45 protein-coding genes and 1 tRNA gene (1 of these 46 running past the window's edge) are annotated in these 57,671 nt (G+C 72.6%); 14 read left to right on the plus strand and 32 right to left on the minus strand.

The window, feature by feature from the left end; genetic code table 11:
• Nucleotides 1-177 precede the first annotated feature (177 nt).
• Genes Q1V71_RS06770 through Q1V71_RS06785 form a run of 4 tightly spaced genes read right to left on the minus strand, consistent with a single transcriptional unit; the run spans nucleotide 178 to nucleotide 3,321 of the window.
• Nucleotides 178-1,518, minus strand: a complete 1,341-nt coding sequence (locus tag Q1V71_RS06770) for a glycoside hydrolase family 3 N-terminal domain-containing protein (protein WP_300642073.1) — start codon at nucleotides 1,516-1,518, stop codon at nucleotides 178-180.
• Nucleotides 1,515-2,111, minus strand: a complete 597-nt coding sequence (gene coaE, locus Q1V71_RS06775; RefSeq protein ID WP_300642075.1) for a dephospho-CoA kinase — start codon at nucleotides 2,109-2,111, stop codon at nucleotides 1,515-1,517. The genes Q1V71_RS06770 and coaE overlap by 4 nt, the downstream gene beginning before the upstream one ends.
• A gap of 24 nt (nucleotides 2,112-2,135) precedes the next feature.
• Nucleotides 2,136-2,510: a hypothetical protein gene (locus Q1V71_RS06780; protein ID WP_300642078.1), complete on the minus strand. Its 375-nt coding sequence runs from the start codon at nucleotides 2,508-2,510 to the stop codon at nucleotides 2,136-2,138.
• Nucleotides 2,511-2,535: 25 nt separating this feature from the next.
• Nucleotides 2,536-3,321 (minus strand): isocitrate lyase/phosphoenolpyruvate mutase family protein, encoded by a 786-nt coding sequence (locus tag Q1V71_RS06785; RefSeq protein ID WP_300642081.1) that lies wholly within the window; start codon nucleotides 3,319-3,321, stop codon nucleotides 2,536-2,538.
• A 63-nt stretch (nucleotides 3,322-3,384) separates the two neighbouring features.
• Between Q1V71_RS06785 and Q1V71_RS06790 the strand changes: the two genes are divergently transcribed.
• Together Q1V71_RS06790 and Q1V71_RS06795 are read left to right on the plus strand one after the other, a co-directional pair.
• Entirely contained in the window at nucleotides 3,385-4,485 is a 1,101-nt protein-coding gene (locus Q1V71_RS06790) for a crosslink repair DNA glycosylase YcaQ family protein (protein WP_300642084.1), read from the plus strand.
• On the plus strand, nucleotides 4,482-5,762 hold the full coding sequence (locus Q1V71_RS06795; RefSeq protein WP_300642087.1) for a class I adenylate-forming enzyme family protein: 1,281 nt from the start codon (nucleotides 4,482-4,484) through the stop codon (nucleotides 5,760-5,762). Before Q1V71_RS06790 ends, Q1V71_RS06795 begins: the two co-directional genes overlap by 4 nt.
• A 103-nt stretch (nucleotides 5,763-5,865) precedes the next feature.
• On the opposite strand, the gene rpsA is transcribed toward Q1V71_RS06795, so the two are convergent.
• On the minus strand, nucleotides 5,866-7,332 hold the full coding sequence (rpsA, locus tag Q1V71_RS06800) for a 30S ribosomal protein S1 (protein ID WP_300642090.1): 1,467 nt from the start codon (nucleotides 7,330-7,332) through the stop codon (nucleotides 5,866-5,868).
• A 443-nt stretch (nucleotides 7,333-7,775) separates the two neighbouring features.
• Between rpsA and Q1V71_RS06805 the strand changes: the two genes are divergently transcribed.
• Nucleotides 7,776-10,415 (plus strand): hypothetical protein, encoded by a 2,640-nt coding sequence (locus Q1V71_RS06805; RefSeq protein ID WP_300642093.1) that lies wholly within the window; start codon nucleotides 7,776-7,778, stop codon nucleotides 10,413-10,415.
• Between the two features lie 142 nt (nucleotides 10,416-10,557).
• On the opposite strand, the gene Q1V71_RS06810 is transcribed toward Q1V71_RS06805, so the two are convergent.
• Nucleotides 10,558-11,532 carry a phosphotransferase gene (locus Q1V71_RS06810; RefSeq protein ID WP_300642096.1) on the minus strand — a complete coding sequence of 325 codons (975 nt, stop codon included), beginning with the start codon at nucleotides 11,530-11,532 and terminating at the stop codon, nucleotides 10,558-10,560.
• Between the two features lie 47 nt (nucleotides 11,533-11,579).
• Here Q1V71_RS06810 and Q1V71_RS06815 point away from each other — a divergent pair, with 47 nt between their 5' ends.
• The gene (locus Q1V71_RS06815) at nucleotides 11,580-12,377 is read left to right on the plus strand and encodes a hypothetical protein (protein ID WP_300642099.1); all 798 of its coding nucleotides are present in this window, start codon (nucleotides 11,580-11,582) and stop codon (nucleotides 12,375-12,377) included.
• The gene (locus tag Q1V71_RS06820; protein WP_300642102.1) at nucleotides 12,374-13,222 is read left to right on the plus strand and encodes a class I SAM-dependent methyltransferase; all 849 of its coding nucleotides are present in this window, start codon (nucleotides 12,374-12,376) and stop codon (nucleotides 13,220-13,222) included. Before Q1V71_RS06815 ends, Q1V71_RS06820 begins: the two co-directional genes overlap by 4 nt.
• Nucleotides 13,223-13,319: 97 nt before the next feature.
• Here Q1V71_RS06820 and Q1V71_RS06825 read toward each other — a convergent pair whose 3' ends face one another.
• Nucleotides 13,320-14,237, minus strand: a complete 918-nt coding sequence (locus tag Q1V71_RS06825; protein WP_300642105.1) for a DUF3068 domain-containing protein — start codon at nucleotides 14,235-14,237, stop codon at nucleotides 13,320-13,322.
• A gap of 139 nt (nucleotides 14,238-14,376) precedes the next feature.
• Here Q1V71_RS06825 and Q1V71_RS06830 point away from each other — a divergent pair, with 139 nt between their 5' ends.
• Together Q1V71_RS06830 and Q1V71_RS06835 are read left to right on the plus strand one after the other, a co-directional pair.
• A complete protein-coding gene (locus tag Q1V71_RS06830) occupies nucleotides 14,377-16,242 on the plus strand; it encodes a hypothetical protein (protein WP_300642108.1) in 1,866 nt (621 codons plus the stop codon).
• The gene (locus Q1V71_RS06835) at nucleotides 16,239-17,462 is read left to right on the plus strand and encodes an acyltransferase (RefSeq protein WP_300642111.1); all 1,224 of its coding nucleotides are present in this window, start codon (nucleotides 16,239-16,241) and stop codon (nucleotides 17,460-17,462) included. Before Q1V71_RS06830 ends, Q1V71_RS06835 begins: the two co-directional genes overlap by 4 nt.
• On the opposite strand, the gene Q1V71_RS06840 is transcribed toward Q1V71_RS06835, so the two are convergent.
• Together Q1V71_RS06840 and Q1V71_RS06845 are read right to left on the minus strand one after the other, a co-directional pair.
• Nucleotides 17,345-21,559: an alpha-(1->3)-arabinofuranosyltransferase family protein gene (locus Q1V71_RS06840; RefSeq protein WP_300642114.1), complete on the minus strand. Its 4,215-nt coding sequence runs from the start codon at nucleotides 21,557-21,559 to the stop codon at nucleotides 17,345-17,347. The genes Q1V71_RS06835 and Q1V71_RS06840 overlap by 118 nt on opposite strands.
• Nucleotides 21,556-22,308 carry a class I SAM-dependent methyltransferase gene (locus Q1V71_RS06845; RefSeq protein ID WP_300642116.1) on the minus strand — a complete coding sequence of 251 codons (753 nt, stop codon included), beginning with the start codon at nucleotides 22,306-22,308 and terminating at the stop codon, nucleotides 21,556-21,558. Before Q1V71_RS06845 ends, Q1V71_RS06840 begins: the two co-directional genes overlap by 4 nt.
• Before the next feature lie 26 nt (nucleotides 22,309-22,334).
• Between Q1V71_RS06845 and Q1V71_RS06850 the strand changes: the two genes are divergently transcribed.
• Nucleotides 22,335-23,528 carry a glycosyltransferase family 4 protein gene (locus tag Q1V71_RS06850; protein ID WP_300642118.1) on the plus strand — a complete coding sequence of 398 codons (1,194 nt, stop codon included), beginning with the start codon at nucleotides 22,335-22,337 and terminating at the stop codon, nucleotides 23,526-23,528.
• 88 nt (nucleotides 23,529-23,616) lie between these two features.
• Here Q1V71_RS06850 and Q1V71_RS06855 read toward each other — a convergent pair whose 3' ends face one another.
• Both Q1V71_RS06855 and Q1V71_RS06860 read right to left on the minus strand, forming a co-directional pair.
• Nucleotides 23,617-23,772: a hypothetical protein gene (locus Q1V71_RS06855; RefSeq protein WP_300642121.1), complete on the minus strand. Its 156-nt coding sequence runs from the start codon at nucleotides 23,770-23,772 to the stop codon at nucleotides 23,617-23,619.
• Nucleotides 23,773-23,819: 47 nt separating this feature from the next.
• Nucleotides 23,820-25,592 carry a hypothetical protein gene (locus tag Q1V71_RS06860; protein ID WP_300642124.1) on the minus strand — a complete coding sequence of 591 codons (1,773 nt, stop codon included), beginning with the start codon at nucleotides 25,590-25,592 and terminating at the stop codon, nucleotides 23,820-23,822.
• A 59-nt stretch (nucleotides 25,593-25,651) separates the two neighbouring features.
• On the opposite strand from Q1V71_RS06860, the gene Q1V71_RS06865 reads away from it, so the two are divergent.
• Nucleotides 25,652-26,944 (plus strand): polysaccharide biosynthesis protein, encoded by a 1,293-nt coding sequence (locus Q1V71_RS06865; RefSeq protein ID WP_300642127.1) that lies wholly within the window; start codon nucleotides 25,652-25,654, stop codon nucleotides 26,942-26,944.
• A 9-nt stretch (nucleotides 26,945-26,953) separates the two neighbouring features.
• On the opposite strand, the gene polA is transcribed toward Q1V71_RS06865, so the two are convergent.
• A complete protein-coding gene (gene polA / locus Q1V71_RS06870; RefSeq protein ID WP_300642130.1) occupies nucleotides 26,954-29,644 on the minus strand; it encodes a DNA polymerase I in 2,691 nt (896 codons plus the stop codon).
• 92 nt (nucleotides 29,645-29,736) lie between these two features.
• On the opposite strand from polA, the gene Q1V71_RS06875 reads away from it, so the two are divergent.
• Nucleotides 29,737-30,162: a PaaI family thioesterase gene (locus tag Q1V71_RS06875; RefSeq protein ID WP_300642133.1), complete on the plus strand. Its 426-nt coding sequence runs from the start codon at nucleotides 29,737-29,739 to the stop codon at nucleotides 30,160-30,162.
• A gap of 33 nt (nucleotides 30,163-30,195) precedes the next feature.
• Here the strand turns inward: Q1V71_RS06875 and Q1V71_RS06880 are convergent, their stop codons facing one another.
• A complete protein-coding gene (locus tag Q1V71_RS06880) occupies nucleotides 30,196-30,771 on the minus strand; it encodes a GNAT family N-acetyltransferase (protein WP_300642136.1) in 576 nt (191 codons plus the stop codon).
• A 114-nt stretch (nucleotides 30,772-30,885) separates the two neighbouring features.
• Here Q1V71_RS06880 and Q1V71_RS06885 point away from each other — a divergent pair, with 114 nt between their 5' ends.
• Complete coding sequence (locus Q1V71_RS06885) at nucleotides 30,886-31,632, plus strand: DUF554 domain-containing protein (protein ID WP_300642138.1); 747 nt, start codon at nucleotides 30,886-30,888, stop codon at nucleotides 31,630-31,632.
• A 191-nt stretch (nucleotides 31,633-31,823) separates the two neighbouring features.
• Nucleotides 31,824-33,089 carry an ABC transporter substrate-binding protein gene (locus Q1V71_RS06890; RefSeq protein WP_300642141.1) on the plus strand — a complete coding sequence of 422 codons (1,266 nt, stop codon included), beginning with the start codon at nucleotides 31,824-31,826 and terminating at the stop codon, nucleotides 33,087-33,089.
• A 192-nt stretch (nucleotides 33,090-33,281) separates the two neighbouring features.
• On the opposite strand, the gene Q1V71_RS06895 is transcribed toward Q1V71_RS06890, so the two are convergent.
• The 5 genes from Q1V71_RS06895 to Q1V71_RS06915 form a co-directional block, all read right to left on the minus strand.
• Nucleotides 33,282-34,025, minus strand: coding sequence for an ABC transporter ATP-binding protein (locus Q1V71_RS06895; protein ID WP_300642144.1), 744 nt, complete (start codon nucleotides 34,023-34,025; stop codon nucleotides 33,282-33,284).
• On the minus strand, nucleotides 34,022-34,987 hold the full coding sequence (locus tag Q1V71_RS06900; RefSeq protein ID WP_300642147.1) for an ABC transporter ATP-binding protein: 966 nt from the start codon (nucleotides 34,985-34,987) through the stop codon (nucleotides 34,022-34,024). Before Q1V71_RS06900 ends, Q1V71_RS06895 begins: the two co-directional genes overlap by 4 nt.
• Nucleotides 34,977-35,957 (minus strand): branched-chain amino acid ABC transporter permease, encoded by a 981-nt coding sequence (locus Q1V71_RS06905; protein WP_300642150.1) that lies wholly within the window; start codon nucleotides 35,955-35,957, stop codon nucleotides 34,977-34,979. Before Q1V71_RS06905 ends, Q1V71_RS06900 begins: the two co-directional genes overlap by 11 nt.
• A 9-nt stretch (nucleotides 35,958-35,966) precedes the next feature.
• Nucleotides 35,967-37,280: a branched-chain amino acid ABC transporter permease gene (locus Q1V71_RS06910; RefSeq protein WP_300642153.1), complete on the minus strand. Its 1,314-nt coding sequence runs from the start codon at nucleotides 37,278-37,280 to the stop codon at nucleotides 35,967-35,969.
• A gap of 209 nt (nucleotides 37,281-37,489) precedes the next feature.
• A complete protein-coding gene (locus Q1V71_RS06915) occupies nucleotides 37,490-38,110 on the minus strand; it encodes a response regulator (protein ID WP_300642156.1) in 621 nt (206 codons plus the stop codon).
• A gap of 64 nt (nucleotides 38,111-38,174) precedes the next feature.
• Between Q1V71_RS06915 and Q1V71_RS06920 the strand changes: the two genes are divergently transcribed.
• Nucleotides 38,175-38,247 (plus strand) — tRNA-Leu (locus tag Q1V71_RS06920).
• Between the two features lie 74 nt (nucleotides 38,248-38,321).
• Here Q1V71_RS06920 and pyk read toward each other — a convergent pair.
• The 8 genes from pyk to trpC form a co-directional block, all read right to left on the minus strand.
• Complete coding sequence (pyk, locus tag Q1V71_RS06925) at nucleotides 38,322-39,785, minus strand: pyruvate kinase (RefSeq protein WP_300642159.1); 1,464 nt, start codon at nucleotides 39,783-39,785, stop codon at nucleotides 38,322-38,324.
• 123 nt (nucleotides 39,786-39,908) lie between these two features.
• Nucleotides 39,909-41,375, minus strand: a complete 1,467-nt coding sequence (locus Q1V71_RS06930) for a glutamate synthase subunit beta (protein WP_300642162.1) — start codon at nucleotides 41,373-41,375, stop codon at nucleotides 39,909-39,911.
• 66 nt (nucleotides 41,376-41,441) lie between these two features.
• Complete coding sequence (gltB, locus tag Q1V71_RS06935) at nucleotides 41,442-46,001, minus strand: glutamate synthase large subunit (RefSeq protein WP_300642244.1); 4,560 nt, start codon at nucleotides 45,999-46,001, stop codon at nucleotides 41,442-41,444.
• A gap of 157 nt (nucleotides 46,002-46,158) precedes the next feature.
• The gene (lgt, locus tag Q1V71_RS06940; protein ID WP_300642247.1) at nucleotides 46,159-47,076 is read right to left on the minus strand and encodes a prolipoprotein diacylglyceryl transferase; all 918 of its coding nucleotides are present in this window, start codon (nucleotides 47,074-47,076) and stop codon (nucleotides 46,159-46,161) included.
• The gene (locus Q1V71_RS06945) at nucleotides 47,076-47,711 is read right to left on the minus strand and encodes an SCO family protein (RefSeq protein ID WP_300642166.1); all 636 of its coding nucleotides are present in this window, start codon (nucleotides 47,709-47,711) and stop codon (nucleotides 47,076-47,078) included. The genes lgt and Q1V71_RS06945 overlap by 1 nt, the downstream gene beginning before the upstream one ends.
• On the minus strand, nucleotides 47,704-48,513 hold the full coding sequence (gene trpA, locus Q1V71_RS06950; protein WP_300642169.1) for a tryptophan synthase subunit alpha: 810 nt from the start codon (nucleotides 48,511-48,513) through the stop codon (nucleotides 47,704-47,706). The genes Q1V71_RS06945 and trpA overlap by 8 nt, the downstream gene beginning before the upstream one ends.
• Nucleotides 48,510-49,805 (minus strand): tryptophan synthase subunit beta, encoded by a 1,296-nt coding sequence (gene trpB, locus Q1V71_RS06955; RefSeq protein WP_300642172.1) that lies wholly within the window; start codon nucleotides 49,803-49,805, stop codon nucleotides 48,510-48,512. The genes trpA and trpB overlap by 4 nt, the downstream gene beginning before the upstream one ends.
• Nucleotides 49,802-50,596 carry an indole-3-glycerol phosphate synthase TrpC gene (gene trpC, locus Q1V71_RS06960; protein WP_300642175.1) on the minus strand — a complete coding sequence of 265 codons (795 nt, stop codon included), beginning with the start codon at nucleotides 50,594-50,596 and terminating at the stop codon, nucleotides 49,802-49,804. The genes trpB and trpC overlap by 4 nt, the downstream gene beginning before the upstream one ends.
• A gap of 126 nt (nucleotides 50,597-50,722) precedes the next feature.
• Here trpC and Q1V71_RS06965 point away from each other — a divergent pair, with 126 nt between their 5' ends.
• On the plus strand, nucleotides 50,723-51,049 hold the full coding sequence (locus tag Q1V71_RS06965; protein ID WP_300642177.1) for a DUF4190 domain-containing protein: 327 nt from the start codon (nucleotides 50,723-50,725) through the stop codon (nucleotides 51,047-51,049).
• 10 nt (nucleotides 51,050-51,059) lie between these two features.
• Here Q1V71_RS06965 and Q1V71_RS06970 read toward each other — a convergent pair whose 3' ends face one another.
• From Q1V71_RS06970 to hisF, 6 genes are all read right to left on the minus strand, one after another.
• A complete protein-coding gene (locus tag Q1V71_RS06970) occupies nucleotides 51,060-51,524 on the minus strand; it encodes a DUF2752 domain-containing protein (RefSeq protein WP_300642179.1) in 465 nt (154 codons plus the stop codon).
• Complete coding sequence (locus Q1V71_RS06975; RefSeq protein ID WP_300642182.1) at nucleotides 51,511-51,708, minus strand: HGxxPAAW family protein; 198 nt, start codon at nucleotides 51,706-51,708, stop codon at nucleotides 51,511-51,513. The genes Q1V71_RS06970 and Q1V71_RS06975 overlap by 14 nt, the downstream gene beginning before the upstream one ends.
• Nucleotides 51,709-51,747: 39 nt before the next feature.
• Nucleotides 51,748-52,380, minus strand: a complete 633-nt coding sequence (locus Q1V71_RS06980) for a Trp biosynthesis-associated membrane protein (protein WP_300642184.1) — start codon at nucleotides 52,378-52,380, stop codon at nucleotides 51,748-51,750.
• The gene (hisI, locus tag Q1V71_RS06985) at nucleotides 52,373-52,732 is read right to left on the minus strand and encodes a phosphoribosyl-AMP cyclohydrolase (RefSeq protein ID WP_300642185.1); all 360 of its coding nucleotides are present in this window, start codon (nucleotides 52,730-52,732) and stop codon (nucleotides 52,373-52,375) included. The genes Q1V71_RS06980 and hisI overlap by 8 nt, the downstream gene beginning before the upstream one ends.
• A 128-nt stretch (nucleotides 52,733-52,860) precedes the next feature.
• Nucleotides 52,861-56,742: a hypothetical protein gene (locus tag Q1V71_RS06990; RefSeq protein ID WP_300642187.1), complete on the minus strand. Its 3,882-nt coding sequence runs from the start codon at nucleotides 56,740-56,742 to the stop codon at nucleotides 52,861-52,863.
• A 185-nt stretch (nucleotides 56,743-56,927) separates the two neighbouring features.
• A protein-coding gene (gene hisF, locus Q1V71_RS06995; RefSeq protein WP_300642190.1) for an imidazole glycerol phosphate synthase subunit HisF crosses the window boundary here: on the minus strand, nucleotides 56,928-57,671 show its 3' portion. Its footprint extends 33 nt past the window's final position; the window shows 744 of its 777 coding nt (coding positions 34-777); its start codon lies beyond the right edge, outside the window — the gene reads right to left on this strand; its stop codon occupies nucleotides 56,928-56,930.

Raw genomic sequence — 57,671 nt, forward strand, 5'->3', positions numbered from 1 at the left:
GCACGCGCGGCGATCACCTCACGGTTCTCACCACGCCGCAACAAGCAGTGGATCAGGTCGAGCTGGTCAACAGGCATCGGCGGAGCTGGCACAACATCCCCCTCAGGGCAGGGGGTGTTGCGACATTCCTCTGACACCGCCGACGGTTCGGGGGTTCGGAACTGACGGTTCGGCGGGTCAGGAGCCGTACGCCGCCGCGCTGAGCGCCGCGGAGGCGGCCGCCGCCTGCTCCTCGACGTCGTCGCCCACCGGCCGCTCGGCGGCGATCCGGGCCTGCCAGCGCTGCAGGGCCACCACGCGGGCCGCTGCCTCCTCGACGCGGGCGCGGTCGAGCGTGCCGTCCTCGAGGGCGGCCGTGACGGTCGCGTGGGTGCGACGGGTGTCGACGGGCATCAGCAGCAGGTCGGCCCCGGCCTCGAGCGCCTTGACCGCGAGCGCAGGGATGCCGGCGACGGCACCCATGCCGAGGGAGTCGGTGATGGCCACGCCGCCGAACCCGAGCTCCTCGCGGAGGTAGGCGTAGGTCTCCGGCGCGATCGAGGACGGGGTCCCGGGTGCGAGCGCCTGCACGTCGAGGTGGCCGATCATGACCGAGGGCGCCCCAGCCTGGATCGCCTTCTCGAAGGGCGGCAGGTCGCGGGCCTCCAGCTCGGCCAGTGTGTCGGTCAGCACCGGGAGGGTCAGGTGGGAGTCGGCGGTCGCGCCGCCGTGGCCGGGGAAGTGCTTGGTGGTCGACACCGTGCCCGAGCGGTCGTAGCCGGTCACCGTCTGCTTCACGGCCGCGCCCGCCAGCTCGGGGTCGGTCGAGGGCGAGCGGGAGCCGATCGTCACGTCGGCGGCACCGATCGTCACGTCGGCCACCGGGGCGTAGACCCAGGTGAAGCCGAGGGCGCGCAGCTCCATGCCGGTCGCGTACGCCGCGTCCTTGACCGCCACGCGGCCACGGCGTCCCGCGTTGTCGATGGCCGAGCCCGCCGCGGCGAAGGCCGGGAAGGTCGTCGCCACGCCGCGCAGGTGGGCGACCGTGCCGCCCTCCTCGTCCACGCCGATCACCGCGGGGAAGTCCCGGCCGCTCTCGGCGACGGCTTCGCTGACGGCCGCGGTCGTGGCGCGCACCTGGGCCTCGTCCAGGACGTTGTCGGCGGTCACGCAGACCCCGGCCAGGTGCAGGTCGCGCACCAGCCGGGCCGGCACCTCGGGGTCGGTGCCGGCGTAGCGGCCGACGATGACCTGGCCCGCCAGCTGCTCGGAGGAGTAGGTGGCGACCAGCTCCCGTGCTTCGTCGAGCTCACCGACCGTCGGGCCCCAGCCCAGCGGCTCGTCGGGGTCGGTGGCGACCGCAGCGTCCTCGGACCCGTCCGGCTGCGCCGTGGCGGCGGGACCCGACGGGTCGGAACCGCCCGGTGCGGTCGCAGGGTCCGACGGCGCGGCGCAGCCGGCCGCGAGGAGCACCGTGACGGCCAACGAAGCGACCAGCCGGGTCGTCGTCGTACGAGGGCAGCGGGGGCGGGAGGTCACGCGGTGGCCCCGTCGGTCAGCGCCGCGTGCACCTCGGCGACCCGGGCACGCAGCTCGTCCAGGGTGCCGGTGTTCTCGATGACGTGGGTCGCCACGGCCAGCCGCTGCTCGCGGGTGGCCTGGGCGGCGATCCGCGCCTCGGCGTCCACGAGGCTCCAGCCCCGGTCGCGCAGCATCCGCTCGACCTGCAGCTCGCGGGGCACGTCCACCACGACGACCGCGTCGAACTCCGAGGCCCGGCCGGACTCGACGAGGAGCGGGATGTCGTGCACGACCAGAGCGCCCTGCGGGGCGGCCGCCTCCTGCTCGGCGTACCGCTCGAAGACCAGCGGGTGGACGATCGCCTCGAGCCGACGCCGGGCGGACTCGTCGTGGAAGACCAGGCTCCCCATGGCCGGGCGGTCCAGCTCGCCGTCCGGGGTCAGCAGCTCCTCGCCGAACTCCGCGACGACCGCGGCCAGGCCGGGGGTGCCGGCGGCCACCACCTCGCGCGCGATCGCGTCGGCATCGATGACCACCGCCCCGAGGTCGGTCAGCATCCCTGCGACGGTGCTCTTGCCCGACGCCACCCCACCCGTCAGTCCGACCCGCATGCGGGCCAGGTTATGCGGTGCGCCTCAGAGGAACAGCACCAGTCCGACCACCATCGGCAGCAGGCCCAGCGCCAGCCAGGGGCTGAGCAGCGGCTTGCGGTGGATCGCCAGCCCTGCGCCGACGGCCATCACGCCGAAGGCACCGGCGATCACCGAGAGCCCGACCCGCGGAACCGTCTCGGCCTCGTCGATGAACCAGGCCGCCACGAGCAGGCCACCGGCCATGTGCAGGATGGTGGTCACCACCAAGGTCGACATCACCCATGTCTGCACCCGGGTCATGCCGGGCGAGCCGTACTGGTCGCGCACCGGTGCGTTCGGGTCCATCAGGTGCCGGCGCCGTGGGGCCGCCTGCTCGGTCCGACCCTGGCCCTGCCCTGTGGTGCCCTGCTCGCTCACAGGTCCAGGGTAGGGCCCGGGCCCGTCAGTTCAGCATGCGCATGGTCGAGGGCACGCCGCCGCCGCGGTGGACCTCCTCGACGAGCTCCTGCAGCGCGGTCAGCGCGACGTTCTGCGACATCGGGCCCCACGAGACCCGCGCGACGCCGAGCTCCTCGAGCCGGGCCAGCGAGGGGTTCCCGGGGATGCCGATGAGCGTGAGGTGCTGGGGCCCGACGGCCTCGACGAGGGTCTCGACCATCCGCTCGTCGAGCTTGGCCGGGACGAAGACCGTCGGTGCACCGGCGGCCGTGAAGGCCTTGACCCGCTCGACGGCGTCGGCGAGAGCCTCCTGCGGGTCGCGCGAGCGGTCCTTGACGAAGGCGTCGGTGCGGGCGTTGAGCACGAAGTCCGGGACGCCCTCGGCCTCGGCAGCCTTCAGCACCGCCTCGACGTTGCGCACGGCCTCGTCGAGCGGGCGCAGCTGGTCCTCGAGGTTGCAGCCCACGACCCCGACGCCGATGGCCCTGCGCACGGTCTCGGCCGGGTCGCCGTAGCCGCCCTCGAGGTCGGCGGTCACCGGCAGGTCGGTGGCGGCGACGATCCGGCCGACGGCCTCGATCATCAGCTCGCCCGGGATGTTCTCGCCGTCCTCGTAGCCGTAGGACGCCGCGATCGAGTGGCTGGCGGTCGCGAGCGCGGCGGTGCCCTCCACGTCGGCGACCACGGTCGCGGAGATGACGTCCCAGACGTTGACGACGGTCAGCAGCTTCGGGTCGCGGTGGAGCTGCAGCAGGGTGGAGGCACGGGAGGCGGTGCTGGATTCGGTCATGCCTGCACGGTAGGCAGGCGCTCCCCCGCCGGCGTACACCCGACCGTCTGCGACGATCGCCCCGTGCACGAGCTGACCCGGGAGCAGGCGCGGGGCATCGCGGTCCGCGCCCAGCTGTTGGCCGAGCCGCGGCCCACCGACGTGCTCGAGGTCGTCGCGCACCTCACGCTCCTGCAGCTGGACCCGACGAAGGTCGTCGTGCCGTCGGCACACCTGGTGCTGTGGAGCCGGATCGGGTCGGGCTACGAGCGCACCGACCTCGAGGACGCCCTCACCGCGGGCGAGCTGGTGGAGATCGGCGGCATGGCCACACCGCTCCCCCACGTCCCGCTGCACCGCGCGGTCATGGCCGGCTGGCCCGGCGCCGGTGACCGGCCCTGGCACGCCGAGGTGGCGGGCTGGGTCGAGGACAACGACGAGTGCCGGCGCGAGATCCTCGAGACGCTGCGTCAGGAGGGGCCGTTGACCGCGCCCGACCTGCCGGACGCGATCGTCCGGCCGTGGACGTCGTCGGGCTGGACCCACGACAAGTCGGTGCTCAAGCTGCTCGACATCATGGCCGCGCGCGGTGAGGTGCTCGTCGTCGGCCGCGAGGGCCAGCACCGGCTGTGGGACCTGGCCGAGCGGGTCTTCCCCGACGACCCGGTGCCACCGATGGAGGAGGCGACGGCCGAGCTGCGGCGGCTGCGGCTGCACTCGCTGGGCATCGACCGGGGCGCGAAGCTCGCCGACGTCGGCGAGCCGGCTCGGATCGAGGGCGTGCGCGGCACCTGGCGGGTCGATCCGTCGTACGTCGGAGCAGGCGCGTGCACGCGCACCGTGCTCCTCTCCCCGCTGGACCGGCTGGTCCTCGACAGGGCGAGGATGGCCGCACTGTTCGACTTCGACTACCAGCTCGAGCAGTACAAGCCGGTCGAGCGGCGCCGCTTCGGCTACTGGGCCCTGCCGGTGCTCCACGGCCACGACCTCGTCGGCAAGGTCGACTGCACCGCCGAGCCGGGCGAGGGCGTGCTGCGGGTCGACGCCGTGCACGAGGACCCCGTGGGCGGCCCCGACGGGCCCCCGTGGACCGAGGAGGTGCGAGCCGCGGTGCACGCGGAGATCGACGCGCTGGCCACGTGGCTCGGCGTCGAGGCGCTGCTCATGCCGGGGGTCCGCAGGTGAGCAGGGCCGCGACCGGCCTGCGCGAGGGCGACCGGGTCGCCCTCCTGGTCAGCCCGTCGACGTCGTACGTCGAGGCGGTGCTGGCCCTCCTCGCCGGGGGGATCGTGCCGATCCCGCTGGACCCTCGCCTGACCGAGCACGAGCGGCAGCGCATCCTGGCCGGCCTCGACCCGACCCTGGTCGTGACCGATGAGTCGGTGCTCGACGCGTTGCTGGCCGCCCACCGGCCCGACGGACCCGTCACCGGCTGGCTGCCGCGGGCCAGGCCGATGCACTGCACCAGCGGGACGACCGGGACGCCCAAGGGCGTCTGGAGCGGGGTCCTGGCCGACGACGCCGCCGGCGCCCTGCTGTCCGAGGAGCGCGACCTGTGGGGCTTCGCGGCCGACGACGTCAACCTGGTGCTGAGCCCGCTCTACCACTCCGCTCCCCTGCGCTTCGCGATGGGGACGCTGCTGGCCGGCGGTCGGATCGTGGTGCCCGGCCCGTTCGAGCCGGCGCTGGTGACCCGCGCGATCGTGACCGAGCGGCCCACGACCGCCTTCTGCGTGCCCACGCACCTGCAACGGCTCTTCGCACACTGGGACGCGGTGGGCACCCCCGACCTGTCGTCCTTCCGGCTCCTCGCGCACGCCGGCGCCCCGTGCCCCGACGACGTCAAGCGGCGGCTGATCGAGGTCTTCCCGCCCGGCTCGACGTGGGAGTTCTACGGCTCGACCGAGGGACAGTTCACCGCCTGCCGCTCCGAGGAGTGGCTCGAGCGGCCCGGCACCGTCGGGCGGGCGCGCCCGGGCCGGGTGCTGAGCACCGATGCCGACGGGCTGATCTGGTGCGTGGTGCCCGAGCACGCGCGCTTCACCTACTACCGCGCGCCGGACAAGACCGCCGCGGCCTGGCGCACCACCCCGCAGGGACCCGCCTTCACCGTGGGCGACCTGGGCCGGCTCGACGAGGAGGGCTACCTCTTCCTCGACGGCCGCCGCGAGGACCTGGTCATCAGCGGTGGGGTGAACGTCTACCCGCTCGAGGTCGAGCAGGTGCTGCGCGAGCACCCGGGCGTCGTGGACGTCGCGGTCTACGGCGTACCGGACCCGGAGTGGGGGCAGCGGGTCTGTGCCGCCGTCGTCGGCACCGCACCCGCCGAGGAGCTGGCCGCGTGGTGCCGCGAGCGCCTCGCCCCGCCCAAGCGCCCCAAGACCTGGACCTCGCTCGACGACCTGCCCCGGACGCTGACGGGCAAGGTACGCCGCGACGTGCTCGCCGAGCGCACGCCCTGACCCGGGCTGAGGGCACCCGACGACGCACGAGGGCCCGCCAGGTCTGACCTGGCGGGCCCTCGTGTGGATGTGGTGCTGTGGAGCTAGCGGCTCACGGTGGTGGTCACTGACCGCCGGTGAGCTTCTCGCGCAGCGCCTGCAGGGCCTCGTCCGAGGCGAGCGAGCCACCGTCGGTGGTCTCGGTCTCGGTGCCACCCGAGGAGTACGAGGTGGCCTCGCCGGCCTCGACCTCGGCCTGCGCGGCCTCCTGCTTCTGCTTGACGTGGGCCTCCCAGCGGGCGTGGGCCTTGGCGTAGTCCGCCTCCCACTTCGCGCGCTGCTCGTCGTAGCCCTCGAGCCACTCGCCGGTCTCCGGGTCGAAGCCCTCGGGGTAGACGTAGTTGCCCTGCTCGTCGTAGGTCGCGGTCATGCCGTAGAGGGTCGGGTCGAACTCCTCCACGTCGGCGGCCGCGGCCGTGTCGTTGGCCTGCTTGAGCGACAGCGAGATCCGGCGACGCTCGAGGTCGATGTCGATGATCTTGACCATGACGTCGTCGTTGACCTGGACGACCTGCTCGGGGATCTCCACGTGGCGCTCGGCCAGCTCGGAGATGTGCACCAGGCCCTCGATGCCCTCCTCGACGCGGACGAACGAGCCGAAGGGCACCAGCTTGGTGACCTTGCCCGGCACGATCTGACCGATCTGGTGGGTACGGGCGAAGTGCTGCCACGGGTCCTCCTGGGTCGCCTTCAGCGCCAGGGAGACGCGCTCGCGGTCCATGTCCACGTCGAGGACCTCGACGGTGACCTCGTCACCGACGGTGACGACCTCGGACGGGTGGTCGATGTGCTTCCAGGACAGCTCCGAGACGTGCACCAGACCGTCGACGCCGCCGAGGTCCACGAACGCACCGAAGTTGACGATCGAGGAGACGACACCCTTGCGGATCTGGCCCTTCTGGAGCTGGGTGAGGAAGCCGTGGCGGACCTCGGACTGGGTCTGCTCGAGCCAGGCGCGGCGCGACAGGACCACGTTGTTGCGGTTCTTGTCGAGCTCGATGATCTTCGCCTCGAGCGTCTGGCCGACGTAGGGCTGCAGGTCGCGGACGCGACGCATCTCCACGAGCGAGGCGGGCAGGAAGCCACGCAGGCCGATGTCGAGGATCAGGCCGCCCTTGACGACCTCGATGACGGTGCCCTCGACGACGCCGTCCTCCTCCTTGACCTGCTCGATCGTGCCCCAGGCGCGCTCGTACTGGGCGCGCTTCTTGGACAGGATCAGACGACCCTCCTTGTCCTCCTTCTGGAGGACCAGGGCCTCGACTTTGTCGCCGACGGCGACGACCTCGTGCGGGTCGACGTCGTGCTTGATCGACAGCTCGCGCGAGGGGATGACGCCCTCGGTCTTGTAGCCGATGTCGAGGAGGACCTCGTCGCGGTCCACCTTGACGATGGTGCCGTCGACGATGTCGCCGTCGTTGAAGTACTTGATCGTCGCGTCGATCGCGGCGAGGAAGTCCTCTTCCGACCCGATGTCGTTGATCGCCACCTGGGGCGCGTCGTAGTCGGGAAGAGCAGAAAGGGTAGTCATAGAGGAAGTGGTTCCTTGGGTGGGCAGAAGTCGTGCGGGCACGCGCGAGGGTCCGGTCCGGACGTGACGGTGGCGAGGGCTGCATCCGCGAGGACGACGCCGACCACCGAGGCCGAGCCTGGTCCGCTCCGTACGGGACGCAGGCAGACCACTGGCGCAACGGGCAGCGTACGCCGCCCGCGCGCGGGGAGTCCAACCAGCGTCCCCACCGCTCGGGAGCGGCCTCCCCGCCCGCCGATCGGCCACCTGGACCAGACCAGCGCATACCGCCTCGACCGACGGGTACGGCCCGGCCAGTGCGTCGTCGACGCGGACCGCCCCACAGGGACGTCCGGGCCGCCCGCGCACCCGCAGCCCGCCCGGTCGTCCTGCTCCCTCCACCACCGGGAACCGTCTCCGGCGCGCCGCGGAGCCCCCCGCCATGAGTCACCGAGGAGACCCGCATGACCCGTCGACCCAGCCGTCGACCCGATCGACCGCGCGCGCACCGGAAGGCCGTCGCCGCCGGCGTCGGCCTGTCCACCGCCGCCTTGTACACCCTGCTCACCGTCCCGCTGACCGCGCCGGCCAACGCCGAGCAGCTGCCGCTGCCCCCGGGCGCCACGTCCGCCGGTTCGATGGACCTGCTGCGCGCCCAGGTGCTCAGCGTGCCCCTGCTCGGCCAGTCGGCCGTCGACCTCTCCGTGGGCCGGGCCTCCGGCTCGCTGAACGCGGCGAACCCGCGCGCGGTCGCCGCCGCCGACAACATCGCCACCACCAACGACCTCGTGGCGCTGCTCGGCCTGGAGGAGGCGGTGCTCGACACCCTGCTCGGCAACGTCACGCAGACCGCTCCCCCGGACAACGCCGCGCCGGCGACCGACGAGCTGCTGCCGACCGACGGCGGCCCGCTGGACGCGCTGGACCTGCTGCTGGACCTCGGGGTCTCCAACGCCTCTGCCCAGGCCCGCTTCAGCGCCGACGGGCGCTGCATCCCCTCCCTGCCCCCGGTGTCCCAGTCGCGGGTCTCCACTGCTGACGTCGAGCTGCTCGGCTCGATCGGCCTCGGTGGCACAGCCTCGGTGAGTCAGCAGACGCGCCTGGTGCCCAACGGCCGCCCCAACGGCGGGCGCAACGTCGTGACCGAGGTCGAGGGCAGCACCGTCGCCCTGGAGATCCTCGGCAACCCGGTCCTCGAGGTGCTGTCCGCACCCAGGCTGGAGGTCCGCGCCGACGGAACCCCCGGTGCGGACGACGTCACCTACACCGCCCCCGTCATCGCCCTGGCCGGCACCGGCGGCGACCTCGCCGACTTCCCCTTCACCACGCCCGGTGCCGCGGGACAGCTGATCGAGGTCTCCGTGGCCGACCCGGTCGTGGAGGTGCTGCCCAACGGCGTGCGCGCGACCCTGCAGGGAGCCATCCACATCAAGGTCACCCTCGCCGGCTTCCTCGACGTCGCCGAGATCGACGTCTTCCCGATGACAGCCCAGGCCACGGCGCCCGCCGGCGGCGTGGAGTGCGGCACCCCCGGCGACACCGACGGCGACGGGCTGACCGACGACGTCGAGGGTGTCATCGGCACCAACCCGAACAACCAGGACAGTGACGGCGACGGGACCAGGGACGGCCAGGAGGACGCCGACAGCGACGGCCTGACCAACCTCGAGGAGGTCACCGGCTCCGAGAACGACCGCTACGACAACGAGCCCACCAAGCCGACCGACGCCGACTCCGACGACGACGGGCTCACCGACGGCCAGGAGGTCGACCTCACCGGCACCGACCCCAACACCGCCGACACCGACGGCGACGGCACCTCCGACGCCGCCGAGGACCCCGACGGCGACGGCCTGACCAACCTGCAGGAGGTCAGCGGCTCCGAGAACGACGCCTTCGACAACGAGCCCACCAAGCCGCTGGTCGCCGACAGCGACGGCGACGGCCTGGAAGACGGCGAGGAGACCTCCGGCTCGGAGAACGACGCCTTCGCCAACGCCCCGACCGACCCGAACGCCGCCGACACCGACGGTGGGGGCGTGCCCGACGGCGACGAGGTGACCAGCACCGGTCCCACCGACCCGGCCACGAACCCCAACAACGCGGCCGACGACGTGCTCGACCCCGCCGGTGACGCCGACCAGGACGGCGTGACCAACGGCGACGAGCTCTCCGGTGACGCCAACGACGGCTACGACAACGAGCCCACCGACCCGCGCGACCCCGACTCCGACGACGACGGGCTCACCGACGGCCAGGAGATCAACGAGACCGCGACCGACCCCAACACCGCCGACACCGACGGCGACGGCACCTCCGACGCCGCCGAGGACCCCGACGGCGACGGCCTGACCAACCTCGAGGAGGTCAGCGGCTCCGAGAACGACGCCTTCGACAACGAGCCCACCGACCCGCTGGTGGCCGACACCGACGGTGGTGGCGTCGAGGACGGCGACGAGGTCGCAGCCGGCACCGACCCCAACGACCCGCTCGACGACCTGCCCCTGGACGACCAGGACCAGGACGGTCTCACCGACGCCGAGGAGCTGGTGGAGGGCACCGACCCCACCGACCCCGACACCGACGGTGACGGGCTGCTCGACGGCGAGGAGGTCAACACGGTGGGCACCGACCCGCTGGACCCCGACACCGACTCCGACGGGCTGAACGACGGCCGCGAGGTGAACACCGTCGAGACCGACCCGCTGGACGCGGACAGCGACTCCGACGGGCTGAGCGACGGCCGCGAGGTCAACAACGTCGGCAGCGACCCGCTGGACAAGGACACCGACGGTGACCGGCTGAACGACGGCCAGGAGGTCACGCGGTTCAAGACCGACCCCACCCGCAAGGACACCGACCGCGACGGCCTGAACGACCGGGTCGAGGTCAAGGGCAGCGCCAACAAGCGCTACGACAAGTGCCCGACCAACCCGAACCGCAAGGACTCCGACAAGGACGGGCTGACCGACCGCCAGGAGATCAAGCGCTTCGGCACCGACCCCTGCACCAAGGACACCGACCAGGGCGGGGCCAGCGACGGCAAGGAGATCAAGGCCGGCAGCGACCCGCTCGACCCGCGCAGCACCCCGGGCAACCCCTGATCCGGGACTGAGGCGCACCCACCGGGGAGGGGACCCAGACCGCACCATGGCGGGGCGGGGCTCCCCCCGGGCCACCTGTGGCCCGGGGGGAGTCTGGGGTCCGCCCGGTCCTGCGACAGGTCCCGTGGCGAGCCGACGGCTCTCAGCAGGCGTGCAGGTCGCGGGCCCGGGCCAAGACGAGCAGCCGCTCGTGGGCCGCGTCGCTCACCGGGTTGCTCCCGCGTCGGGTGGCCAGCTCGACCACCGCGACGAGGTCGGCTGCGCGGGCCAGGTCCAGCGCGAGGTCCACCGGCACACCGCGTCGGTCGGCCACGGTGTCCAGCACCGCCTCGACGTACGCCGGGGAGCGCTGCTCGCGCAGCAGGTTCCCGAGGTCGGCCCAGGGCGACCCCGCGTGGGCGAACTCCCAGTCCAGCACACCCGTCACCACCACCCGGTCGTCCTCCGTGCTCGCCAGCAGGAGGTTCTTGGCGTTGAGGTCGCCGTGCACCAGCACGGCCCCCGGCCCCTCCCGCGCCGCGTCCTGCAGCACGTCGTCAGCGTCTCCGGCGAGCCCGAGCACCGCATCGTGGTCCGCGGCCCGCAGGTCCAGGCGCGGGGCCAGCGCCGCGACGAGGTCGACGAGGGACTCCGCGTCCCACGGCGGCTCCCAGGGCGCGAGGCCCAGCTGCTCGTCGACGAACCGCCCGACGCGCGGCTGGACCGCACCGGCCAACCGCGCCACGACCTCCCCCAGCGCCCGGCCCACCACGGCGAGCGCGCGGTCGTCGAGCCGCGGCAGCAGCAGGTCGCCGCGCTCACCGGGCAGGTGCTCGGCCAGCAGCAGCCCCGGGGCACCGACGGCCGGGTCGCCCGCGCGTGTCTCGAGGACCTCCGGCACGGGCGCGCAGCCGGTCAGCACGCTTCGGCCCAGGCGCAGCACGGCTGCGTCCCGTGCGGGCCCCGCCACGTCGTCGGGCGGGTAGACCCGCACCACGGTGCGCTCCCCCGCCACCTTCCCGAGGAAGGTCCGGCCCGACCAGCCGCCCTCCAGCGGCTCCAGGTCCAGGCCGAGGGCCGCCTCCGGCGGGTGGCCCGTGGTGTGGCTCGTGGTGTGGTCCGTGGTGTGGTCCGACATGCGCGGGACTCTGCCATCCGACCCGCCCGCCACGTAGCGTGCACCCCATGGCCCGTCCCCCTGCCGCCGCGCTCGTCGACGCCGCTCTGCTGCCGTGGCGACTCACCGTCGCCGCCACCCAGACCACCCTGCAGCTCGGGAACCTCGTGGCCCCGGACGGACCGATCCGTCGCCCGGGCGGCTACGCCGACCTGGTGCTGCGGGTCATCGGCGAACGGGGGTACGCCGAGCAGCTGGTGGACCTGCTCACCGACGAGGACGGCCCGATGCGGTTGGCGACCGTGGTCAACGAGCTCACGGCCCCCGACCGCCCGCTGGGCCGGATGCTCTCGCGTGACGGGGTGCTCGACCGGCTGCTCGCGGAGGACGGGCCGCTGACCCGGCTGCTGGCCCGCGACGGTGTGCTCGACCGGCTGCTGTCGGAGGACGGACCGCTGGACCGGCTGCTCGGCGAGGGCGGCGCGCTGGACCGGGTCGTGGCCGAGGAGGGCGTGCTGGAGCAGCTGCTGAAGACCGGTGGGCCCGTGGACCGGCTCACCCAGCCCGGCGGGCTGCTCGAGCTGGTGCTGCGCCCGGGCGGGCTGGCCGACCGGATGCTGGAGGACGACGGCTTCGTGGAGCGGCTGCTCGCCGACGGCGGGACCCTGGACCAGCTGGTCTCGCTGGGCGACACCCTCGAGGCGATCCAGCCGCGGCTGGCCGAGCTCACCCAGATCGTGCCCACGCTCTCCTCCTCCGCCGACGCGCTGCACAAGGCCGTCGGGCCGATCGGTGACCTCGCCGGCCGGCTGCCGCTCAACCGCAGGCGCACGGCGCTGCCGGCGCCCGCCGGCTCCCAGGCGTGAGCCTGCCGCCCGTCACCCCGGACTCCCGCGACCACCCGCCGCTGCCGCCGGTGCGGGTGGAGCGCCGGGCCGTCGACGAGGCGGAGTCCCGCGCCGCCAACGGCCCGGACTGGGACCGGTACGCCGACGACTACCAGGCCACGCACGGGGAGTTCCTCGGGGACGACGGCTTCGTCTGGGGTCCCGAGGGCCTCACCGAGGAGGCTGCCGGGATCCTCGGCGACGTGCGCGACCGGGACGTGCTCGAGGTCGGCTCCGGTGCCGGGCAGTGCTCGCGCTGGGTGCGCTCGCGCGGCGGCCGCGGGGTGGGCCTGGACCTCTCGCACCGCCAGCTCCAGCACTCCCGCCGCCTCGACGAGGCCACCGGGGTGCCGGTGCCCTCGGTGCGCGGCACTGCGACGGCGCTGCCCTTCCGCGACGGCTCCTTCGACGCGGTGTTCTCCGCGTTCGGGGCGCTGCAGTTCGTCGCCGACCTCGACGACGCGGTGGCGGAGGTCGCGCGGGTGCTGCGGCCCGGCGGCCGCTTCGCCTTCTCCATCACCCACCCGACCCGGTGGATGTTCCCCGACGACCCCGGCCCCGAGGGTCTGGTCGCCTCGCAGGACTACTGGGACCGCACGCCGTACGTCGAGGTCGACGAGGCCACCGGCCGGGTGTCCTACGTGGAGCACCACCGCACGCTCGGCGACTGGGTCGCGGTGCTGGCCGGGCACGGTTTCCGGATCACCGACCTGCTGGAGCCGCAGTGGCCCGAGGGGCACGAGCGGGTCTGGGGCGGCTGGTCGGGCACCCGGGGCCGGATCGGCCCGGGCACGGCCGTCTTCGGCTGCGACCTCGACGCCTGAGGCAGGCCCGGACACGGGCCCGGACATGGGCCCGCACGCGACCGGGGCCGCACCCGTCGTACGACAGGTGCGGCCCCGGTGAGGCGTGGCGTGCGGGTCAGCGACCGGCGGCGGCCATCTCCCGCGGGTGGTGCGCGGCGGGAGCCTGCTTGCGGCGGCGCACCAGGACCAGGCCGACCACGAGGAGGATCGGGCCGCCGATGAGCCCGACGAGCGGGATCGTGGAGGTGACCAGCGTCAGCAGCGACATGTTGTCGCGTGCGTCCGCCGCGGACTCCAGGACCTGGTCGTCGGTGAAGGCGAGCTGCAGGTCGAGGACGGGGGTGCCGTTCTCGAGCCAGCGCTGCTGGTTCTCGGTCTGGTTGAGGATCGCGCCGGTCATCGGCTCGACCCAGATCTCCTTGGAGGTGGAGTAGAAGCCGTTGGTGTCCGCAGCCACCTCGGCGGCGTTGCGGGTCACGGTGACGGAGTAGACGTAGACCTCGATGCCGTCGACCTCGTCGACGCGGTCGAACTCGGCGTCGACGGTGCGGCCCAGGGTGCCGTCCCAGTAGGGGTAGGTCTCCTGCTGGGCGTCGAAGGGCCACTTGTTGACCAGGCCCTCGTGCGGGGTGGCGTCGGCCGGGAGGTCGATGCCCTCGTTGACGGCCAGACCGGTGTGGCGGTCGGTGGCGAAGACGTCGACACCGGCGGTGATCATGTCCGCCGAGCCGTCCTCGCAGACACGCTCGCCGCCGCGGTCGATCATCACGCAGCTGGAGGAGACCCAGGCGACGGTGTCGTCGGTGGACACCTCGCTGTCGGTCCTCGTCACGCTGATCGCGTAGATCGGGTTGCGCACGAGCTCGCCCGTCGAGACGTCGATCTTGCCCGCCTCGCCGTCGAGGTAGGTCGTGGTGTTCACGTCGAGCGGGGTCCGCTCCACGACACCAGGGGCCCAGACGAGGCCGAGCAACCCGGCGACGACGAGGAACCCTCCGAGGCCGATGCAGATACGGCCGATCCAGCTACGCACAATTCCCTCCCCAGAGAAGTCCATCCCCTCCCCGAGGACGGACACGCATCTGTTCCACGCTACTGCACCGCGCGGGATTTCGTGGCATCCGCCACAAGTCCGCAGATCCTCCGGCGCGCCGCTGTGCCACACTCGCGCCGTGCTGACGGAGGACTCGGACACCCTGCGCGACGGCGGAGCGGTCCCCGACGGCGAGGCCGCGGGTGGTCCCCGGACCGCGGAGACCGTGTGGATCGTGGGCCTGCTCATCGTGGCCCTCCACACCGCGGGGCGGGCCTGGGCGCTCTACGGCTCGTGGTTCTACAACGACGACCACCGCCTCGCGGCCGACGCCCTGGGACTGGCGCCAGCGGGCAGCGAGGGCTCGCCCGCCGCGCTCCTGGAACCCTTCGACTCCCAGCTGATGCCACTGGGCCGGCTGATGGCCCGGTGGGTGACCAGCTCGGGACAGGAGAGCTGGGGGGTCGCAGCGACCACGACGCTGGTCGCCTCCGCGCTGGCCGGCCTCGCGTGCCTGGTCGCCCTGGTCGTCCTGTTCGGCGCGCGAACGGCCGTGCTCCCCCTGCTGGCCGTCTACCTGACCTCTGCCCTCGTGCTTCCCGCGACCATGTGGTGGGCGGCCGCGCTCAACCAGGTGCCGCTCCAGGCGGTGATGTGGGCGAGCGTGGCCACCTGGGTGACCTACCTGCGCACGAGTCGCCTCCGATGGCTGGGGGCGACGGCCGTGATCCTGCTGGTGGGCTTCACGGCGTACGTGAAGACCGCGCTGGTGCTGCTGCTGCTCACGGCGCTGCTGCTCGGCTGGTTCGTCGAGGGCGGGGCGGCACAGCGCGTGCGGCAGGCCGTGCGTCGCGCCTGGCCGGCGGCCCTGGCGCTCGGCGCCCTCGCGGCGGCGTACGCCGTCTACTACTCGGTGCGAGTCCCGCAGGCCCTGGGTGAGGACGGCGACCGCGCGGTCGCCTGGGACCTGGCGCGCGAGATGCTCGGCACGTCCCTGCCCACGGCTCTGCTGGGCGGCCCGTGGCGCTGGGCCACCGACAACCCCCCGGTCGCGACTGCCGACCCGCCCCTCCTCGCCGTCGCCGCTTCGTGGGCGGTACTGGTGCTCGGAGCCGTGTGGCTGGCCAGGCGACGGACCCGCACCTGGCGCGCCTGGGTCGTGCTGACCGGCTACGCAGCCGCGGCCTACCTCCTCGTGCTCACGAGCCGGGCACAGGACGTGGGCGGGGTGATCGGAGCCGAGCTGCGCTACCTGACCGACCTCCTCCCCGTGGCCGTGCTCTGCCTGGGACTGGCGCTCCTCGACCTGCCCGGCGCCCCCGGCAGCAGCGGCGCACGTCCCTCGGCCCGGTCACGGCGCTGGGAGGTCCCCGCGCTCGGCGTGCTCGTCGCGGCGGTGGCGCTGGGCGGACTCGCCTCCTCGTGGCGCTACGTCCAGGTCTGGCACTCGGACCACCCGGGTCGCGACTACCTCACCACGGCGCGGCTCGACCTGGCAGGGGAAGGCGTCACCGACATGGTGGACCAGGTGGTGCCGGCGTCGGTCGTCCCCGGCTTCCTCTTTCCCAGCAACACCACTCCGATGCTGCTGCCGCTGTTGTCCGACACCGTCCGCTTCCCCCGGGCCAGCGCGGCACCGCACCTGCTCGACGCCGGCGGCGCCGTGCGTCGCGCTGTCGTGGACCCGGTGCTGGTCAGCGAGCCCGGTCCCGAGGAGGGCTGCGGATGGCGGATCCGGGAGTCCCCGCGCGCGATCCCGCTCGAGTCCGGCACCATCGACATCGAGTGGTGGCTGCGGATCGGCTACCTGTCTTCGTTCGACGGCGAGGTGGAGGTGCGTGTGGCCGGCTCCGAGCCCGTGCCCGCCCCGGTGACCCAGGGCCTGGGCGAGGTGCTGGTGCGCGTGCAGGGGGCCTTCGACGAGGTCGAGCTGGGAGGCCTGCCCGCGGGCGAGTCCCTCTGCGTCGACGAGGTCGAGGTCGGCGAGCTCGAGGAGGACCGGTGACCGTCTCCCCGCCCGAGGTCGTCGACGAGGCCTTCCCGCACGTCGACGCGCTGCGGGCCGTCGGTGCGCTGGCGGTGCTGACCACGCACGTCGGCTTCTGGTCGGCGAGCTACCAGCGCGACGGCACGGTCGGGGCGCTCCTGGCCAGGCTCGACGTCGGCGTCGCGCTGTTCTTCGTGCTGAGCGGCTTCCTGCTCTCCCGCGGCTGGCTGGTCCGGGCACTCGCCGGTCGACCCGCCCCCGCGACCGGGCACTACCTGTGGAAGCGGGCGCTGCGCATCCTGCCGGTGTACGTCCTCACCGCGACCCTGGCGCTCGCGCTCATCGACGCCAACGCCGAGCTGGGCTGGGGCGACCGCGTGGCGACGTACCTGCTGGCCTCGACCCTGGTTGACGCGACGTTCCCCGCCGGGCTGACCCACATGTGGAGCCTGGCGGTGGAGCTGCACTTCTACCTCCTGCTGCCGCTGCTCATGCTCCTGGCCGTGGGGCGACGCCTCCGGCCGGCCCGGCTCCTCGCGGTGCTCGCCGTGCTGGTCGCGGTGTCCGTGTGGTGGCACCTCGACGGCGCCGCCCGGGCCGGTGGGGACCGGATGGTCGCCACCCCGCAGTGGCTGCCCGGCTACCTCGACTGGTTCGCCGTCGGGATCGCGCTGGCGCTCGCCTCGGTGCTGCACCGCGCCGGCCGCGGCGGCCGGGTCCTCGCCGGTCTGCGCGCGCTCGCCGCGCAGCCCGGGGTGTGCTGGCTGCTCGCGCTGGGCCTCCTGCTGGTCTCCACGACCCCGCTCGCCGGCCCGCTGGTCCTCACGCCGCCGACCGACGCCGAGGCGCTGACCAAGAACCTGCTGTACGCCGCCATCGGCGGACTGGTCGTCCTGCCCGCGGTGCTGCGCGACGTCCCCGCCGAGCCGGCCGTCTTCGACCGGATCCTGCTGCACCCGGCGGCCCGGCACCTCGGTCACACGTCGTACGGGCTCTTCTGCCTGCACGTGCCGGTGCTGCACCTCGTCGTGGCGCTGACCACGTGGGAGGTCTTCACCGCCCCCTTCTGGCCCCTGTGGCTCACCGTGCTGGGCGTCAGCCTGGTCGCCGCGGAGCTGGCCTACCGGCTGGTCGAGCGGCCGGCGCTGCGCCTGAAGGGGCGCCACCCACTGAGCCGCCGCCGCCCGGGGTCCCCGGCGAGCACCAGCGCGCCGACCAGCGGCACCAGCACCAGGTAGGACGGCCAGGCGAGGTCGCCCGACCAGCCGGCGGGGTCCGACCACGGCCGGACGGCGTACGCCGAGCCGACCGCCACGAGCGGCGCGGCGAGCACCCACGGTGCCGCATCGCGCGCCCGGCGGGCGAGCAGCAGCGCCACCGGTGCGGTGAGGGCGGCGACCACCGCGCCCGTGGTGCCCGCGAGCAGCCCCGCCGCGACCAGCGCCGTGGCCACGGCGACCGCCGGGCCGTGCCGGCGCGCACCGAGCGCCGGCGGACCCGCGGGCTGTGGCCGGCGCACGGCGACCAGCGCGCCGAGCAGCAGCCCGAGCAGGGCGAGCCCGCCGACGAGGAGACCGAGGCGGTAGGGGGTGTCGGGCTCGAAGGTCGCCACGACGACGCGCTCCTCCCCCGGGGCACCCACGGGTCCCTCGACAGGCGGCACCAGCCAGGCCTGCTGCCAGCCGTCGACCGTGAGCCCCGCCAGGGTGGTGCCGTCCAGGCGCGCGGTCCACCCGGGGTTGGTGTTCTCGCGGGAGACCAGGACTCCGCCGTCGCCGGCCGGCAGCTCGAAAGTCCGCCGAGCCGCCTCGGCGCGGCCGGAGAGGACCGCTGGGTCCGGGCCCGAGGGAAGGGCGCCGAGCACCACCGACAGCGCCTCGACCGCGTCGCTGTCGCGCAGCCGGACCCGGGTGGTGCCCTCGGGCAGCGTGACGGTCCGGTCGTCCCGGGCCTCGGTGCCGCACGGCAGCAGGTCCACCCCCTGGCCGCGCAGCAGCTGTGCCGGTGAGGCGACCACCCGCGTGCGCAGCTCCCGGTCCGCGACCTCGAGGTCGGGCCCGGTGCCGCAGGCGTAGCGCTGGGTCTCGAAGGACGGCTTGAGCGGCTCGAACGGCACGCCGCGCAGGCGCAGCTCGCCGATGCCCGCGCCCACCGCGCGGCCCTCCCCGTCGAAGCCGAGGTCGCGCGTCGGCTCGGTGTCGAGCACCTGGATGGTCAGCCGGTCGGTGCGGAGACCGGCGGACAGCGCGGCGCGCCCCTCGTCGAGAGCGACCACGCGGGTCCCCCCGGGCCAGGTCAGGCGCACCCGGGAGGGTCGCGCGGCCGCGGTGTCGGGGTCCAGCCGCACCCGCAGGGCGGTGACGTCGCGCTCCTCGAGCCACGAGACGTCCAGCGTCGGGAACGGGTCGTCCGCATCGGCGATCCAGGCGGTCCCCGGGTCGCCGTCGATCGCGGCGAGCGCGCCGGCGCGCGGGTCGGCGACGGCGGTGCTGGAGGCGCGCGCCGCGATGGCGCGGCCCTCCACGACCAGCGCGTCCAGGGCGGGGCCAGGTCGCGGTCGCCCGCGCAGCGCCACCTCGTCGTACGACGCCTGGCCGGCGAGGGTGACCAGCCGGTCGATCCCGCCGGGCTCCTCGTCGGCGACGGCCTCGCGCGCAGCGCACCGCACCTCCTGCCGGGTGCGCCGCAGGTCCCCCACGACGACGCAGCCGGACCGGGCGTCCCGGTCGGCGCGCAGCGCGATGGCGTCGGGCTGGTCCCACACGGCCAGCCACTCCTCGGGCAGGGCCGGCAGCGCCCAGGGGCGGGAGACCGTGACCCCGGGGAGGTCGACCTCGGCCAGCGACAGCGGCCGGTCGTCGACGACGCCCTCGACCCGCAGCCGGGTCGTGCTGCCGGCGTCGAGGCCGACGGTGCGGGTCTGGCCGGGCCCCAGCGGCAGCTCCTGCGTGGCGCCCGCGTCGGTGACGACCCGGATGCGCTGGTCCTCCGCGGCGTCCGGCCCGCCGGTCACCTGCACGGAGGTGAGGCTGCGGGCGGCCTCCAGCCGGACCTCCCACCACGGCGTGCCGGCCGCGAGCCGCGCGGTGCGCCACGCGGTGGCCGGGTCGCCGTCGAGCGCGGCCCACGGGTGCTCACCGCGGCGCACGGGACCGAACGCGTCGGCGAAGGCGCCCGCCGAGGAGGCGTCGACCGAGGCGACGCCCTCGAGCACCGCACGGGTCGACCACCGGTCGTGGTCCTGCGTCCCGTCGCCGAGGAGGTAGTCGCGGGTCGGGTTGCCGTTGCGGCGGGGCTCGGACCCGGTGAGCACCGCGGAGTCGCCGTCGTGGATGCGGGCGAAGGCGTGCTCGCGCAGCCGCAGCCCGTCGGTGAGGACGAGCGGGCCGAGGGCGGCGCGCAGGTCGGCCGCCGACTCCCCCGCCAGGTCCTCCGGCAGGTCGACGGCGAGCACCGACGGCCGCTCGTCGAGGACGTCGAGGTCGCCCAGGTCGGCGAGGTCCTCGGGCCCGCCCACGACCACCGGCAGGTCCTCGGCGAGGACGGCCCGGTCGGCGCCGTCGACCTCCCACACCTCCACCGCCCGGTAGCGGGCCTGCCAGCCACCGCCGACCACGACCCGGTCGCCGTCGACGCCCTCGAGCCGGGCCTCACCACCGAGCACCGGCCCGAAGGCCTCGGCGATCGCGAGCCCGGGCGAGTCCTGGAGCGCCTGGCGCACGAGCAGCGGGTCCGGGACGTCGTCGGCGCGGGCGAGGTCGTTGCGCACGACGAGGTAGCGCACGCCGGCCCGGGCCAGCGCCTGCGCCAGCCCCGCGGACCCGCGGCCCTCGGCGAGCCGCCGCTCGAAGGCGTCCAGCGTCCGCACGCCGCCGGCCGGGACCAGGGGCACCACGTTGCGCACGGCCCACCGGGAGTCGGCCAGCCACTGCGCGGGCTCGTCGTCGGGAGAGCCCCACTGGTAGCGGGCGAAGGTCGAGCCGGGCACCAGCAGCGAGGTGGCGTCGCCGTCCTCGACCTGCCGCTCCTCCAGCCACCGGGTGGCGGCACCCCAGTAGCCCGGGACGGCCACCACAGGCTGCGCCGGCGCGATCCGCCCGACCAGGGCGGGCACGGCACCCGCGGCGACGACGGCCACCGCCGTCGCGGTGAGCACCCAGCGGTTGACCCGCTCCGTGCGCGGGGCCGCAGCCCCGGCGGCACCGGCCCGGGCGCGCAGCGCGTCCACGACGTACGCCAGGCCGATGACCAGCGGGAGCCGCACCACCGGGTCGAACTTGTGCACGTTGCGGATCGGCGACAGCACGCCGTCGAGCAGCTCCTGCAGCGTCGCGGCGCCCCACCCGGCCACGGAGCCCTGGTGGCCCAGCGTCACCAGCAGCAGCCCGAGCAGCAGCCCCCGCACGAGGAACGCGCGGTGGGGGTTGCTGCGCAGCATCAGGCCGGCGCACCCGAGGAGGAGCAGCACCGCGGCGTCGAGTGCGAGGTACGGCGTGGTGAGCAGGTCGCGCCCGGCCCGGGAGGTGGTGTCGACGTAGGCGACCCAGTTGGAGGTGCCGCGCAACGCGTCGGCCAGCGTCGTGGGGAAGGTGGTGACCGAGGCGGTCTCGATCCACTGCAGGAACGGAGGACTGTAGGCGCCCATGAGGACCAGCGGCACCAGCCACCACAGCGTGCCGACGAGGGTGAAGACCGGCCACCACAGCAGCAGCGCGCGACGGCGCGGACCCGGGGTGCGGGTCAGCAGCCAGACCGCGCCGAGCGGGATGACGGCGAAGGCCGCCGCGGCGTTGATGCCGCCCACCAGCGCGACCGCGAGCCCGGCCCCGGCGGCCGCGCGCCGCGGGCTCCCCCGCTCCGAGCCGATCACGAGCGGCAGCAGCACCCACGGCGCCAGCGCCATCGGCCAGCTCTCGCTGGAGATCGGGCCCAACGTGGTGAGCATCCGCGGGGAGAGCGCGTACGCCGCCCCGGCGAGCAGGCAGGCCAGGTCGCTGCGCACCCCGAGGGCCCGCACCAGGCGCGCGGCGCCCGCGAAGGCGACGGCCAGCACCAGCCCCCACCACAGCCGCTGGACGACCCAGCCAGGGATCCCGGCCAGGACGCCCGCGAGGAAGAACGGCCCGGTCGGGAAGAGGTAGCCGTAGGCCTGGTTCTGCAGCTGGCCGAAGGCGCCCTCGCCGTCCCACAGGTGCAGCGCGCGCTGCAGGAAGTCGGCGGGCGCGGCCACGAGGTCGAACTTGGTGTCCGCGACGAGGTAGCCGGGATCCTGGGTGAAGGCCAGGCCCATCAGCAGCCCGCAGCCGGCCAGCAGGCGGAGGGTGAAGCGGGTCATCTCTTGCGCAGGACCAGGACGAGGTTCCAGGTCACCAGCTCGCGCACGACGGGGACACGCAGCAGCCACCGGCTCCACCACGGGTTGTAGCGCGGGGTCAGGTGCACGACCTCGACCGTGCCTGCCGCCTGCTGCTCGCGGGCCCAGCGCAGACCGGCCGCCACCGTCACGGCGAAGAGCGACTCGCCGAAACGGTTCTTCGGCTCGTGGCCGTGGGTGCGCGCGTAGCGGCGGCGGGCCCGCATGCCGCCGAGGAAGTGCCACGGGGCGGTCTCGTGGCCGCCCCAGGGGCCGAACCACACGGTGTAACTGATGAAGACGAGGCCGCCCGGCCGGGTCACCCGGACCATCTCGGCCGCCATCGTCCAGGGCTCGGGCACGTGCTCGAGCACGTTGGAGGAGTAGCAGACGTCCACGCTGCCGCTGCGCAGCGGCAGCTGCATCCCGCTGCCGACGACGGTGCCGGCGGCGATGTCGCCCAGCCCGGACAGCTCGCCCACGTCGGAGTCGAGCGCGAGGTAGGTCGCGCCGCGCTCGCGGAAGGCGTCACGGAAGAAGCCGGGACCGCCGCCGACGTCGAAGACCAGCCGCCCCTCGAGCGGCTCGTAGTGCTCGACCTGCGCAGCGGAGTCCTGGGCCAGCGCCGTGTAGAAGCGAGCCGGGTCGGGCTGCTCGTGGCGGAACTCCCGCAGCAGGTGCACCGAGCGCCGCAGCGTCGCGCGGAAGGGTTCTGCGGACGCGGCTGGCACGCCCCGGACCATATATGGTCGCCCGGATGGACGAGGGGTCGCTGGAGGGTCGGCACGTCGTCTTCCTGAGCTGGCGCGACACCGCCAACCCGGAGGGCGGCGGCGCTGAGCGCTACCTCGAGAAGATGGCCGAGGGCCTGGTCGAGCGCGGCTGCACCGTCACGATCTTCTGCGCCGCCCACGCCGCGGCCCCGCCCGAGGAGGTCCGCCACGGCATCCGCTTCGTGCGGCGTGGCGGCAAGCTCTCGGTGTACGCCGCCGGCATGCGCGCCCTGCGCCGCGGGGACCTCGACGGACCGCACGGTCGGGTCGACCTGGTCGTCGACGTGCAGAACGGGCTGCCGTTCTTCTCCCGGCTGGTCACCCGCGCCGCGCTGGTCGTCCTCGTCCACCACGTGCACCGCGAGCAGTGGCCGGTCGTCTACCCCGGCCTCACCGGCCGGGTCGGCTGGTGGATCGAGCGTTGGTTCGCGCCCCGGCTCTACCGCCACGAGCAGTACGTCGCGGTCTCCCGCGCCACGCGGGCCGAGCTGGTCGAGCTCGGGGTTGACGCGCACCGGATCGCGGTCGTGCACAACGGCACCGACCCCTACCAGGCCGTCGACCCGGGCAAGAGCCCCGCGCCGATGGTCGCGGTCGTCGGTCGCCTCGTCCCCCACAAGCAGGTCGAGCACGCCGTGGACGCGGTCGTCGCCCTGCGCGAGGAGATCCCGGGGCTGACCCTGCACGTGGTCGGGTCGGGCTGGTGGGAGGCCGAGCTGGCGTCGTACGTCGCGAAGAGGGGTGCCTCGGACTGCGTCGTCCTGGAGGGCCACGTCAGCGAGGAGCACAAGCACGAGGTCTACGAGCGGGCCTGGGTGCTGGCACTGCCCTCGCTCAAGGAGGGGTGGGGCCTGGTCATCGGCGAGGCGGGGATGCACGGCACCCCGGCGGTCGCCTACCGCGCGGCCGGCGGCACCCAGGAGTCGATCGAGGACGGGCACTCCGGCCTGCTGGTCGACAGCCAGACCGACTTCACCGAGGCGCTGCGTCGGGTGCTGACCGACGAGCTCCTGCGCCGCCGGCTCTCGGCCGGCGCCCTCGAGGTGAGTCACCGCTTCACGTGGACCCAGAGCCAGCTCTCCTTCGCCTCCGTCGTCGCCGCCCGGCTCGAGGGGCGCATCACCGACGCCGACGACCCGGGCGCCACCCGGCCGTGGGGCCGTCCGCGGCGCGCGTAGCCGCCCCGGCCCCCAGGCCCGCGCCCCGGGAGCACCACGAGGCCGACAGCCCGAGGGCTGCCGGCCTGGCGTTGGTCGTGCTCGGACGCTACTGCGTGGCGCCGTACTGCACGACGGGTGCGTTGACGTTCGCCGGGGAGTCCCCCTGCGGGCTCGTCTGCGACGAGACGACGCCGACCACGGTCACTGCTGCGACCGCTCCGCCGACGATCATCGCCGCCACGGTGCCAAGAATGGTTCCCACTGATTCACCCTCCCTCAAAGGTAAGAAGACCGTAGCAGTCCGCGGCGCTATCCGGACAATTTCCCGCGCATCGTCGGGGAAGCACCACGAGATCGGTCGACACCGCGCCGACGCCGGACCAGCGCGAGGACGAGACCGGTGGTCGGGAGCCCGAGGTACGCCGCCCAGGCGAGGACCATCACGACGACCCAGCCGGTGGGCACGCTGCGGGGCTCCACCTGTGGCAGGACGACCACCCGCAGTCGCTCGTCGGCCCACACCTGCTCCCCCGCCACGTCGGCCCGTGGCCCGGGCGCGGTGAGGTCCTCGGCGACCGCCGCGATGCCGAGCCGTCCCAGTGCGGCGGCTCGTGAGGCCGGGTCAGGCTGGGCCAGCGCCGCCCGCGCGTCGCGCACCCGCGGGTCCTCACCGGCGACGGTCACGTCGTCGACCACCAGGTCGTCGGAGGCGATCGGGACGGGGACCAGCTGCCGCGGGAGCGGGTCGAGCACAGGGCGCCCGCCGTTCCAGTCGGGCGCTCGGTAGCTCGACAGCGGGAGCACCAGGACGTCCCCGTCGGGCGCCGCCTCCTGGAGCGCCGCGCGAGCACCGGCGTACGACGACGGGTACTCGACGGCGTCGAGCCGCCCCGCGACCCCGAGCGCGGCGTCCGGCAGCACCGTGACGGGCAACAGCACCAGCGCCCCGACCAGCACGACCACGGCCGGGGCGGGCAGCGGCACAGCGCGCAGCCGACGGGCAGCATCGTCCACCGCGAGGGCGACGAGCAGCACGAGCAGCGGGACGCACAGCAGCAGCAGGCGTGCACCGTCCCGCAGCACCCCGGCGCCGGGCAGCACCTCCGACAGGTCATGCACCGCCCCGGGTGCGGCCCAGGTCAGCACCGCGAGCGCCCAGCCGACCAGCCAGAGCACCGCCAGCGGTCGCGCGAGGGCCCGCGCCGACGTGCCCCGTCCCCGCAGCAGCGACGCCAGACCGAGCGCGGCCAGGACCGAGAGCACCAGGAGCCCGACGACCGCGAGCACGCCCTCACGACTGTCCGGCACGACCGCGGCGTTCCAGACCCCACCGACGGAGAGCGCGGCCAGCGGCGCCGGCAGCAGTCCCTCGTCGGACAGCGCGAAGAGCGCAGCCCCCTCGCCGTCGGTCACGGCGGCGCCCGCGTGCAGCAGCCCGGAGACCAACCACGGCGCCTGGCCCGCGAGGGCCAGGCCGCCGGCCGCGAGCAGCCGTCGCACCTGCGCGCGGCCGGCGGCCAGCACCACGAGGAGGGCGAGGGAGGTCGCGAGTCCGGCACTCACGCTCAGGCTGCCGAGCGGCACCACGAGCAGCAGCCACGCGGGGCAACGCCCCTCGGCCCGCCAGCGCGACGCGCCGTGCAGCACCCACGGCAGCGCGGCGTAGCCCACGAGCACCGGCCAGTGCCCCAGGACCAGCCGCTCGACGACGTACGGGTTCCACTGCCACAGCGTCAGCGCCGCGAGCCGCGCGGCGAGCCCGAGGTCGAGCGGGACGAGCAGCCTGTCGACCCCGAGTCCCCCGACGACGAGGGCAGCGAGCAGCACCAGGTCCTGGAGCAGCGCTCCGGGCAGCACCTCGTCGAGCACCGCGACCACCGCGTCGCTGGGCACCGCGCGAGGCAGACTGCTGCCGACGCCGAGCACGTCGGCGCGCAGGACCAGGTCCGGGACCCACACCATGTCGAAGGACAGGACGTAGCCCGGTCCCAGGGCCGGGCCGAGCAGCAGCACCGCGAGCAGCGAGGACCACGCCACCGGGACGGCCCGCACCCACCAGCGAGGCGGGTCGGGCGTCGTCACCCCCAGAGCAAAGCACGCCCGCGGCCACGGCGAGGCCCCGCCTCACCTACGCTCGACGGGTGACGACCACCGCAGCGCAGGCCTCGGGAGCCTCGGGCGGGCAGCACGGCCAGCGCCGACTGCCCCCGCTGCGCGACCTCCTGCGCAGCAGCGCCGGCATCGCGATCGCCATGGCGGTCATGAACGTCGCGACGTACGCGTTCCAGATGATCGCCGCACGCCTGCTCGGCCCCACCCAGTACGGCGCGGTCGCCTCGCTCATGGCGCTGCTGATGGTCGTGGCGGTGCTGCAGCTCGGCCTGCAGGCCACCGGGGCACGGCGGATCTCCGCCGAGCCCGAGCACGTCGGCCAGATCGAGCGGATGGTCCTGCGCGTCACCTACCGCGCGGCCCTGGGGTTGGGCCTGCTCATGCTGGTCCTCTCCCCCGTCGTGCACACGGTGCTGCGCCTGGACAGCATCGTCCCGGCGGTGCTGCTCGCCGTCTCGGCGGTCCCGCTCACGATCATGGGCGGGCAGTCCGGGGTGCTGCAGGGCGAGCGCCGGTGGTTCTCCCTGGCCGGGGTCTACCTCGCGATGGGCCTGGCGCGCGTCGTGGTCGGCACCGCCTGCATCGTGGTCTCCCCCACCGAGTCGGCGGCGATGCTCGGCGTCATGCTCGCGATGTTCGCACCCGCGATCGTCGGCTGGCTGGCCCTGCGCCGCCCGGGGCTGCACGCACGCGACGCCGACCGGCACAGCGAGGAGCACACCGGGCGGCTGGTGGTGCGCGAGACCGGCGCGGCGTCGCTGGCCCTGCTCGCCTTCTTCGTGCTCTCCAACCTCGACATCGTCGTGGCGCGCAACGTGCTCGACGACCGCGAGGCGGGGCTCTACGCCGCCGGCCTGATCCTGGCCAAGGCCGTGCTGTTCCTCCCGCAGTTCGTGGTCGTCGTCGCCTTCCCCGCGATGTCCACCCCGGCGCAGCGACGCCGCGCGCTGCTGCGCAGCCTCACGCTCGTGGCGCTGCTCGGGATCTTCTGCACCCTCGCGGCCTGGCTGCTCAGCGGTGTCGCGATGGTCTTCGTCGGCGGCGCGGAGTACGCCGACGTCGAGTCGCGGCTGTGGGTCTTCGCGGTCCTCGGCACCCTGCTCGCGATGCTGCAGCTGCTGGTCTACTCGGTGCTGGCCCGGCGCGGCACCCGCACGACGTACCTCGTGTGGCTGGCGGTGGTGGCGCTCGTGGTGCTCAGCAGCCAGGCCGCCCACCTCGGCAGCCTGGCCGCGATCGTCGTCGCGGTCGACGGCGCGCTCTTCCTCGCGCTGCTGCTCATCAGCCTCTGGCGACTGAAGGAGCCGGTGGCCGAGGACTGAGACCAGCCCTCAGTGAGCCGCCTCGTGCCAGGAGCGGCCGGTGCCGACCGAGACGTCGAGCGGCACCAGCAGGTCGGCGGCTCCGCCCATGTGCTGGCGCACCAGGGCCTCGAGCCGCTCCCCCTCCCCCGTGGCGACCTCGAGCACGAGCTCGTCGTGGACCTGCAGCAGCATCCGCGAGCGCAGGCCCTCGGCGGCGATGCCGTCCTGGAGGTCGAGCATGGCGACCTTGATCAGGTCGGCGGCCGAGCCCTGGATGGGGGCGTTGAGCGCCATCCGCTCGGCGATCTCGCGGCGCTGGCGGTTGTCGCTGGTCAGGTCGGGCAGGTAGCGGCGGCGCCCGCGCAGGGTCTCGGTGAACCCGGTGCGCCGCGCCTCGTCGACCACCCCGGCGAGGTAGTCGCGGACCCCGCCGAAGGTCTCGAAGTACTCATCCATCAGCCCGCGCGCCTCGCCCGGCTCGATCCCGAGCTGCTGGCCCAGGCCGAACGCCGACAGGCCGTAGGCCAGGCCGTAGTTCATCGCCTTGATCTTGGCCCGCTGCTCGACCGAGACCTGGTCGGCCGGGACGTCGAAGACGCGCGCCGCGGTGATGGAGTGGAAGTCCTGGCCCGAGCGGAACGCCTCGATGAGCAGGGCGTCCTCGGAGAGGTGGGCCATGATCCGCATCTCGATCTGGCTGTAGTCGGCCGTCATCAGCGACTCGTAGCCCTCGCCGACGACGAAGGCCTCGCGGATGCGTCGCCCCTCCTCGGTGCGGATCGGGATGTTCTGCAGGTTCGGGTCGGTGCTGGAGAGCCGGCCCGTGGCCGCGATCGTCTGGTTGAACGTCGTGTGGATCCGGCCGTCGGGCGCCACGGTCTTGAGCAGGCCCTCGATGGTCTGGCGCAGCCGGATGACGTCGCGGTGCCGCAGCAGGTGCAGCAGGAACGGGTGCTCGGTCTTGACGTAGAGCGCCTGCAGGGCGTCGGCGTCGGTGGTGTAGCCGGTCTTGGTGCGCTTGGTCTTCGGCATGTCCAGCTCGTCGAAGAGCACCACCTGCAGCTGCTTGGGCGAGCCGAGGTTGATCTCCTTGCCGATGACGGCGTACGCCTCCTCGGCTGCCTGGCGCACCTCGGTGGAGAAGTGCTCCTCGAGCGACTCCAGGTGGTCGGTGTCGACCGCGATGCCGACCGTCTCCATGGTGGCGAGCAGGTGCACCAGCGGCAGCTCGACGCGGGCCATCAGCTCGGTGCCGCCGTGCTCCTCGACCGCGGTGTCGAGCGCCTCGGCGAGATCGAGCACGGCGCGGGCGTTGAGCATCGCGGTCTCTGCGGCGCCGGAGGTCTCGTCGGAGTCGAGGGTGTCGAGGCTGAGCTGCCCGTCGTCGGCGGCCCCCTGGCGCAGCTCCCGCTTGAGATAGCGCAGCGTGAGGTCGGCCAGGTCGTAGGAGCGCTGGTCGGGTCGCACCAGGTAGGCCGCCAGCGCGGTGTCGCTCTGCAGGCCGGCCAGCGGCCAGCCGCGAGCCGCCAGCGCCAGCATGGGGCCCTTCGCATCGTGCAGGACCTTGGGTGCGGAGGCATCGCCCAGCCACGCGGCGACGGCCGCGTCGTCGCCCACCGTGAGCTCGGCAGCGTCGAACCAGGCCGCCGACCCGTCGTCGGTGGCCAGGGCGAGCGACCAGACCTCCCCGGTCCCGGCGCGCCAGGTGCCCTGGACGCTCACACCGGTGCGGGCGCCGGCGTGCTCGGCCAGCCACGGGGCGACCTCGTCGGCGCCCAGCCGGGTGCCGGCCAGCTCGAAGCCGGAGTCGTCGATCTCCTCCTCCGAGGTCAGGGTCTCGAAGAGCCGGTCGCGCAGCACCCGGAACTCCAGGCCGTCGAAGAGCTGGTGCACGGCCTGCCGGTCCCAGGGCCGCAGGGCCAGGTCCCGCGGGTGCAGCTCGAGGTCGAGGTCGCGCACCAGGGCGTTGAGCCGGCGGTTGCGCATGACGTCGCCGAGGTGCTCGCGCAGCGCCTCGCCCTTCTTGCCGGTGATCTTGTCGGCGTTGTCGATGACGCCGTCCAGCCCGTCGTACGTCGTCAGCCACCGCGCCGCGAAGCCCTGGCCGACCCCGGGCACGCCCGGGAGGTTGTCGGACGTCTCGCCCACGATCGCGGCCAGCTCGGGGTAGCGGTGCGGGGGCACGCCGTACTTCTCCTCCACCGCGGCCGGGGTCATCCGCGCCAGGTCGGACACACCGCGCATGGGGTAGAGGACGGTGGAGCGGTCGGTGACCAGCTGCAAGGAGTCGCGGTCGCCGGTGAGGATCAGGACCTCCATGTCCTCCTCGGCCAGCGCCTCGGTCACCAGCGTCGCGATGATGTCGTCGGCCTCGTAGCCGTCCTTCTTCAGGAACGGGATGTTGAGGGCGTCGAGGACCTCTTCGATCAGCGGCAGCTGGCTGGAGAACTCCGTGGGCGTCTTGTTGCGCTTGGCCTTGTACTCGGAGTACTCCTGCAGCCGGAAGGTCTGGCGGGAGACGTCGAAGGCGACCGCCACGTGGGTGGGCTGCTCGTCGCGCAGCACGTTGATGAGCATCGAGGTGAAGCCGTAGACGGCGTTGGTGTGCTGCCCGGTCGTGGTGGAGAAATTCTCCACCGGCAGCGCGAAGAACGCGCGGTAGGCCAGCGAGTGGCCGTCGAGCAGCAGGAGCCGGGGGCGGGACGTCGTCTCGGGCACCGGTCCAACCTAGTCGGCACCTCCGACATCGCGACGACACCCTGGTCACACCTGAGCGGGAGGCGCTCGGGGGGCACGGCTACCTTGTGCGCATGAGCGAGAGCATCGAGGAGTACCTCGCCTCCCTGCCCCACGGCATGGGTGGCCTGAACGAGAAGCTCGGTGTCGAGCTCGTGGAGGTCAGCCCGGAGCGGATCGTGGCCACGATGCCGGTGGAGGGCAACACCCAGCCCTACGGCCTGCTGCACGGCGGCGCCTCGATCGCGCTCGCGGAGTCGCTGGGCTCGATCGGCTCGGCCATCCACGCCCACCCCGACCGGGTGGCCGTCGGCGTCGACATCAACGCCACCCACCACCGCTCCGCGACCTCGGGGATCGTGACCGGGACGGCCACGCCGGCCCACCTCGGGCGCACCAGCGCCACCTGGGAGATCGTCGTGACCGACGAGCGGGGCAAGCGGCTGTGCACCAGCCGCATCACCTGCGCGCTCGTCCCCAAGGAGAAGGTCGGGATGTAGTCGGTCCGGCGGCCGCTCGGCCTGCCGGTCCCCTCAGTCCTGCTGCTCGGCCTGCTGGCGGCGCAGCGAGCGGCGGGCGGCCAGCAGCTGGACCCGCGAGCGGTCGCGGTGCCGCTCCATGGGCGGGCGCTGCGCCTCGACCTTGCCCCGCACCACGTGGGTGGGCGCCACGCGCAGCACCGCGTGCGGCCCCAGGCCCAGGCGGGCCATGAAGCGATTGGCGTCGCGCGAGCCGGACTGCGCACCGGTCGCGACGTGGGCGACGCCCAGCTCCTCGGCGTACGCGACCGCGCCCTCGACGAGCATCCGGCCGACACCGCGGCGGCGGAACTCGGGCAGCACGTGCGGGGAGACGGCCTGCACGACCGGCTCGAGGTTGAGCGGGGTCAGCGTCGTGACCCGGAGCAGGACGGCACCCGCCGGGACGCCGTCGACCTCCGCGACCAGGATCCGCTGCTCCGCGGAGTCCAGGGAGTCCTTGATGACCAGCTCGAGGTCGTTGACCTGCTCCTGACGGTCCCCGCGACGCAGGGCGTCGGCCCAGACCTCGGCGAGGAACAACGCGTCCTCGACCCCAGCGCTGCGCAGGTGCACCAGAGGACGACTCATGCAGCACCTGCCTTGCCGGGAGAGCGGGGGAAGCCGGGGGGACCGCCCAAGATTACGCTCGGTCCGGGCCCGGGCGACACCGGACCAGTCCGGTCTTTACCTCCAGGAGCAGATGTGGTCGTCGGAACCGGCACGCTGGTCAACGTGGCCACCGTGCTGCTGGGCTGCGGGATCGGGGTGCTGCTGGGCAACCGCCTGCCGGTGCGGACCCGCGACCTCGTCACCGACGGGCTCGGCCTGGTCACCCTCCTGATCGCGGCCACCTCGGCGATGGCGGTCCTGTCCCCCGAGCTCTCCGACGCGGTCGGGGACGCGGCGCCGATGCTCATCGTGCTGGGCGCAGTGCTCATCGGCGGGATCACCGGCTCCCTGCTCGGCCTCGAGCAGGGGGTGGAGCGGCTGGGCGCCTGGGTGCAGCGACGGCTCGTCGGGAGCGAGAGCTCCGCGGACCGCGCCCGGTTCGTCGAGGGCTTCGTCGTGGCCTCCCTGGTCTTCTGCACCGGCCCCCTCACCATCTTGGGCTCGCTCCAGGAGGGACTCGGGGACGGCGCGGACCAGCTGCTGCTGAAGTCGGCGCTCGACGGCTTCGCTGCGATCGCCTTCGCGGCGGCCTTCGGCTGGGGCGTCGCCGCGAGCGTGATCACGGTGGTGGCCGTCCAGGGCTCGCTGACCCTGCTCGGAGCGGTGCTCGGCGACGTGCTCCCCGCCGCGCAGCTCGCCGCCGTGACGGCCACCGGCGGCGTCCTGCTCGTGGGGGTCGCCCTCCGCCTGCTCCGGATCCGCGAGGTCGCCGTCGCGGACCTCCTGCCGGCACTGCTCGTCGCCCCGCTGCTGACGTCCTTGGTCGTGGCCGTCGGCTGACCCCGCACGGGGATACCGGTGCCCCACCTGGGGCGTTCGGGCCGGCCGCAGCCGAATTGTTACGTTTCGGGCACATCCGCGCCTCGCTCCTGCAACGACCCCCGCAGGCACCCGCTCTTCACTAGTGTGCCCACAATGCCCGACCGGGGCAGGGAGAGATCAGTCAAGGATCCGGAGACACCACTATGCGGATGACCCACACGATGCGCCTCGCCGCGGTAGCCACCTCGGCCATGCTGGTGCTGGCCGCGTGCGGCAGCGAGGACAACAGCGACGCCGAGGACGGTGGCGAGGACACTCCTGCCGCGACCGGCGAGGTCAACCTGGACCTCAAGCTCGGCACCGCTCTGCCCCAGACCGGCAACCTGGCCTTCCTCGGCCCCCCGGAGGAGGCGGGCGTCGGGTACGCCGCGTCGCTGATCGAGGAGGCCGACACGGGTCTGGACCTCGAGATCATCTACGGAGACTCGGGCGACACCGACAACAAGGCCTACGAGTCCGAGATCCCGCGCCTGCTCGGCGAGGACGTCTCCGCGATCATCGGTGCCGCCTCGTCCGGCACCTCGCTGCAGTTCATCGACCAGGTCGTGGACGCGGGCGTGATCCAGTTCTCCCCCGCCAACACCTCCGACGCCTTCACCACCTACGAGGACGACGGGCTGTACTTCCGCACCGCGCCCTCCGACGTGCTGCAGGGCGACGTGCTGGGCAACCTGATCGCCGCCGACGGCGCGTCGACGCTGGGCATGATCGTGCTCAACGACTCCTACGGCACCGGCCTGGCGCGCTACGTCACCGAGGCCTTCGAGGGCGCCGGCGGCGAGGTCGTCGCGATGGAGACCTACAACACCGGCGACACCTCGTTCGACTCCCAGGTCAACGCGGTGCTCGCGGCCAACCCGGACGCGATCGCGCTGATCACGTTCGAGGAGGTCGCCACGATCCTGCCGAGCCTCTTCGGTGAGTTCCCGGCCGAGAACCTCTACTTCGTGGACGGCAACCTGTCGAACTTCGGCGACCAGTTCCCCGAGGGCTCGCTGACCGGCGCGAAGGGCACCCTGCCCGGCCTGTCGATCGACTCCCTCGCCGACTTCACCGAGGACCTCGACGCCTACGCCCGTGAGTCGGGCCAGTTCCCGAAGGGCCTGGACGAGTTCAGCTACGCCGCGGAGTCCTTCGACGCCGTGAACCTGCTCGCCCTGGCCGCGCTCGAGGCCAACTCGACCGACCCGGCCGACATCGCCGCCAAGCTGCAGGAGGTCTCCGGTGGCACCGGCGAGGGCGAGAAGTGCACGACCTTCGCCGACTGCGCCGAGATCATCCTCGGGGGCGGCACCGCCGACTACGACGGCATCTCCGGGCCCATCACCTTCGACGAGGTGGGCGACCCGCAGGACGCCACGATCGGCATCTACCAGTACGGCGAGGACAACAACTACTCCGCCTTCACCGGCTGAGCCAGCTGTGACCGGCGTCGTCTGACGCACCGGCGACGGCCCGGGACCCACGAGGGTCCCGGGCCGTTCGCCGTCCTGGGGCGGACCGACGCCCTGCACGACGGACAAGCAGACAGCAGAGCGCATGCGGCAGACGGCAGACGGCCCGGGTCCGTGGGGACCCGGGCCGTCTGCGCTGCTGAGGTGGCTCTGCTACTTCCCGAGGGTGCCGAGGTAGAGCTCGGTGACCTTCGGGTCGTCGAGCAGGTCGCGTCCCGAGCCCGTGTGCGCGTCGCGCCCGAGGTCGAGGACGTAGCCGCGGTCGCAGATCTGCAGGCAGCGGCGGGCGTTCTGCTCGACCATGATGCAGGTGACGCCGGCCTTGTTGATGTCCGAGACCCGGATGAAGGCCTCGTCCTGGCGCACCGGCGACAGACCCGCGGAGGGCTCGTCGAGCAGCAGCACCTTGGGGTCCATCATCAGGGCTCGGCCCATGGCGACCATCTGGCGCTCACCACCCGACAGCGAGCCGGCACGCTGCTTGAGCCGCTTCCCGAGCTCGGCGAAGATGCCGGTGACGAACTCCAGGCGCTCGGGGTAGACCTTGGGGTTCTGGTAGAGCCCCATCTGGAGGTTCTCCTCGATCGTCAGCGAGGGGAACACGTTGTTGGTCTGCGGGATGAATCCCACGCCCTTGGCGACCAGCTTGTTGGCCTTGAGGCCGGTGATGTCCTGGCCCTCGAGGGTGATGCTCCCCTCCCGGACCTGGACCATGCCGAAGATCGCCTTGAGCAGGGTGGACTTGCCCGCACCGTTGGGTCCGATGATGCCGATCAGCTCGCCCTCGTGCGCGGTGAGCGAGCACCCGTTGAGGATGTTGACCCCGGGCAGGTAGCCCGCGTGGACGTCCTTGACGGCGACGACCACGTTCCGGGTCTCCTGCACTGGCGCGCTCACCTGTTCTCCTCCTGCTCGACCTCGTCGCGGGCCTCGGCCTCGAGCCGGAGGCGCTCGGCCTCCGCCTGCGCCTGCTGCTCCGGCGTGCCCGTCACCCTGCCGGTGACGACACCGAGGTCCACGTCCTGGTGCGCCCCGAGGTAGGCGTCGATGACCGCCGGGTCAGCCATGACCGACGTGGGGTCGCCCTCGGCGACGATCTTCCCCTCGGCCATGACGATGACCCAGTCCGCGATGTGGCGGACCATGTGCATGTCGTGCTCGACGAAGAGCACCGTCATGCCCTGGTCCTTCAGACCGAGGATGTGGTCGAGCAGCGACTGCGTCAGCGCCGGGTTCACACCGGCCATCGGCTCGTCGAGCATGACCAGGGTGGGCTCGGACATCAGGGCCCGCGCCATCTCCAGCAGCTTGCGCTGCCCGCCCGAGAGGCTGGCGGCGTAGTCGGCGGCCTTGGTGTCGAGCTTGAAGCGCGCGAGCAGCTCGTGGGCCCGCTCCTCGATCGCCTGGTCCTGGGCCCGCCAGATCCCCGGCACCAGGCTGGTGAAGAAGCGCTCGCCGCGCTGCCCGGTGGCCCCGAGCTTCATGTTCTCCAGCACCGTGAGCAGGCCGAGGGCCTTGGTCAGCTGGAACGTCCGCACCAGCCCACGCCGCGCGACCTTGTAGGCCGAGACGCCCGCCAGCGAGCGGCCCTCGAAGGACCACGAGCCGGCGTCGGGGGTGTCGAAGCCCGTGAGCAGGTTGAAGAAGGTGGTCTTGCCGGCGCCGTTGGGTCCGATCAGCGCCGTGATGGCACCGCGCGGGATCTCGACGTGCTCGACGTCGACGGCGGTCATGCCGCCGAAGGTGCGTCGTACGCCGTCGGCGACGAGGATCGGGTCGACCTTGGCGCACCCCGGGGCGGCCTCGCCCTGGTGGAGCCCGGTGGACTTGGCGCGTGGCGCCAGCGCATCACTTGACAAAGGTCATCTCCTTCTTGTTGCCCATGATGCCCTGGGGCATGAAGACCACGAGCAGCATGAGGCCGACACCGACGAGGATGAACCTGACCATGCCCGCCTGGTTCGCGGTCATGAACGGCAGGACGCCTGCATCGACGAGAGCCGGCATCAGGTTGCTCAGGAAGTACTGCAGGACCCAGAAGATGATCGAGCCCAGCACGGGTCCGAAGATCGTCGCGGCGCCGCCCAGCAGCACGATGGTGTAGACGAAGAACGTGAGCGACGTGACGTACACGCCGGGGCTGGCGTTGGAGCCCAGCGTGTAGACGATGCCGCCCGCGGCGATGATGACCCCGCCCAGGACCAGCGCCTGCATCTTGTAGGCGAAGACGTTCTTGCCGAGGGCACGCACGGCGTCCTCGTCCTCGCGGATGCCGCGCAGCACCCTGCCCCACGGGCTGCGCATGAGCGCCCACACGAGCAGCACCGAGAGCGTCAGCAGGACCGCGCCGACGATGACCGGCCACAGCGTGGTCTCGTTGAACTGCCACGGGCCGAAGCCGTAGTCGCCCTCCGGGAGCGGGTTGGACTCGTCGAAGCTGCCGCTGAAGCCGAAGAGACCGTCGGCCGAGCCCGTGACGTCGTCGAAGGCGACCGTCAGCAGGAGCAACCGCAGCACCTCGGCCGCGGCGATGGTCACGATCGCGAGGTAGTCACCGCGCAGCCGCAGGGTCGGGATGCCGAGGATGAGGGCGAAGACCACCGAGGCGAACAACGCCGTCAGGGCCGCCAGCCACCACGGGAATCCGAAGGTCAGGATCGAGATGGCATACCCGTAGGCACCCACGGCCATGAAGCCGGCGACACCCATGTTGAGCAGGCCGGCCTGGCCGAAGTGGACGCCGAGGCCGACGGCTGCGAGGGCGTAGGCGATCGTCGTCGTCGAGATGATCGACGACGCGGATTGGTTGAGGATCGAGCTCCAGTCCATCTCGGGTTCCTATCCGATTCTCTCGCGACGGCCGAGGATGCCCTGTGGCCGGACCAGCAGGATGACGATGAGGATCGCCAGGGCGGAGGCGAACCGCAGGTCGGCCGGGATGAACAGGCTCGACGTCTCGACGATGATGCCGATGATGATCGCCCCGATGAGGGCACCGAAGGCCGTCCCCAGGCCTCCGAGGGTGACGGCCGCGAACATCAGCAGGAGCACCTGGGTGCCCATGTCCCACTTGATGCCCGGCCGGTAGTAGGCGTACAGCACGCCGGCGAGGCCGGCGAGCGCGGCGGCCATCACCCAGACGACCCGGACCACGAAGTCCACGTCGATGCCGGACGCCGCGGCCAGCCCGGGGTTGTCGGAGATCGCTCGGGTGGCCTTGCCCAGTCGGGAGTAGAGCAGCCACAGCGCGAAGGCGACGATGACCGCGATGGCGATACCCATGGACGCCAGGTCGACCCTGGTCAGCCGGATCGGGCCGATGATGTCGATGCGCTCAGCCGAGGCACCCGGCAGCTGCTCGGTGCCGCCGCCGATGAAGTACTGGAAGAGGTAGCGGATCGCCAGGGAGAGGCCGATGCTGACGATCATCAGCTGGACCACGCCGACGGAGCGGTGACGCAGCGGTCTCCAGACGACCACGTCCATCAACAGCCCGAACAGGGCGCTGATGAGCACCGCCACCGGCAGGGCGATCCACAGCGAGGCGCCGAGGAAGGCAGTGCCGCCGATCCAGAGGGCCATCACGGCACCGAAGGTGACCATCTCGCCGTGCGCGAAGTTCGAGATGCCGGTCGTGCCGAAGACGAGCGAGAGGCCGACGGAGGCCAGCGCGAGCATGAGGCCGAAGTTGACGCCCTGCACCAGGCGCTGGGCCAGCTGTGCACCGAAGGCCGTGGACTCACGGTCGCCCTCACCGATGAAGAAGTTGACCGCCTTCGGCGCGAACGGCACGTTGGGCGTCACCTCCTTGGTCTCCGGCGAGTCGTCCTCGGGGTCGTCGAGCGTGACGCCCTCGGGGAGCGTGTCGACGTCGAGGGTGACGGTGTACTCGGCGGCCTCCGGGACGCCGACGTTCCACCTGCCTTCGGGCCCGGTCTCGACCACCTGGGCGCCACCCGGACCGTCGACGGTGATGGTGACGCCCTCGATCGCCTCGCCCTCGAACTGGACGTTGCCGGCGATCTTGTAGGGGTCGTCCTCGGCCGCCGACGCCTGCACCGGGCCCAGCAGCGCGAGCAGGCCCAGGGCCAGCAGGAGCAGGGCGAGGGCGCGGTGCGCGGCAGGCCACCCCAGCCTGGTCGTTGATCTCATGGAGCTCTCGGTCCTCCGTGCCTCTGGACTGACTCTGCACTGCACACACGACGGCGCCCTCACGTCATGACGGCGCAGGTCCACGTCCGGACCCGCACCACGTGAGGTGGGCCACACGGGGGGGAAGGCTACACGTTCGGGTGACCGTGGGTGCCCGGTGGAGCACACCGACACCGGGCCGTTACGCAAGCGAGTCCCACGAGGGGCGATCAGGCGCCGTCGGCGATGGACGGACCGTGGGAGATGACGCCCTCCGCCACCTGCCTCATCGACAGTCTCAGGTCCATGGCCGTCTTCTGGATCCAGCGGAAGGCCTCGGGCTCGCTGAGCGCGAGCTGCTCCTGCAGCACCCCCTTGGCCCGGTCGACCACCTTGCGTGTCTCCAGCTGCTCCTTGAGGTCGGCGACCTCCGTCTCGACCGCGCGCAGCTCCGCGAAGCGGCTCAGCGCCATCTCGATCGCGGGCACCAGGTCGGACTGGGAGAAGGGCTTGACCAGGTAGGCCATGGCGCCCGCGTCCCTGGCCCGCTCCACGAGCTCACGCTGGGAGAAGGCGGTCAGCACGATCACCGGCGCGATCCGCTGCCTGGCGATCGACTCGGCCGCGGAGATCCCGTCCAGGACGGGCATCTTCACGTCGAGGATCACCAGGTCCGGACGCAGCTGCTCGGCCAGCTCGATGGCACGGGCCCCGTCGCCGGCCTGGCCGACGACGTCGTACCCCTCCTCGACCAGCATCTCGGCGAGGTCCATCCGGATGAGGACCTCGTCCTCGGCGATGACCACGGTGCGGGGGGTGGTGCCGGCTGCCTGCGCTGCGGGGTCGCTCACGACCGAAAGGGTAGGGCACGGGCCCGCACGTGACGCGCGCTCGGGTAGCGTTCGCTCCCGCGCGGCCCCGGTATCCCAACGGCAGAGGAAGCGGTCTCAAACACCGTCCAGTGTGGGTTCGAATCCCACCCGGGGCACCCCTGTCGCTCGCGAGTGCTGAGTGCGCGGCCGTCGAGGCCCAACAACGCAGCTAGGCGCGTGCTCAGCGTGCTCAGTGCCGGCGGTAGGCGGGGGCGACCTCGTTGATGGCGTCGCCCATCTTGTGGATGCGCAGGGCGTTGGTCGAGCCCGGGATGCCCGGGGGCGCCCCGGCGATGATCACCACGAGGTCGCCCTCCTGGACCCGGCCGATCTTGAGCAGCTGGTCGTCGACCTGGCGCACCATCTCGTCGGTGTGCTCGACCTCGGCGGTCTTGAACGTCTCCACCCCCCACGACAGGGAGAGCTGCGAGCGCACCTGGTCCTCGGGGGTGAAGGCCAGCACCGGGATCGAGCCGCGCAGCCGGGACATGCGACGGGCGGAGTCCCCGGACTGGGTGAAGGCGACGACGTACTTGGCGTGCACGCGCTCGGCCACCTCGGCGGCGGCCTTGGCGATGACACCGGACTTGGTGTGGGGGTCCCAGTCGATCTCGGCGAGCCCGCCGTCCACCGCGCTCTCCAACGCGTGCAGCTCGGTGGCGGCGATGATCCGCGCCATCGTCTCGACGGTGTGGACGGGGTACTCCCCCACGCTGGTCTCCCCCGACAGCATCACCGCGTCGGCACCGTCGAGCACGGCGTTGGCCACGTCGGAGGTCTCGGCGCGGGTGGGCTGGGGGTTGCCGATCATCGACTCCAGCATCTGGGTCGCCACGATCACCGGCTTGGCGTTGAGGCGGGCCTTGCGGATCACCTGCTTCTGCAGGAACGGCACCTCCTCCAGCGGGCACTCCACCCCGAGGTCCCCGCGCGCCACCATGAACCCGTCGAAGGCGGCGATGACCTCGTCGAGGTTCTCGATCGCCTGCGGCTTCTCGATCTTGGCGATGACCGGGACCATCACCCCGACCTCGCGCATGATCCGGCGCACGTCCTCGGCGTCCTGCGCGTCGCGCACGAACGACAGCGCCACGAAGTCGACGCTGAGCGAGAGCGCGAAGCGCAGGTCGGCCTCGTCCTTGTCCGACAGCGCGGGCACCGAGACCGCGACGCCGGGCAGGTTGATCCCCTTGTTGTTGCTGACCCGGCCGCCGACCAGCACCTCGCAGCGCACGTCGGTGCCGTCGACGACCTCCAGGACGCGCAGCCGGATCTTGCCGTCGTCGATGAGGATCGGGTCCCCGGTCGCCACGTCGCCGGGCAGTCCCTTGTACGTCGTGCCGCAGATGCGGTCGTCGCCCTCGACGTCGCGGGTGGTGATGGTCCACTCCTGACCACGACGCAGCTGCGCGGCGCCCTCGGCGAACCGCTCGAGGCGGATCTTGGGCCCCTGGAGGTCGGCGAAGATGCCGACCCCGTGACCGCTCGCGTCGGCAGCCTCGCGGACCAGGCGGTAGGCCTCGGCGTGGTCCTCGTGGCTGCCGTGGCTCATGTTGAGGCGGGCGACGTCCATGCCGGCGTACACGAGCTCACGGATCCTCCGCGGGGAGGACGTGGCCGGGCCGAGGGTGCAGACGATCTTGGCTCTACGCACGCGCCCACCCTAGCGACACCTTGGATCGATCTAAGGTCTTCGTCGCCCGGGAACGGCAAAGACCGGCGACCCGTCGGTCGCCGGTCCCTGCCGGTGCACGTGCGACCCGATCGGGCCGCTGGGTCAGACCATCAGCGGACGGTCGGTCGGCTTCACCGGAGCCGGCAGTGCGGTCTCCCCGGTGAGGAAGGCGTCGACGTACGACGCCGCCGCCCGGCCCTCGGCGATCGCCCACACGATGAGCGACTGGCCGCGGCCGGCGTCACCGGCCACGAAGACGCCGGGGCGCGAGGACTGGTAGTCCGAGCCGCGCTGGACGTTGCCGCGCTCGTCGAGCTCGACACCCAGCTGCTCCACCAGGCCCGGCTTCTCAGGGCCGAGGAAGCCCATCGCGAAGAGCACCAGCTGGGCCGGGATCTCGCGCTCGGTGCCCTCGACCTCGGTCAGCTTGCCGTCGACGAACTCGACCTCGGCCAGCACCAGGGCTCGCACGTTGCCCTGCTCGTCGCCCAGGAACTTCTTGGTCGAGACGGCGTAGACGCGCTCGCCCCCCTCCTCGTGCGCGGAGGAGACCCGGTAGGTCATGGGGTACGTCGGCCACGGCTGGGTCTCGGGCCGGCTCTCCGGCGGGTGCGGCATGATCTCGAGCTGGGTGATCGAGCGCGCGCCCTGGCGGATCGAGGTGCCGAGGCAGTCAGCACCGGTGTCGCCGCCACCGATGATCACGACGTCCTTGTCGGTGGCCATGATCTGGCCCTCGACGGACTCCCCGAGCGCGGAGCGGTTGGCCTGCGGGAGGAACTCCATCGCCTGGTGGATGCCGCCCAGCTCGCGCCCCTCCACGGGGAGGTCACGGGCCTCGGTGGCACCCATGGCCAGCACGACGGCGTCGTACCGGTCGACGAGCTTGTCGCCGGTCAGCTCACCGCCGACGTCGACCCCGGCCCGGAAGACGGTGCCCTCGCGGCGCATCTGGTCCAGGCGCCGGTCGAGGTGCTTCTTCTCCATCTTGAACTCGGGGATGCCGTAGCGCAGCAGGCCGCCGATCTTGTCGGCCCGCTCGTAGACCGCGACGGTGTGGCCGGCCCGGGTCAGCTGCTGCGCAGCGGCCAGCCCGGCGGGGCCGGAGCCGACGACGGCGACCGTCTTGCCCGACAGCCACTCCGGGGGCTGGGGCCGGACGAACCCGGACTCCCAGGCCTTGTCGATGATCGAGACCTCGACGTTCTTGATCGTCACCGGGTCCTGGTTGATGCCCAGGACGCAGGCGGTCTCGCACGGGGCCGGGCAGAGGCGACCGGTGAACTCCGGGAAGTTGTTGGTCGCGTGCAGGCGCTCGATGGCGCCCTCCCAGTCGTCGCGCCAGACCAGGTCGTTCCACTCCGGGATGATGTTGCCCAGCGGGCACCCCTGGTGGCAGAAGGGGATGCCGCAGTCCATGCAGCGCCCCGCCTGCGGGGTGATGATCGGCAGCAGCGCGCGACCGATCCCGTCGGGGTAGACCTCGTCCCAGTCCTTGACGCGCTCCTCGACGGGGCGGCGGGTCGCGACCTTGCGACCCTCCTTCAGGAATCCCTTGGGGTCAGCCATCAGGCACAGCCCTCCATCATCGAGCGGACAGCGCGCACAGCGCGCCGTGGGGTGGCAGCGGAGATCTCAGCCATGGAGCGCCTCCATCATCGCGTGTGCGGTCTCGTTCTCGTCCAGGCCGTCGGCCTCCGCCTTGGCCTTGGCCTCCAGCACGATCCGGAAGTCCCGGGGCATGACCTCGGTGAACCGGGTCAGTGAGGTCTCCCAGTCCTCGAGCAGCTCCGCAGCGACCTCGGAACCGGTCTCCTCGGCGTGCGCGCGGACCATCGACTCCAGCTCGCGAGCGGCCTCTCCGACGACCGGGCCGAGCTCGACGAGCTCCTTGTTGACCCGGAAGTCCTTGAGGTCCAGCACCCAGGCGATGCCGCCGGACATGCCGGCCGCGAAGTTGCGTCCGGTCCGCCCGAGCACCGCGAGGCGACCGCCGGTCATGTACTCCGCGGCGTGGTCGCCCACGCCCTCGGTCACGACCCAGGCACCCGAGTTGCGCACGCAGCAGCGCTCGCCGACACCGCCGCGGACGAAGATGTCACCCGACGTGGCGCCGTAGGCGATCGTGTTGCCGGCGATGATCTGCTCGTCGGCGCGGAAGGTGGCAGCCCGGTCGGGGCGGACCACGATCCGGCCCCCGGAGAGGCCCTTGCCGACGTAGTCGTTGGCGTCGCCCTCGAGGCGCAAGGTGACGCCGCGCGGCACGAAGGCACCGAAGGACTGGCCGGCCGACCCCGTGAAGGTGAGGTCGATGGTGCCGTCCGGCAGGCCCTCGCCGCGGTACCGCTTGGTCACCTCGTGGCCCAGGATCGTGCCGACGGTGCGGTGGACGTTGCGGATGGCCAGCTGTGCCCGGACGGGCTCGCCCTTCTCCAGCGCCGGCTGGCACAGCGGCACCAGCTCGGTCATGTCGAGGGATGCCTCGAGGGCGTGGTCCTGCTCCTTGGTGCAGCGCAGGTCCTGGTCGGGGAAGGCCGAGGTGTCCGGCAGGTGCAGGATCGGGCTGAGGTCCAGCCCGTGCGCCTTCCAGTGGTCAACGGCCGGCTGGACGTCGAGTGCCTCCACGTGGCCGATCGCCTCGTCGAGGGTGCGGAAGCCCAGCTCGGCGAGGTACTCGCGGACCTCCTCGGCGATGTACTCGAAGAAGTTCACGACGTACTCGGCCTTGCCGGAGAAGCGCTCGCGCAGGACCGGGTTCTGCGTCGCGACGCCCACGGGGCAGGTGTCGAGGTGGCAGACGCGCATCATGATGCAGCCCGAGACCACCAGCGGGGCGGTCGCGAAGCCGTACTCCTCGGCGCCCAGCAGAGCGGCCACGACCACGTCGCGCCCGGTCTTGAGCTGGCCGTCGGCCTGCACGACGATCCGGTCGCGCAGCCCGTTGAGCAGCAGGGTCTGCTGGGTCTCGGCCAGGCCGAGCTCCCAGGGACCACCGGCGTGCTTGAGCGAGGTCAGCGGGGAGGCGCCGGTGCCGCCGTCGTGGCCGGAGATGAGCACCACGTCCGCGTGCGCCTTGGACACGCCCGTCGCCACCGTGCCGACACCGACCTCGGAGACCAGCTTCACGTGGACGCGGGCACTCGGGTTGGCGTTCTTGAGGTCGTGGATCAGCTGCGCCAGGTCCTCGATGGAGTAGATGTCGTGGTGCGGCGGCGGGCTGATCAGGCCCACGCCCGGCGTGGAGTGCCGGGTCTTGGCCACCCACGGGTAGACCTTGTGGCCGGGCAGCTGGCCGCCCTCGCCGGGCTTGGCGCCCTGGGCCATCTTGATCTGGATGTCGTCGGAGTTGGTGAGGTACTCCGACGTCACGCCGAACCGGCCGCTCGCGACCTGCTTGATCGAGCTGCGCCGCTCGGGGTCGTAGAGCCGCTCGGGGTCCTCGCCGCCCTCACCGGTGTTGGACTTGCCGCCCAGCCGGTTCATGGCGATCGCGAGGGTCTCGTGTGCCTCGGAGCTGATCGAGCCGTAGGACATCGCACCGGTGGAGAAGCGCTTGACGATCTCCGAGACCGGCTCGACCTCCTCGATCGGGATCGGCTGGCGGCCCAGCGAGGCGGCGTCCTTGAACGCGAAGAGCCCGCGCAGGGTCATCAGTCGCTCGGACTGCTCGTCGACGCGCGAGGTGTACTGCTTGAAGACGTCGTACCGGCCGGCGCGCGTGGCGTGCTGGAGGCGGAAGACGGTCTCCGGGTCGAAGAGGTGCGGCTCGCCCTCGCGGCGCCACTGGTACTCGCCGCCCACCTCGAGCTCGCGGTGCGCCGGGCTGATCCCGCCGCGGGGGTACGCCGTGCGGTGCCGCAGCGCGACCTCCTGGGCGATCACGTCGAGCTCGATGCCGCCCAGCTTGGAGGTGGTGCCGGTGAAGTACTTGTCCACCACGGCCTGCGAGAGGCCGACGGCCTCGAAGATCTGCGCGCCGGTGTACGAGGCAACCGTGGAGACGCCCATCTTGGACATCACCTTGAGCACGCCCTTGCCGAGCGCCTTGACGAGGTTCTTGACCGCGACCTCGGGCTCGGCCTTGACGTAGAAGCCCTCGCGCGCGAGGTCCTCCACCGACTCCATGGCGAGGTAGGGGTTGACCGCCGCGGCGCCGTACCCCACGAGCAGGGCGACGTGGTGCACCTCGCGGACGTCACCGGCCTCGACGAGCAGGCCGACCTGGGTGCGGGTCTTCTCCCGGACCAGGTGGTGGTGCACCGCGCCGGTGAGCAGCAGCGACGGGATCGGCGCGAGCTCGGCGGTGGAGTGGCGGTCCGACAGCACGATGATGCGCGCGCCGTCCGCGATCGCGGCGCTGACCTCGGCGCAGATCTCCTCGATCCGCGCGGCCATCGCCGCTCCCCCGCCCTCGACCTCGTAGAGGCCGCGCGAGACGTGCGTGATGAAGCCCGGCATGTCGCCGTCGCGGTTGATGTGGCGGATCTTGGCCAGGTCGTCGTTGGAGATGACCGGGAACGGCAGGACCACCTGGCGGCACGAGGCCGGGGTCGGGTCCAGCAGGTTGGCCTCGGGGCCGATGGTGCCGTTGAGGGAGGTGACGAGCTCCTCGCGGATCGCGTCCAGCGGCGGGTTGGTCACCTGGGCGAACAGCTGCGCGAAGTAGTCGAAGAGCAGCCGCGGCTTCTCCGACAGGGCAGCGATCGGGGTGTCGGTGCCCATCGATCCGATCGGCTCGGCGCCGGTGTTGGCCATCGGCGTGAGCAGGACCCGCAGCTCCTCCTCGGTGTAGCCGAAGACCTGCTGGCGACGGGTGACCGAGGCGTGCGTGTGGACCACGTGCTCGCGGTCGGGGATGTCGTCGAGGTGCACCAGGCCGGCGTGCAGCCACTCGTCGTACGGGTGCTCGGCGGCGAGGGAGCTCTTGATCTCCTCGTCCTCGACGATGCGGTGCTCCTCGGTGTCGACCAGGAACATCCGGCCCGGCTGCAGGCGGCCCTTGCGGACGATCGTCGCCGGGTCGAGGTCGAGCACGCCGACCTCGGAGGCCAGGACGACCAGGCCGTCGTCGGTGACCCAGTAGCGCGAGGGGCGCAGGCCGTTGCGGTCGAGCACGGCACCGATCTGGTCGCCGTCGGTGAAGACGACGCACGCCGGGCCGTCCCACGGCTCCATGAGGCTGGCGTGGAACTCGTAGAACGCGCGGCGCTTCTCGTCCATCTCGGCGTGGTTCTCCCACGCCTCGGGGATCATCATCAGCACCGAGGGCGGCAGCGAGCGCCCGCCCATGTGCAGCAGCTCGAGGACCTCGTCGAAGGACGCGGAGTCCGAGGCACCCGGGGTGCAGATCGGGTAGAGCCGCTCGAGGTCGCCCGGGATCAGGTCGGACTCCAGCAGCGCCTCGCGGGCCCGCATCCAGTTGCGGTTGCCCATGACGGTGTTGATCTCGCCGTTGTGGGCGATGAACCGGAACGGGTGCGACAGCGGCCAGCTCGGGAAGGTGTTGGTGGAGAAGCGCGAGTGCACCACCGCGAGGGCGGAGGCGACGCGCTCGTCGACCAGGTCCGGGAAGAACCGGTCGAGCTGGTCGGTGGTGAGCATGCCCTTGTAGGCGATGGTCCGCGAGGAGAGCGACGGGAAGTAGACGTCGGTCTCGCGCTCGGCGCGCTTGCGCAGGCAGAAGGCCATCCGCTCCAGCTGCATGCCGGCGACGCGCTGGGTGGCGCCGGCGACGAAGAGCTGGCGGAAGGTCGGCATGACACCGAGCGCGGTGGCGCCGAGGACCGAGGAGTCGGTCGGGACGTCGCGCCAGCCGAGGACGGCCAGCCCCTCCTCCGCGGCGATCTCCTCGATGCGTGCCACCTGGGAGGCGACCTGGGACTCGTCGCCCGGCAGGAAGGCCGTGCCGACGGCGTACGAGTGCTGGGCCGGGAGGTCGATGCCGGCCTCGGCGGCCACGTCGCGCAGGAACGCGTCGGGGACCTGCATGAGGATGCCGGCACCGTCGCCGGAGTTGGGCTCGGCGCCCGCGGCACCGCGGTGCTCGAGGTTGCGCAGGGCCGTGAGTGCCTTGGCCACGATGTCGTGGCTGGCGACGCCGGTCAGGGTCGCGACGAAGGCCACACCGCACGCGTCGTGCTCGTGGCGGGGGTCGTAGAGCCCTTGGGGCGGCGGGAATGCGTGCTGGTAGGGCACCGGGCGTTCTCCCGTCGTCGTCTCGCCGGGGCAGGTGCCGACCGGCGTCGTGGTGGTGGAGCCCGCGTGCGCGGCCTCCGGGTGCAGGGGACGACGTTGGCCCACGTGCGGAGTTCTCAGGTTACCAGGGAGTTACGCCCGCCCAGCCGACCTGGGCCTAGTCGCGGACGGTCTCGCCGCCGGCCGGTGGGGCGGTCGCCGCCTCGGCGGCCAGGCGCTCGTCGGTGAGCACCTGCTCCTCGCGCTCGGGGTACCGGCGGCGGGACCAGACGAGGTACGCCGTGGCGAGCACGAACAGTACGAGGGAGGTCCACACGTTGAACCGCAGCCCGCCCACGTCGGTCAGCTGGACGTCGTCGATGCGCAGCATCTCGATCCACCCGCGACCGGCCGTGTAGAGCATCACGTAGAGCGCGGCCACCTGGCCGTGGCCCAGGCGGTGACGGCGGTCCAGCACGATGATCACCGCGAAGGCGGCCAGGCTCCACAAGGACTCGTAGAGGAAGGTGGGGTGGAAGGTGGTGCCGAGTTCGAAGGTCTGGTCGTCCGGCCAGTAGCGCGGGTCGATCTCCAGGCCCCACGGCAGGTCCGTCGGGCGGCCGTAGAGCTCCTGGTTGAACCAGTTGCCCCAGCGTCCGATCGCCTGGCCCACCAGGACCGCCGGCGCGAGCGCGTCGAGCAGCGGGCGCACCTGGACGCCCTGGCGGCGGGCCGCCAGGGCGATACCGAGCGCACCGAAGGCGATGCCGCCCCAGATGCCCAGGCCGCCGCGCCAGATGTAGAGCGCCTCCCACGGGTTGTCGCCCTCGCCGAAGTAGCGCCCGGCGTCGGTGGCCACGTGGTAGAGCCGGGCACCGACCAGCCCGAGGGGAACGGCGACGATCGCGAGGTCCTGGATGTCCCCGGCGCGACCGCCGCGGGCCACCCAGCGCCGCTCGGCGATCCAGATGGTGGCGACGATCCCGAGGATGATCGAGAGCGCGTAGCCGCGGATCGGCAGCGGCCCGAGGTACCACGTGCCCTCGGAGGGGCTGGGGATCGACAGCACGCTGAGCTGGAGCAGCAGGTCGGGCATCACGTGTCGCTCCTCAGAAGCAGGGAGAGGTCGGAGGCGAGGTCGGCCGACGAGACGTCCTGCCGCCAGAACGCCGGGGCCAGGCCGTCACCGTCGACGGCGATGACCTGGGAGCCGTGGCTGCCCAGATCGTAGCCGCCCGAGGCCAGCTCCTCGGCGTCGGCCACGAAGATGCCCACGCTCTCGGCCAGGCCCCTGATGGCGTCGAGGTCGCCGGTGAGGCCGACGGCGGTCGGGTCGTAGCCGTCGAGGTAGCGACGCAGCCGCTCCTCGTCGTCACGAGAGGGATCCGTGGTCACGAAGACCAGCTGGACCTGCTCGCGCTCCTCCGGCTCGAGCCGGGTCAGCGCCGTCGCGATCGACGACATCACCAGCGGGCACACGTCGGGGCAGTTGGTGTAGCCGAAGAAGACCAGGCTCAGCCGAGCACCCGGCTGGGCGAGGCTCAGCTCGCCGCCCTCGGTGGTGGCGAGCGGCACGTCGGCCAGCTCGAAGGGCGGGTCGACCGGTGCGGCGGTCAGGGTGCCGGCCGGCTGCTCGTCGCCCCCGCAGGCGGTCAGCGCGGCGGCCAGGAGCACACCCAGGCCACCGGCCAGGACCGCGCGCCGGCCGGGCCCGACGGACCGCTCAGGCACGGCGTCGTACGCCGGCGGCCAGGTCCTCGGTGAGCGCGCGAAGCGCCGCGAGACCGGCAGCGCGGTCGTCGGGGTGGTCGAGGAGCGTGCGCACGAAGGCGGAGCCGACGATGACGGCGTCGGCGTACGACGCCACCTCGGCGGCCTGGTCGCCGCTGCTCACGCCGAGGCCGACGCCGACGGGCAGCTGGTGCGCGGAGGCGGCCCGCTTGGTGCGCGCGACGAGCGGCCCGGCGAGGTCGCTGGTGCTGGCCCGGGCGCCGGTCACGCCCATGACGGCGGTGGCGTAGACGAAGCCGCGCGAGGCCGCCACGGTCGACTCGATCCGGGCGTCGGTGGAGGACGGGGCCACGAGGAAGATCTTGTCGAGGCCGCGCTCGTCGGCGGCCTCGCTCCACTCGGGGGCGTAGTCGGGCGTGAGGTCGGGGGTGATCAGCCCTGCTCCCCCGGCGTCGGCCAGGGCCTGCGCGAACCGGTCCACGCCGTACCGCTCGACGGGGTTCCAGTAGGTCATCACCACGGTGGGCGTGCCAGTGGCGGCGACGGCCTCGACGGTGCGGAAGACGTCGGCGATCCGGAAGCCGCTCTCGAGTGCCTGCTGGGCGGCAGCCTGGATGGTGGGACCGTCCATCACGGGGTCGGTGTAGGGGACGCCGACCTCGATGACGTCGCAACCGGCCTCGACCATCGTCAGCAGGGCGTCGATGCCACCCTCGACGTCGGGGAAGCCGGCGGGGAGGTAGCCCACGAGGACCGCGCGGTCCTCCGAGCGTGCCTTCTCGAAGGCCTCGGCGACGCTCACGCGGTGCCGCCCGGGGTCACGTCGCGGTGCGCCTCGCCCAGACCGAAGTACTCGATCGCGGTGCCCATGTCCTTGTCGCCACGGCCCGAGAGGTTGAGCAGGATGGTGGCGTCGGGGCCCTTCTCGGCGGCGAGCCGCTCGGCCACGCGCAGGCCGCCGGCGATCGCGTGCGCCGACTCGATGGCCGGGATGATCCCCTCGGTGCGCGCCAGCAGCGCGAAGGCCTCCATCGCCTCGGTGTCGGTGACCGGGATGTAGGTCGCCCGACCGCTGTGGGCCAGCTGGGCGTGCTGCGGGCCGACGCCGGGGTAGTCCAGGCCCGCGGAGATCGAGTGCGACTCCTTGGTCTGGCCGTCCTGGTCCTGCAGGACGTAGGTGCGGGCGCCGTGCAGCACGCCGCTCTCGCCGGCGTGGATGGTCGCGGCGTGCCGCGGGGTGTCGACACCCTCACCAGCGGCCTCGAAGCCGTAGACCTCCACCTCGGCGTCGTCGAGGAAGGCGGTGAACAGGCCGATGGCGTTGGAGCCGCCGCCGACGCAGGCACCGATCGCGTCCGGGAGCACGCCGTACTGCTCCAGGCACTGGGCACGCGCCTCGTCGCCGGTGCCGCGTACGAAGTCGCGCACCATGCTCGGGAACGGGTGCGGGCCCGCGGCGGTGCCGAAGAGGTAGGCGGTGTGGTCGACGCTGGCGACCCAGTCGCGCAGCGCCTCGTTGATGGCGTCCTTGAGCGTGGCGCTGCCCGACTCCACCGGCACGACCGTGGCGCCCAGCAGCTGCATGCGCGCCACGTTGAGCGCCTGGCGGCGGGTGTCGACGGCGCCCATGTAGACGGTGCAGTCGAGGCCGAAGTACGCCGCCGCGGTCGCGCTGGCCACGCCGTGCTGGCCCGCGCCGGTCTCGGCGATGACGCGCTTCTTGCCCATCCGCTTGGTCAGCAGCGCCTGGCCGATGACGTTGCGGATCTTGTGGGCACCGGTGTGGTTCAGGTCCTCGCGCTTGAGCAGCACCCGGCAGCCGACCATGTCGCTGAGCCGGCGGGCGTGGAAGAGCGGGCTGGGGAGACCGGCGTACTCGCGCAGGACCTGGTCGAACTCGCCCACGAAGGTCGGGTCGGCCATCGCGTCCTGCCAGGCCTCGGTGAGCTCGTCGAGCGCTGCGACGAGCGCCTCGGGCATGAAGCGGCCGCCGAAGAGGCCGGGCTCGCCGAACCAGCCGTGCTCGTCCGCGTCGAAGCGGCCGCGCTCGACGGTGGTCACGGCTCCGGCCGGACTGGTGGTGAGGTCGGTCATGCTCCTGCTCCTGTCATGACTCCGGTCATGGCGGCGACGGCGGCGCGCGGGTCGCCGTCCTTCACGAGGGCCTCGCCGACGAGGACCGCACGAGCGCCCTCGGAGACGAAGCGGGCTACGTCGTCGCGGCCGAAGATGCCGGACTCGGCCACCTTCACGCGGTCGTCGGGGATGCCCGGGGCGAGCCGCCCGAAGGTGTCGGGATCGATCTCGAGGGTCTTGAGGTTGCGGGCGTTGACGCCGACCAGCTCGGCACCCAGGGCCACGGCACGCTCGGCCTCGGCCTCGTCGTGGACCTCGACGAGCACGGTCAGTCCCAGCTCGCCGGCGGTGTCGTGCAGCCGGCGCAGGGTGTCGTCGTCGAGCGCTGCGACGATGAGCAGCGCCAGGTCGGCGCCGGCAGCCCGGGCCTCGACCAGCTGGTACTCGGTGACGATGAAGTCCTTGCGCAGCAGGGGCACGTCGACGGCGGCGCGGACCGCACGGAGGTCGGCCAGGCTGCCACCGAAGCGTCGCTGCTCGGTGAGCACGCTGATCGCGGCAGCACCGCCGGCGGCGTACTCCTTCGCCAGGACGGTGGGGTCGGGGATGTCGGCGAGCGCCCCCTTGGAGGGGCTGCGGCGCTTGACCTCGGCGATGACGCTCGAGCCGGGTGTGCGCAGCGCGGGCATCGGGTCCCGCGGCGGGTCGACGTCGGCGAGCGAGGCCCGCAGGTCGGCCAGGGACAGCGCGGCCTCGCGCTCGGCGAGGTCCAGGCGCACGCCGGCGACGATGTCGTCGAGGACCGACATGGCTGCTCCGTCCGGGCTTCGGGGGAAAGGACTCCTCCGAGTCTGTCACGGGCGGCGTAGCAGGCCCCGATCCGGGTACGGTCACGCCACGGACCACACCTGCGGTCCCTGACGCGAAGGAACCCGATGAGCTACAACGAGCCTCCCCCGCCGCCGCCCCCGGGCTACGGCGCACCCCAGCCGCCCTACGGCGCGCAGCCGGCCGGCACGTCGCAGAAGGCCATCTGGTCGCTGGTGACCGGCATCCTCGGCCTGCTGTGCTGCAGCCCGCTCGGCATCGTCGCGATCCTGCTCAGCCGGTCGGCGCAGGACGAGATCAGCACCACGGGCAAGGGCGGCGCCGGTCTGGCCAAGGCGGGCTTCATCCTGGGCATCATCGCCCTGGTGTTCATGGTGATCACGATCATCCTGGTCGCCACCGGCAACTTCGACTTCACGTTCGAGACCAGCTGAGCCTGACCTCCTAGGGAGCCAGCCAGGGGGCGACCGGGGTGTTGCGCAGCAGCGTGAACAGCCCGGTCGCCGCCAGCAGGACACCTCCGCCGACGAGCACGGCGGAGCGCGGCAGGCGCAGCTCGGTGCCGCGCCACCGCACCACCAACCAGGTCGCCAGCGCCAGCATCGCGAGGGGGGCGAGGAGGACGAGCAGCAGGTTGCTCGATGCTGCCGACGCAAGGTTGCCGTCGGTGAGGTCGTGCACGGCGCGCAGGCCGCCGCAGCCGGGGCACCAGAAGCCGATGGCGGCGCTGGGGCAGAAGCCCCAGGAGCCGGAGACGTGGGGGTCGCGGTAGTGCAGCGCGACGGTGGCCGCAGCCAGACCCCCGATCGTGACCAGCGGGGCTCGCACCCGCTCGGCCCGGCGCTGGGCCGGGGCGGGGGTGAGGAGCGCGGTCACGGGACCGGGGGCGTCGGGGTCAGTGACCCTCATGGAGGCCCATCTTGGCCATCACGAGGAAGACGACGCCCGCACCCAGGGTGATGGCCACGCCGGCCCAGAAGACCGGCATGCTGACCGGGTCGAACATGAGGCCGACGCTGCCCACGACGAAGCCGATCAGGCCCACGACGACCGCCGACCAGGCAGCAGGGGTGTTGCCGTGATTGCTGGACATGCGTGGCTCCTCGGTGTCGCGGGGGGATCTGCGGACAGTCTAGGGGGCGCGGCCCGACGGGCCGTCGGTCGGGTCGAGGCCCTGGTCGATGGCCTTCCAGAGGTCGAGCGAACCATCGGTCGTCCGGGTGGCCGCCGCGCTTGAGCCGGCTGGCGCGTCGTAGCGCTGGCCCATCTCCGGCCAGTCGCGGACGTTCCGGACGGCCAGACCCGCGGACGCGGTCATGACGACGGCACCCACCAGGGCCGCGACGTACCACCCCGTGACACCCGCTCCCCCGGTCGCACCGACCTGGGCCAGCGAATCCTCGACGGTGCCGCGCAGCTGACCCTGCGCCACCGCAGCTGCGGCGAGGGAGCCCAGGGACGCCAGGAGCGCCAGGCCGGCCGCCAGGCGGCGTACCCGCGCCCGGGTGACGAGGACGACGCCCCAGGCCGCGAGCACGACGAGGGCGAGCGAGGTGACCAGCGGCATCGTGAGGGCGTCGCCCGCGGTCGTGCCCGCGGTGACGAGGGCGACCGCGGCGGAGTCGGCGTCGACGCTCACCGCGGCCCGCGTGCCGGCGACCGCGCTCAGCGTGCCGGAGGCCAGGCCGGCCAGGACGGTCGGCCCGAAGAGCCGGCGACCGCGGCCGTGCCCGGTGGCTTCCTTGGTGGCGTCCTGCTCAGCCACGGGCGAGCACCAGGTCGGCATCGAAGCAGGTGCGGTCGCCGGTGTGGCAGGCGCCGTCGACCTGGTCGACCTTGACCAGGAGGGTGTCGCCGTCGCAGTCGAGCCGGATCTCGACGACGCGCTGGGTGTGGCCGGAGGTCTCCCCCTTGACCCAGTACTCCTGGCGGCTGCGGGACCAGTACGTCGCGCGGCGGGTGTCGAGGGTGCGCGCGAGCGCCTCGTCGTCCATCCAGCCGAGCATCAGCACCTCGCCGGTGTCGTGCTGCTGGACCACCGCCGGCACCAGCCCGTCGGGGGTGCGCTTGAGCCGGGAGGCCAGGTCGGGATCGAGCCCCGGGGACGCGGTCGTCATGTCCTCATCATCGCGCGCGGGTGGGCAGGACGCGCCACGGGGCACCGCGGCGGTCTCCCGCCGGGGTGCCCCGTGTGCGTGCTGCGCGCTGCTGCTGCTGGGTCGGGCCCGGTGTCAGCGGCCCGGTGTCAGCGGATGGTGAAGGTGAAGGTCTTCGACCGCTCCCGCACCAGGTCGTTGCCCTGGAACGTGAGCCGCACCGAGTGGAAGCCCTTCTTCAGGCCGCGCACGACCAGCTTGCGCTTGCCCTCGGCGTTGAGCATGCCGCCGGCGAGCCGCTTGCTGCCCTCCTTGAGGACCAGGGCGCCCTGGACGGGGTCCTGGGTCGAGGCCGTCACGGTGACCCGGAGGACGAACTTGTTGCCCTTGATCTTCTTCTTGGTGTCGAGCCGCGGCTTGACCGGGTCGGTCGGCTCTGCGTCCGGGACGGTGCCGGCCTGGACCGTGCGGACGACGTCCGCGCAGTCGGTCTTGCTGTAGGTCACGCGGACCGCCAGGGCGGAGCCCGCGTCGGCAGTGACGACGCGGTACGTCGCACCGGTGGCGCCGGTGATGACCCGGCCGTCGCGCAGCCACTGGTAGGTGGCCGTGACACCGTCGGGGGTGGTCGTGCCGTTGGTGACGGCGAGGACGTTGCCCACCTCGGGCGTGCCGGCGACGGTCGGACCACCGGTGACCGTGATCTCGCAGGTCTCCGGGTCGGTGCCGTCGGCCGGCGCGACCAGTGCCGTCTGGGCCGACGTCGCCTGGCCGGAGGTGAGCCCGGTCTTGGCCGCGGTCACCCGCACGCTCATGCGCTTGCCGGCCTGGGTCGCGGTCAGCACGAAGGTCTGCTGGGTCGCACCGGTGACGGCCACGCCGTCGGCCAGCCACTGGTAGGTGAACGAGGTCGGCTCGTTGGTCCAGGTGCCGTTGGTGGTCGACAGCTGCTCACCGACCTTGGCGGTGCCCGACACGACCGGGAGCGACCGGTTGGTCACCTTGGTCGGGTCCTCGGCCACCGGGGCGGTGGACTCCGAGGAGGCCGTGCCCGGGGTGTAGCCCGAGGGCTTGGTGGCCGTGACCGTGACCCGGATGGCGCTGCCGACCAGGCTGTCGGTCAGCGCCAGCGTGTTGGTCGTCGCGCCGGCGATGGGCTGGCCGTTGGCCATCCACTGGTAGGCGAAGCTCGGCGACGGGTCGTTCCACGTGCCCGGCAGGGCGGTCAGCGTGTTGCCGACCGTCGGGGTGCCCGAGATGGTCGGCCGCGCGGTGTTGCGCAGCACGCCGCGGGCGACGGGGGCGGTCTTGTCCGAGAGCGCGACCCGGTCGGGGTCGTTGGTGGTCTCGGTGACCTCGAGCTGCAGTTCCTTGCCGAGCAGCTCCGGCGTGACGGCGAGCGTCTTACCGGTGGCGCCGGGTACCACGACCTCGTCGGCGAGCCATCGGTAGGTGAAGGTCCCACCCTCGCTCCATACGCCGTCGGTGCCGGTCAGGGTCTCGCCCACCACCGCCGATCCGGTGACCTGCGGGACCTGACGGTTCTCGGTCGTCGTGTCCGCGCCCTGGAGCGGGTCGGACATGACGGACAGGCCGGTGGGGAGACTGTTCTCGGCCGGGCTGGTCACGTTGGACGCCGAGACCGCGGTCACCTGGACCACGTAACGCGCCGGTGTGAAGCCGGGGAAGCCGGGGAGCGGGAGCACCCGACCGGGGATGTCGTACGTCGACCCCGTCGCGCCCGAGATGGCGGTGAAGTCCCCGGTGGCTCCTGCCGAGAACCACTGGTAGCGATAGGTCAGGCCAGCACCGGACCACGTGCCCGGGTTCGCGGCCAGGGTCTCGCCCTCTGCCGCGATGCCGGTGATGAACGGCGGCTGCAGGTTCACGGGCGAACCATCGGTGAGCCGGATGTCGATGCCGTCGACGTCGACCCCGGCGAGCACGACGTCCGACGCCTCGTTGAACGTCCTGACGGTCTGCGTGCGGGTCTTGTAGAAGCTGCCGTCGGCCGCGCCACCGACACCGACCCGGTAGGTACGGCTGAGGAGGTCGAGGACGTAGGAGCCGTCGACCGCAGTCGTGGCGGCGACGTTCGAGATCGGGTCGCTGAGGACCGGCGCGCCGTCGTTGACGTCGACCACGTAGCGGTAGAACGCCTTCACGGACTCACCCTGCTTGGCAGCGCCGAGCCGGTCGCTCACCTTGCCCCGGATCTCCGCCGACAACGGCAGGGCGAACTTCTGCAGGCTCAGCGCCTGCTCCTGGCCGATCGTGATGCTGGCGGCATCGTCGAGACCGACGAGTCCGGGGAGGAAGCCCTCGCCCTCGCGGACGGCGTTCGTGGCCGGGTTGTCGACGAGCTTGAGCCGGTAGCTGCCGCTGGTGAGGCTGAAGGAGAAGGCGCCGGTGTTGCTGAGCACCGTGGACAGGTTGTCGCCTGTGCGGCCGCGGCTCTTCGCGAGCTCCCAGGTCGAGTGGGCAGGGCCACCGTCCTCACCCTGCTCGGTGTAGTCGATCTTCTTCCAGAGCTCGACGACTCCGCCGCCGGTGTAGGCGGTGCCGTCACTGTTGGTGACCGACCCACCGAAGGAGGCCAGGGTCGACAGCACCATGTCGCGACCGGTCAGCACCTGGTTCTGGGCGACGGTGAGGCTCTGTGCGGCGTTGGGGTCGGTGGCGTTCGGGAACCAGCGGACCTCGCGGCCCGCGTTGCCCGCGAACTCCAGGCGGAACGGGGTGGCGGCAGGCACGTCCAGGACGTAGGTGCCGTCGTTGGCGGTGGTGGCGGTGGTGCTGCCGAGGGGACTCCAGCTACCGAGACCGGACGCGGGCGTGGCGGGCGTGTAGGTGATGGGCGTGACCTTCACCCCACTCAGAGCGACACCGTTGCGGTCAGTCACCTTGCCCGTGACCTGGGTGGCCGGCGCAAGGACGGCGTCGATACCCGTCCTCGGGTTCTCGAAGGTCGGCGCCACGGTCTCGTTCGCGGTGACCGCAGCCTCACGCGTCGCCTCGTCCTGGTAGTACTCGGTCACGAAGCCCGGGGCGCTGAAGCCGACGACGTACTTGCGAGTGCCCTCAGGGACGGGGACCCGGGCGACGTACTGACCGTTGACGTCGGTCCTGGCCTTGGTCGACTGCACCTCCACCCACGTCGTCTGACCCGTGTTGCTCGTGGTCGGGTACTCGACCGAGATCGTCACGTCCTTGACCGGCGTGGCAGGGGTCCCGGTCGTGACACGACCGCTGATCGTGGTGGTCGTCGCAGCCGGGAGCGAGGCGTTGATCGCCTGGGCCACGCCCTTCTCGACGGTGATGAGCGGCGCGGTCTTCGGGTCGGTGGACCGGGTGCCGTTCGAGGACAGGTAGAACGTGCCGAAGGCGGGAGCACGGACCTCGAGCAGGTAGGAACCGAAGGTCAGGTCGAGCGGACCCCAGCGGCCGTCGGCGTCGGTCACGAACTTCTCGCCCTGGCCCAGCTCGGGCGTGTAGGTGACGTCACCGGTCTGTGCGTCCGCGGGCGAACGCTGGTAGAGCCGGAACTCCGCGTCCTGGATGGGTGCCCCACCGGTGGTGGTCAACCGACCACCGATCTCGCTGCGCGTGAGACTGGCGAGGGAGCCGTCGATGCCGGTCCTCGTGCCCCCGTCGGTGACAGCGACGTCCGCTGCGGAAGCGGCGTCCTGGACGTTGTTGAAGAACTCCGACTCCAAGCCGGAGCCGCTGAAGAACACGTTGTACGTGCCGGCGCCATCGGGGGTGGACAACGAGTAGGTCCCGTCCGGACCAGTGGTGGTCGTGGGGCCGTTCGCGATGGCCGCGCCCGCCGAGGTGCGCAGCTCGACCAGAACTCCAGGAAGGGGGCTGTTCGCGAGGGAACCCTGTCGCGTCACCTTGCCGGTGATCGTCCCCGTCGCGGCGTACGCCGGGGCGCTGAGACCTCCCACCACGAGCCCGAGCAGGGTCAGGAAGAGGAGCGGGATCGCACCGAGTCGGGTCAGACGTCGGGACGGGACTGCAGAGCGCATGTTCACCTCGAGGCGGGGGGTACAGACGGGACCGGTGGGGTGCCGGCACGCTCACAACCCCGACACCCCGCCGGGTGTTACGGGAGATCCCCGAGAAAGCCTCGAACACGGGAAGTTAAGGCCCTGTGGTCCAGACCACACCGGTGGGCGGCTTGGCTGCCCACCGCGCGGGACGGTAAAGGAGATCAGCGCACGGGGTGCCCTGCGGCCGCCAGGGATGCCTTGACCTCGGAGACCCGGCAGGTGCCGAAGTGGAAGACGGTGGCCGCGAGGACCGCGTCCGCCCCGGCGTCGACCGCCGGGGCGAAGTGCTCGAGCCGGCCTGCGCCGCCGGAGGCGATGACCGGGACGGTGACCTCACGGCGTACGGCAGCGATCAGCTCGAGGTCGAAGCCGTCCTGGGTGCCGTCGGCGTCCATCGCGTTGAGCAGGATCTCCCCCGCGCCGAGCTCGGCCGCCCGGGCCGCCCACTCCAGCGCGTCCACGCCGGCGGACTGCCGACCGCCGTGGGTGGTCACCTCGAAGCCGGACGGGCACCTGTTGGTCGAGCCTGTCGAGACCCGACGCGCGTCGACGGAGAGCACGAGCACCTGGTTGCCGAAGCGGTCGGCGATCTCGGCGATCAGCTCCGGCCGCCGGATCGCGGCGGTGTTGACCGCAACCTTGTCGGCGCCGGCGCGCAGGAGCCGGTCGACGTCCGCGGTCGAGGAGACTCCCCCGCCGACGGTCAGCGGGATGAAGACCTCCTCGGCGCACCGCGAGACCACCTGCATGGTCGTCGCGCGACCCTCGTGCGAGGCGGAGATGTCGAGGAAGGTCAGCTCGTCGGCACCCTCGGCGTCGTAGGTGCGGGCCAGCTCGACCGGGTCACCGGCGTCGCGGAGGTCCTGGAAGTTGATGCCCTTGACCACCCGGCCGCCGTCGACGTC

Source organism: Nocardioides sp., assembly GCF_030149505.1.
Lineage (GTDB): Bacteria > Actinomycetota > Actinomycetes > Propionibacteriales > Nocardioidaceae > Nocardioides.

Coding starts and splice junctions, on each gene's coding strand:
- Q1V71_RS06850 (WP_300642118.1), top strand. CDS start 22,335: ATGGACGAGGGGTCGCTGGAGGGTCGGCACGTCGTCTTCCTGAGCTGG.
- Q1V71_RS06965 (WP_300642177.1), top strand. CDS start 50,723: ATGAGCTACAACGAGCCTCCCCCGCCGCCGCCCCCGGGCTACGGCGCA.
- rpsA (WP_300642090.1), bottom strand. CDS start 7,332: ATGACTACCCTTTCTGCTCTTCCCGACTACGACGCGCCCCAGGTGGCG.
- Q1V71_RS06970 (WP_300642179.1), bottom strand. CDS start 51,524: ATGAGGGTCACTGACCCCGACGCCCCCGGTCCCGTGACCGCGCTCCTC.
- trpB (WP_300642172.1), bottom strand. CDS start 49,805: ATGACCGACCTCACCACCAGTCCGGCCGGAGCCGTGACCACCGTCGAG.
- Q1V71_RS06815 (WP_300642099.1), top strand. CDS start 11,580: ATGGCCCGTCCCCCTGCCGCCGCGCTCGTCGACGCCGCTCTGCTGCCG.
- lgt (WP_300642247.1), bottom strand. CDS start 47,076: ATGCCCGACCTGCTGCTCCAGCTCAGCGTGCTGTCGATCCCCAGCCCC.
- trpC (WP_300642175.1), bottom strand. CDS start 50,596: ATGTCGGTCCTCGACGACATCGTCGCCGGCGTGCGCCTGGACCTCGCC.
- hisI (WP_300642185.1), bottom strand. CDS start 52,732: ATGACGACCGCGTCCCCGGGGCTCGATCCCGACCTGGCCTCCCGGCTC.
- Q1V71_RS06880 (WP_300642136.1), bottom strand. CDS start 30,771: ATGAGTCGTCCTCTGGTGCACCTGCGCAGCGCTGGGGTCGAGGACGCG.
- Q1V71_RS06890 (WP_300642141.1), top strand. CDS start 31,824: ATGACCCACACGATGCGCCTCGCCGCGGTAGCCACCTCGGCCATGCTG.
- Q1V71_RS06930 (WP_300642162.1), bottom strand. CDS start 41,375: ATGGCTGACCCCAAGGGATTCCTGAAGGAGGGTCGCAAGGTCGCGACC.
- Q1V71_RS06910 (WP_300642153.1), bottom strand. CDS start 37,280: ATGAGATCAACGACCAGGCTGGGGTGGCCTGCCGCGCACCGCGCCCTC.
- Q1V71_RS06785 (WP_300642081.1), bottom strand. CDS start 3,321: ATGACCGAATCCAGCACCGCCTCCCGTGCCTCCACCCTGCTGCAGCTC.
- Q1V71_RS06975 (WP_300642182.1), bottom strand. CDS start 51,708: ATGTCCAGCAATCACGGCAACACCCCTGCTGCCTGGTCGGCGGTCGTC.
- coaE (WP_300642075.1), bottom strand. CDS start 2,111: ATGCGGGTCGGACTGACGGGTGGGGTGGCGTCGGGCAAGAGCACCGTC.
- Q1V71_RS06905 (WP_300642150.1), bottom strand. CDS start 35,957: ATGGACTGGAGCTCGATCCTCAACCAATCCGCGTCGTCGATCATCTCG.
- Q1V71_RS06840 (WP_300642114.1), bottom strand. CDS start 21,559: ATGACCCGCTTCACCCTCCGCCTGCTGGCCGGCTGCGGGCTGCTGATG.
- Q1V71_RS06990 (WP_300642187.1), bottom strand. CDS start 56,742: ATGCGCTCTGCAGTCCCGTCCCGACGTCTGACCCGACTCGGTGCGATC.
- Q1V71_RS06875 (WP_300642133.1), top strand. CDS start 29,737: ATGAGCGAGAGCATCGAGGAGTACCTCGCCTCCCTGCCCCACGGCATG.
- Q1V71_RS06805 (WP_300642093.1), top strand. CDS start 7,776: ATGACCCGTCGACCCAGCCGTCGACCCGATCGACCGCGCGCGCACCGG.
- Q1V71_RS06810 (WP_300642096.1), bottom strand. CDS start 11,532: ATGTCGGACCACACCACGGACCACACCACGAGCCACACCACGGGCCAC.